The following is a 57,671-nucleotide window of genomic DNA, read 5'->3' as shown; positions in this document are numbered from 1 at the left end:
TAGTTTCTCTTATAATTTTTTAGTTTTCATTATCTTATTTTTTACGGTTCTGTTTGCCAATTTTGCGGAAGCTATAGCAGAAGCAAGAGGAAAGGCACAGGCTGATACTCTTAGAAAAACCCGTGAAGAAACACCGGCTAAGCTGGTGACAGAAAATAAACAGGGATTTCAGGTAGATACTGTGCTGAAAATGTCTGCCGAAATGAAATTAGGAGATATTTTCCTCTGTGAAGCAGGAGATCAGATCCCGATGGACGGCGAGATTATCGAAGGATTAGCCACCATTGACGAATCTGCCATTACCGGAGAGAGTGCTCCTGTTATCCGCGAAGCGGGCGGAGATAAAAGTTCTGTAACCGGAGGAACAAAAGTACTTTCAGACAGAATAAAGGTAAAGGTAACCACCAAACCCGGAGAATCTTTCCTGGATAAAATGATCGCTCTTGTAGAAGGAGCATCAAGACAGAAAACACCTAACGAAATCGCATTAACAATACTGCTGGCAGGATTTACCCTGACCTTTATCATTGTTACCCTCACTTTAAAACCTTTTGCAGATTATGCGCAGACACCGATTACGATTGCAGCATTTATTTCACTTTTCGTTTGTCTTATTCCGACAACGATCGGGGGGCTGCTTTCTGCAATCGGAATTGCAGGAATGGACAGAGCTTTAAGAGCCAATGTTATTACTAAAAGTGGAAAAGCTGTAGAAACAGCAGGAGATATTGATGTTTTACTGCTTGATAAAACAGGAACAATTACCATAGGAAACCGTAAAGCAACCCAGTTCCATCCTGCAGACGGTATCCTGCTTGACGAGTTTATTAAGGCTTCTGCCTTAAGTTCCGTAGCGGACGAAACTCCGGAAGGTAAATCAATTATTGAATTGAGCCAGCTGAAATCAGAAGACTTATTGGTTCCTAATCCCACCTATATTGATTTTACGGCTGAGACCAGAACTTCAGGGATTGATTTCGAGAATACAAGAATCCGTAAAGGGGCTTATGACACGATAAAAAAACTGACTGAAAAAGCAGGAAATGCCTTTCCGAAGGAAACTCAGGACGCAGTTACCAAAATTGCTGAAAACGGGGGAACTCCGCTTGTGGTATCAGTCAATGAAAAAGTATGGGGTGTCATTGAACTTCAGGATATTATTAAAACCGGAATTCAGGAGCGTTTTCAGAGACTGAGAAAAATGGGTGTGAAAACGGTAATGGTAACCGGGGATAATCCTTTGACTGCAAAATTTATCGCTGAAAAAGCCGGAGTAGATGATTTTATTGCTGAAGCTAAACCGGAAGATAAAATGAATTATATCAAAAAAGAACAGCAGGAAGGTAAGTTGGTGGCCATGATGGGAGACGGAACCAACGATGCACCGGCTCTGGCTCAGGCAGATGTAGGAGTTGCCATGAACAGCGGAACACAGGCAGCTAAAGAAGCCGGAAATATGGTAGATCTGGATAATGATCCTACCAAACTGATAGAGATCGTAGAAATCGGGAAACAGCTTCTGATGACCCGTGGAACTTTAACTACTTTCAGTATTGCCAATGATGTGGCCAAGTATTTTGCCATTATTCCGGCCCTGTTTATCACATTTATTCCCTCCCTTCAAAAGCTGAATATCATGAATCTTCATAGCCCTGAAACAGCCATTTTGTCTGCTGTTATCTTTAATGCCGTGATTATTCCTTTCCTGATTCCGTTAGCTTTAAAAGGAGTGGCCTATAAGCCGATAGGAGCAAGTGCATTATTGAGACGAAATCTTTTGATTTACGGGTTGGGCGGTGTTATTGTTCCGTTCATAGGAATCAAAATCATTGATCTGGTGATTAGTTTATTCTATTAAAATTTAAAAAATGAAAAATCATATTGTTTCAGCATTCAGACTGACTTTTGTAATGCTGGTTATTGTAGGGATTTATTTGATCATCGTATATGGCGGTTCAAAAGTTTTGCCTACTCAGGGAAATGCCGAGATTATTAATTATAAAGGGCAGAAATTCTATGCAAATATCGGGCAGGAATTTAAATCCAATCAGTATTTCCATGGTCGCCCTTCCTCTGTAAATTATAATGCAGCCGGAAGTGGAGGAAGTAATAAAGGACCAAGTAATAAAGAATATCTGGAAATCGTACAGAAAAGAATAGATACATTACGATTACAAAACCCGGACATGAGAAGTACTAAAGTTCCCGTAGAGCTGGTTACGGCAAGCGGAAGCGGCCTTGATCCGGATATTTCTCAGGAAGGAGCTTTATATCAGGTAAAAAGAATTGCCAGACTAAGAAATCTTTCAGAAGATCAAATCAAAAACTTAATTACTACACAGACTGAAAAACCTTTTTTAGGACTTTTCGGACCTTCAAAAGTAAATGTACTGAAGCTTAACATCGCTTTGGATCAATTAAAATAGTTCAATTCAGTACATAGCAGAATAGGTGAAATTCTGAAGATAAGATTAAACCATTAGGAAAATTGAAAAAATGAAACCGGGATAAAAAATCCACGGCTTTTAAAGTCATATCATTCTGTTTTTGTTAATGGTTTAAAATAAATCAACGGCTAGTCTGCATATCGTGTACTCAGATAATTCAAAATCAACGTGAAAAAATATCTATTTATAAGTGCTGTATTGGGAATATTTTTAGCCAGAGCACAGTCAGCAGACTCATTAAAAACAAATCATAAAGTTACCTTTTCTGCATACGCAGAGCTTTTTTATACTTATGATTTTAATGATCCTACCGATCATTTGCGACAAAATTTTTTATATTCATATAACAGGCACAATGAAGTGAATCTTAATCTGGGACTTGTAAAAGCTTTTTATCAGACAGAAAATCTTCGGGCTAATTTAGCCTTAATGGCCGGAGCATATGCACAGGATAATATGGCGGCAGAGCAGGACGGACTGAGATATGTGAATGAAGCGAATATAGGTCTCAAAATTTCTAAAAATAAAAACTTATGGATTGACGCAGGGATCATGCCTTCTCATATTGGCTGGGAAAGTGCTATAGGAAAAGATAATATGAACCTGACGAGAAGTCTGGCAGCAGAAAATTCGCCTTATTTTGAAACGGGAGCTAAGATTTCTTATACCTCGGATAACGGGAAATGGTTTTTGAGCGGTTTGATTTTAAACGGATGGCAACGTATCGCAAAACCTGAAGGAAACCAAAGTATTTCTTTCGGACATCAGGTTACCTATAAGCCAAATGATAAAATTACCCTGAACAGTAGCTCGTTTATCGGAAATGATAAAGTGAAAAAAGACAAGAGAATGCGCTACTTCCATGATTTGTACGGAAGTTTTCAGCTGACAGATCAATTCTCTGCATTATTGGGATTTGATATAGGAGCTGAACAGAAATTGAAAGGAAGTGACCAATATAATATCTGGTATAGCCCAAATCTTCAAATGAAATATCAGATAGACGGTAAATGGGCCTTAGCAGGACGTTTAGAATATTATAATGATAAAAACGGAGTCATTATCAATACGGGAACTCCAAATGGATTTCAGACTTTTGGCTATTCTCTGAATATAGATTATGCCGTTTTAAAAAATGTAGTGTTCCGCACAGAGGCCAGAGGATTTACCTCGAAAGATGCCATTTTTGTGAAGAACGGAGATTTCAGGCAGGGAAATTTCTTTTTAACGACAAGTCTGGCTGTCTGGTTTTAAATGAGAGTCCGGTGTTGGTGAGGATAGCAGCTATCCATTTATATATCAATAGAAGTGGGCTTTGGCTCACTTATGTAATTTAGATTTTTCTTGTCTCTCACAAATATTGCATCAACCCAATCAGAAGAATTGTGGTTCTACAAAAATTATAATAACTTAATACTGTAAAAACGAATCATCAAATGTCATCTGCAAAACATTTTTTAGAACTGATCCAGAAATCCCGGAAAGGAAAATTTAAAATCTATATCGGGATGAGTGCGGGTGTGGGAAAAACTTTCCGGATGCTTCAGGAAGCACATTCTCTTTTACGAAACGGAATTGATGTAAAGGTAGGTTATATTGAGACCCATGGCAGGGAAGAAACTCAGGCTCTGGCAGAAGGAATTCCTGAAATCGCAAGGAAATCAGTTTTTTATAAAGGTAAAAATCTGGAGGAAATGGATCTTCAGGCAATTATCAATGAACATCCTGAAGTGGTACTTGTGGATGAACTGGCACATACCAATGTAGAGGGGTCTAAAAATAAAAAAAGATGGCAGGATGTTCTGGAAATTCTGGATAACGGGATTAATGTAATCAGTGCCATGAATATCCAGCATATTGAAAGTCTGAACGAAGAAGTAAAAAAAATCACAGGAATTGAAGTAGCAGAAAGAGTACCGGATAAAATTCTGGCACTGGCTGATGAAGTGGTGAATATTGATTTAACAGCAGATGAATTGCTGACCCGTCTGAAGGAAGGGAAAATCTATAAAAAAGAAAAGATTCAGACTGCATTAAGTAATTTCTTTCAGAGCGGACATATTCTGCAGCTTCGTGAACTGGCATTAAAAGAAGTAGCCACCCATGTTGAAAGAAAGGTGGAAACGGAAATCAAGACCGAAAATTTTAAACCGATAAAATTTTTAGCCTGTATCAGCAGTAATGAGAAAATAGCAAAAACCATTATCAGGAAAACGGCAAGGCTGGCCAGCTATTATAATAGCCCGTGGATTGTTTTATATATTCAGAAACCATCGGAAAATCCTGAAAAAATAGCATTGGATAAGCAGCGCTATCTGATTAATAATTTTAATTTAGCACAGGAATTAGGGGCGAAAGTAGTCCGGATTAAGGACAGCAGTGTTCATAATGGAATTTTAGAATATGTGATTGCCCATAATATTACAACGGTTTGCATGGGAAAACCTCACGCAAAGTTCTGGCAGCGGTTATTCGGTTACAGCTGGATTTATTCGCTCATGAACGGATTGAACGAAAGGCAGGTAGATATTATTATATTATCTTAAAAGCAATGAAACTTAAAACAAAGCTCACCCTGGGGGTAGGACTCTTATTTTTACTGATCGTTCTTCTTTCGGTGATAGGATCTGTATATATCAATAAATTAAAATCCGATACGGAGAAAATCCTTACGGCCAATTATAACAGTCTGGAGTTTTCCAAAAATATGCTCCTTGCTCTGGATAATATTGATACAGACAGTGCTGTAGCGGTAAAAGATTTTCAGAAAAATAATAAACAGCAGGAAAAAAATCTTACTGAATTTGGAGAAAGAGAAGCTACCCAGAATCTGAATCTGCATTTCAACAGCTATCTAAAAGGTGCTACCCGTGAAAAAGAAAAACTGATCCGCGAAGATCTGGCCAAAATTATGTCTTTAAATATGAAAGGCATTGAACGGAAAAGTGATATCGCCATTATTACAGCTGAAAATGCAACTTTCTGGATCGTCAGTTTAGGAACGGTATGCTTCCTGATCGCATTTACTTTACTTTTTAATCTCCCGCAGACGATTGCCGAGCCGATCAATCAGTTAACCTTTAGCATCAGACAGATTGCGAACAAAAATTATAGCGAAAGGGTCCATTTTAAAGGAAGCGAAGAATTTAACAGCCTCGCAGAGTCCTTTAATGTGATGGCTGAAAAGCTTCAGGAGTATGAAAGCAGCAGCCTTTCCAGGCAGCTTATGGAGAAAAAAAGAATTGAAACCCTGGTGAATAATATGCATGATGCAGTTATTGGTCTGGATGAAAACCATTACATCTATATGATTAATGATGAGGCTCTGAAAATTACCAATCTTCATAAAGAAGAAATTATTGGAAAGACAGCTCATGAAGTAGCCGTAAACAATGATTTGATGCGTGAGCTGCTTAAGAATATTGACCATCCGGTGAAAGATCCCATTAAAATTGTCCGGGATAATAAAGAGAATTACTTTGAACAGGATATTATCCCGATCAATATTGCAAAAACAGGTGAAAAAGAAAAAAAATATATCGGAAAAGTTATTCTATTACGAAATATTACCCCTTTCAAGGAACTTGATTTTGCAAAGACCAATTTCATTGCTACCATTTCCCATGAATTGAAAACTCCTATCTCAGCTATAAAAATGGGAGTTCAGCTGCTGGGAAATCAAAAATTCGGGGAATTGAATGATCAGCAGAAAGAACTGCTTAAGAGTATCAATGAAGACGGGCAGCGTCTGCTGGATATTACCGGAGAACTGCTTAACCTTTCGCAGGTGGAGTCCGGAAATATCCGGTTAACTGTTGACAAATGCTCTCCAGCAGATATTGTTCAGACTGCAATGAAGAATGTTGAAAAACTGGCAGAGCAGAAGAATATTACCATTGCTGCTGAGTATCATCTGGAGGAAAATGATCTGGTAACTGCCGATTTTGATAAAACGGTCTGGGTAATGAATAATTTCCTTACGAATGCAGTGAAACATTCATTCCAGGATGAAGTAATCCGGATTTCGGTGGAAAAAAAAGACTCCTTTATCCAGTTCAGCATTACGGATACGGGAAGCGGAATTGATGAAAAATACCACCGTCAGATTTTTGACCGCTATTTTCAGGTTCCGGGAGAACACCAGAACGGGACAGGGCTTGGATTGGCTATTTCAAAGAATTTTATTGAAAAACAAAATGGCGAAATAGGAGTAAGAAGCTCCCTGAACCATGGAAGTACTTTTTATTTCAGATTGCCTGTCGCCTAAAGTTTTACTTTTCGATACAATATACTCTCTCAACCGGCGTTTGAGTGTTAAATCCATTATTATATTGGTTAATGACAGAATTATGATTCATATTCTGTTAAATAAGAAATAAAAGGTGGGTTACGTTAAGAATTATATAAATAAAATTTCTAAATTTGAATGAAATTCACATAAGACGCGTATGTCAGATTTAAAAACTGATCTTATTGGCCGAAAGCGAGATATAAAGGAACGGCTAAAAGAAAAGTAATCAACAAAAGACATATCGGCTTATATTGCCCCTTTTAATTTTTGTTAACTTAAAATTGAACAATGAAAAAAACTTTACCTTTATTAGCATCATTATTTTTTGTCTTATTAGGTATTCAGGTATCAGCTCAGACTTTCACATTAGAAAAACTGGCAGAATATAATAAAATCAGTATGCCTGAATTTAAAAATGAAATGAAGAAGATTAATTATAAATTTCATGATAAAACAGAAAGTGCTGAATTTAATCTGAATGAATATGAAAGTGCGGATTATAAATTTAAAATCGGAAAATTTGTTTATTCAAAAGATAAATCACAGGATAGAATCGAATGTGAATTTCCTGAACAGAGAGATTATCATAAATATCTTTCAGCGGTAATAGGCGCAGGCTATAAAGAAACCGGAACCGGAAAGATTATTACGAAAGAACCTTATGTAGATTATTATAAAGGAAAGCAACACATCAGATTTATTCTGCCTAAAGAGAATCAGAACGGCCCTTACAGTGTTCTGGTTTTTAAATAAACTGAGATTCACTTACGAGATAAAAAAGGCTGCGAAAATATTTTCGCAGCCTTTTTATATTGGTATAATCCTTCGTTAGTCTTTGATAAACTTCTGAACAGTTGTTTGCCCTTTAGTGAATATCTTAATGATATAGTTTCCTTTAGGCAGGCTGGAAACATTCATTGAATTTCCATGAGCTCCCATAGAAGTCAGAATTCTTCCGGACAGATCATAGATTTCAGCTTTGATCACTTCATCTTTGGACTGAACGTTCAGAACTTCTTTGACCGGATTAGGATAAACACGAACTGTACCAGTGTTGTTTTTAGTTTCTTTAGTTGCCAGATTATTTTCAGTCTGGATAGCCGTCGTATACGTATTGGTGATAATCGGATGATTATAATCAAAATAGATATTGGCCGTATTGCTGAAGCTGTCTCCCGGCGTTAATGTAGATTTTGTTTTAATTTTAAAAGAAACATATCCGTCATTATGCATATCATCAAAAGGAAGCTGGATATTTTCAAAGATAAATTCTACCGTATTAGGATTGCTTATTCTTGTTACAAAAGTATGGCTTCCTGTAAGTGGTACCAGACTGGATAAATCAAATTTCGAAGCATCAATAATATCTTTTACTACGATATTCTGGGCATTTGCCGTTCCCGTATTTTCAAATCGGATCAGATAATGTACATAATCACCTACTTTAGCCTGATTGATGGAAGGCCCTTCAAGACAGGTCTTGTCATTAGGATCAAAAGCATTGACAACAACCTGATTCAGGGTAAACAGATTATCCGCAGGTGTATCGTCCGGAGCTCCGTTGATCTGTGCTGTGTAATGAAGTATATCTCCACCGTTTAAAGGCGGTGTCTGGGTAGGTGTATTTAAAGTGAATACCGCTTTAATTTCTCTGGTTTCAAACGGAAGGAGATTGGCGAAATTCCAGGTCAGATTTCCCGTTGACTGCGAATTTGGAGTTACAGTAGCATTCAGGAAATTCATCAGGCTGTCATCAAAATCAAAAGTCAGCGTTCCGGATTGTGTAGTTGTTCCTTTATTTTTGAAAACAATTTTATACCCTGTATCAAATCCCGGTACTGCCGCTCTTACCGGTACGATCACTACTTCAAGATCAGGATGGGTACCGTTGGCCGACATACAGAAATTCTGAGTCATAGGGCTGGTCTGAAGTGGAAAATTAACCGCTATACTTGCTGGCGAAATAGTAAAATAAGCAGGATTGTCAACAACCGGAGTAATTGTGTGAGGACCGGAATTTATCGGAATAGAATAATTTCCTGAATGATCAGAAATAAGACTTCCTGAAGTTCCGATACCTGTAATGGTAAATTTCTGAAATGCTTTGTTGATATCAGTAGGATCACAGCCGTTATTGTCGACATCATATTTGGTATTCCCGTTAACATTATATACAGTACCTCCGGGAGTGAACGAACAATATGAATTCACTACCACATTGTTGTATCCGAATAAAGCATTAGCATTGAGAATCGAGTTGATTTCGCCTTCATCACAACAGATATAGCTTAAATTAGGATTGTTGTCATAGAGGCCGCCACCACCCACTAAACCATTTTTTATAAACATGGTTTGGAGGTTATTATAACTTAAACCGGGCGTTGATAAAAGAGGATTATGTGAAATATCAATAGTCGTCAGATGATTATTGCCCATTCCAAGGGTAACTAACTGTGGGGAGTGAGAAAGATCTATGCTTGTAAATTGATTGCCGGAGAGATATAAAGTACCTAAGACCGGCGACTGGCTTAAATCTATTGTGGATAAATTATTATTCATCGCTTCGATGTATTTAAGCTTTGGCGTATTCTGCAGTGAAAGTGAGGTAAGCTGGCAACCATCAGTATTCAGTGTCTGAAGTTTGGTGAGGTTATTCAGATTAAGACTGGTAAGCGGATTTTCATAAATATGCAACGTTGTAAGATTAACCAGTGAGCTCAGATCGATGGTGTTTATATGATTATTCGAACACAGAAAAGTATGTATTCCTGTACTTCCGCTGAAATTGAACGTCTGTATTTTTCCTCCCGAACTGTTGACATTGCCTAAACTAGGGAGATTCGAAATATCAAGATGAACAATATTCGCGTTTCTGACACTGATGTTATTCAGAAGATCACAATTTGAAAAATTGGCGGAAGACATTGATGTATTATTGTCAAAGGAAACCAGCCTCAGCTTAGACATCCCGCTTACATCCACGGAAGAAAGATTCGGACAGTCCGAAACCGTAAGATACTTCAGGTTGATAAAGGATTTTATTCCTTCTATGGACTGAATTGGAAATTGAATTCCGTTGGGACCGTTGGAAACATACAGAGAAATGGTAGTAATAGCTTCCGCTTCAGATACCTGGATTTCACCGTCATTGTTGGTATCAATGGAAACATATGCGCTGCCGGTACCCTGAGCGATCTGATTGGCCGGACTTGCAGAAAGAAGTTTGGCCTTGAAATAAGGATCCGGGATATTAACAATCTGTGCACCGAGAGATATTTGTGCCAGGAGCAGCACAAAAAGATAAATGTTTTTCATGGTTTAGTGATGTTTAGTTTTTTGTAAATGTATGAAAAATATTTACTGTTTTGTATTTATTTCATTAAAATATCAACATTTGTTTAATAGATGTTTTAAATTTTACTATTGTTGTTAAGGGTCTTATTTTGTTAGATTATAAAAAAGCCTTGAATTTTCAAGGCTTCAGCTCTATTGCAGATTGTATTGTTTATATGATGATTTCTGAAAAAAATGATGATTGTCAATCAGATCAGAGATAAAAAAGTAGCGGAAGTATTTTCACCGCTTTTTTATAGGAATCTTCTTCCGTTAGTTTTTGATAAACTTCTGAACGGAGGTTTGTCCTTTCGTGAATATCTTAATAATATAGCTTCCTTTAGCAAGGGTAGAAACCTGTATTGAATTTCCCTGTAATCCTGCAGAAGATACAATTCTTCCGGAAGCATCGTAGATTTCAGCTTTAATTACTTCCTCTTTAGACTGAACGAAAAGGACATCTTTTACCGGATTAGGGTAAACAAGTATTGTGTTATTATTATTTTTAGTCTCCTGGATAGCCAGATTACTTCCGGTCTGAATAGTCGTAATGTAAGTATCGGTAACAATCGGATGGTTGTAATCAAAATAAATACTGGCCGTATTGCTGAAACTGCCTCCCACTGTTAATGTAGATTTTGTTTTAATTTTAAAGGCAATATAACCGTCATTATGCATATCGTCAAAAGGCAGCTGAATATTTTCAAAGATAAATTCTACAGCATTCGGATTGGTTATTCTTGTTATAAAACTATGACTGCTGCTCAATGGAATTAAAGAAGAAAGATCAAATTTTGAAGTGTCTATGATATCTTTTACGACAATATTCTGGGCGTTGGCCGTTCCGGTATTTTCAAATCGGATCAGGTAATGTACATAATCACCCACCTGAGTTTGTGAAATAGAGGTTCCTTCTAAACATGTTTTATCATTAGGATCAAAAGAGTTGACTACTGTCTGATGTAATGCGAAGTTATTATCTGCAGGTGTTTCATCTGTGGCTCCGTTGATCTGTGCTGTGTAATGTAAAATATCACCGCTGTTTAAAGAAGGAGTTTGTGTTGGTGAGTTTAATTTTAATGTAACGGTGATTTCTCTGGTTTCGAAAGGAAGAAGACCTGTAAAATTCCAGCTCACACCTGCTGTTGACTGGGAGTTAGGAGGTAGTGTTGCATTTTGATAACTCGCCAAAGCAGTATTGAAATTGAATGTAATATTTCCTGATTGTGTATTTGTACCTTTATTTTTGTATATGATTTTGTACTGGGCATTAAAACCTGGAGCTGCTGAGGTTAAAGGAATAATAATGGCTTCCAGATCGTTGTGAATGCCATTGGGAGCCATGCAGAGATTTTGAGTATACGGGCTCATTTGCTGAGGAAAATTAAGCATAAAGCTTGCCGGTGAAATCGTAAAATACACAGGATTCTCAAGGACAGGCGTGACTAGGTATGTACCAGCCTGGACCGGAATACTGTAGTTACCGGAAGCATTGGCGATCACACTTCCGGTTATGCCCCCTCCTGTTATCGTAAATTTCTGAAATGCTTTATCAGGATCATTCGTAGTGCATCCGTTATTATCAATATCTACTTTTACATTTCCCAGAATTTTATAAAAGCTTCCTCCCGGCACAAAGGAACAATAAGAATTAATTTCAGTATTGTTATTGTAGGCGATGTTATAAACATTGAAGCTGTCTATTTCATTTTCATCACAACAAAGATGTTTCAGAGCGGTATTAGGAAATAAAAAGGTAGTGTTGGGAGTTTGCAGGACGCCATTCTTTATTGATATTCTCTGCAGGTTGGGATTGTAGTTGCATTGAAGGTATTCCAGGGTTTTATTATTGGAAAAATCAAGCTCTGTAAACAGGTTGTTTGTGCATTCCAGGGTCATTATATTGGTCAGCATGCCTGTATCCAGACCTGATAGTTTATTATTACTGCATAATAACGTTTTAATATGAGTAGAGGTTGAGAGATCAAGCTGGGTAAGCTGATTAGAGGTAAGATATAAATACCAGAGATTAGGCAGGTTATTGACGTTGATACTGGTGAGCTTATTGTTTCTGCCGTCAAAATATCCAAGATAATGCAGACTACTTAAATTGATAGAAGTAAGATTATTGTTGGAAAGATTAAACATATAGATTGAACTGGCATTGTTAAAGCTTACAGAAGAGAGTTTTGAAGACTCCAGGCTCGCCACTGAAAGAGAAGTGCAACCGTCCAATATGGCAGATTGAAATTCATTGTTCATGCAGTCCAGTGTCTGGAGACCTGTAAGATCGGTCAAATCAAGATGCACCAGTCCTGTATTCTTTATTGTCAGTTTATTAAGATGCAGAGAACCGCTCAGGCTAAGCTGTGACAGTAATGGCGTGCCGCTGATCGAAAGATCTTCCAGCAATGGCATATTACTTCCGTTGATGGTTTGAACATTAGAATATGAGATATATGCTTTTTTAAGAGCGGGAGTGCCCTGTAAGTTTATCGTTTGAAAATTGTCTCCTCCCGTGAACAGATTGGCTAGGGAATTACTGACGAGCGCTAAGGTCGTAAAATTGTTACCATAGATCTGAATGGTTGTAAGAAGAGGACAGTTGAGAAGATTGATGGCAGTCAGCTGGTTACCATCAATGTTCAGGAACTCAAGAACAGGAAAGCCTAAATTAAATGAAGTTAAATTATTTCCGGAAAGAACAAGCTCTTTCAGATTTGAAAAAGAATCAAGTCCGGAGACATTGGAAACGTCAGCATTCTCAATCCTTAATTTGTATACGGCAAGGGCTTCTGAAACCTGAATTTCATTGTCATTATTGGCATCTATTTTAATGCTGTTTCCGGCTTGGTCGACAGCAAAATAATTGGAAGTACTGGAGGAAAGAAGTTTATTTTTGAGATTGTTATCCGGAATGCTAATGATTTGCGCATGAAATACAGAAATAACAGTCAATAATAAAACTGAGTAGAATTTTTTCATGGATTAGTTTGTTTTGGTTTATTTTTTTCTTTAAAAAATGCAAAAATAAACCATTGAGGCTATTTCTCAATGGTTTATTTAATATATGTTAAAAAATATTTACTATTTCTCAATAAGATCCAGAAACTGTTGCTCATCCAGAATGATAATCGTTCCGATATCCTGCGCTTTTTTCAGCTTACTTCCTGCTTTTTCTCCTACCACAAGATAATTAAGATTTTTAGAAACCGCAGAAATGTTTTTTCCGCCATGTTTTTCCACCATTTCCTCTGCCTGTTCTCTGGTAAATAAAGACAGTTTCCCGGTAAACAGAAATGCTTTTCCCACAAGAATATCGGATAAAACTTCGCTGGTGCTTTCCCCTTTCTCAAGTTGTACCCCATAAGACTTTAAACGTTCAATCATCAGTACGTTTTCAGAATTATTGAAGAATTCAACAATGCTTACCGCAATTTTAACTCCGATATCTTCTACCTGACAAAGCTCTTCTACAGAAGCATTTTTCAATTCTTCTATAGTTGGAAAATTCTTTACCAGTTTTTTGGCAACGGTTTCTCCCACATGTTTGATCCCGATTCCGTACAATACTTTTTCAAAAGGAATCTCTTTTGATTTTTCAATTCCTGTTATAATATTCTGTGCCGATTTTTCTGCCATTCTTTCCAGCGGAAGAAGCTGTTCTTTTGTTAAAACATAAAAATCCGCAGGGTTCTCAATTAATTTTTCTCTGTAAAGCTGTTCAATGGTCTCACTTCCCAGATTTTCAATATTCAGTGCTTTTCTGGACACATAATGAATCATTCTTCCTACTACCTGAGGCGGACAGTGAAGTTCATTGGGGCAGAAATGAATCGCCTGATCTTCAATTTTTACCAGCTCCGTTCCACATTCAGGACAGTGTTTGATGTATTCTATTTCTTTGCTCTCTTCCGTTCTTTTGTCTGTATTCACACCGACAATTTTTGGAATGATTTCACCGCCTTTTTCCACATATACAAAATCATGTTCATGAAGATCCAGCTTTTTGATGATATCTTCGTTGTGAAGAGAAGCTCTTTTTACGATGGTTCCGGCCAGTAAAACAGGTTTAAGGTTCGCAACCGGCGTAATAGCTCCTGTTCTTCCCACCTGATATGAAACGCTTTGAAGTTCCGTTTCTACTTTTTCAGCCTTGAATTTATAAGCCATTGCCCAACGGGGAGATTTTGCTGTATATCCAAGTTGCCTTTGCTGTTGCAGAGAATTTACTTTTAAAACAATTCCGTCGATCTCGAAAGGCAGGTTGTGACGTTCCGTATCCCAGAAGGTAATAAATTCCTTTACTTCATCAAGGGTGGTGCATAATTGAGCCTGCTGAGACGTTTTGAATCCCCAGCTTTGGGCCTTTTGCAGCAATTCCCAATGCGTTTCAGTCGGAACATCTTCAGCAATGAACTGATACAATACAGAAGATAAACCTCGTTTTCTTACCTCAGCACTGTCCTGCATTTTCAAACTTCCGCTTGCCGTATTTCTTGGATTCATGAACGGGTCAAATCCTTCTTCCTCACGCAGTTTATTAAGTTTATCAAAATTCTTTCTTGTTAAATAAATTTCTCCGCGCATAAAGAATTGAGAAGGAAAATCACCTTTCAGAGTCAGTGGAATGTCTGAAATGGTACGGACATTCGGAGTGATTTCATCCCCCTGGAAGCCGTCTCCTCTGGTTACTGCCTGTGTCAGTTTTCCGTTTTCATAAAGAATGGAAATAGAGGCCCCGTCATATTTAAGTTCCGCTACAAATTCTACCGGATCATTGATTGTTTTGATGATTCTTTTTTCCCAGTCTTCCAGATCGTCAAAATCATAGGAATTATCCAGTGAATACATTCTGAATTTATGTTGAATGGTTGGGAAAACTTTTGTGATTCCGCCTCCTACACGTACGGTCGGAGAGTTTTCATCATAAAATTCCGGATGTTTGGCTTCCAGATCCTGAAGCTCCTGCAGGAGCATATCAAAATCAAAATCTGAAATAGTAGGAGTATCCAGAAGATAATAGTTTTCATTATGCTGATGGAGCTCTTTACGGAGCTGTTCTATCTTTTGTTGAATGGTTTCAGACATTGCAGTTCTATCTTTTAAGCAAAAATAACTAAAAGTAATGTGAAATTCGGCATGAAAATCTTAAAACACTTAGAATACGAATGGGATTTCTATAAACATTTTTCAGACTGCCTTCACGCACAAAGCCATTTTATTTAGCGGGATGTCATAAGTTTTTTAGCTAAGTTTTAATAATCTTTATGAACTTATAGACTATGCGATCAAAAAAAGATTTTGCAAACCCGTTTATTTAAAAAATAACAGAATTAAACTATGTATGAACATTAATAATTGGTAATATATCGCAACTGTATGATTTTGTGTGGGATATTTTGAGCGTTTAGAATAAATTAACATAACGTTTCAGTTTAATTAAAAAAATGTTAAAACTATCTTAAACAGGCAGCTCTTAAAGACAAAATACCTTTGCACATCTAATTTGAGGTAATGAAAAAAGTAAAGATTGTACTGGGATTATTGTTTTTAGGACTTGGAACGCTGTCGTACGCACAGACAACACAAGCTTCTATTGTAGGGAAAGTAACCGGGCCAGGAAGTACGGCTCAGGAAAAAGTGAAAGTAACGATCGTTAACGAATCTACAGGATTCAGAACGGAAACGGAAACCAATTCAAAAGGGGAGTATATCTTTAAAGAAATTCCTCTTGGCGGACCTTATACTGTTATCGTAAATGAAGATAAAAAGGAAGGGTACAACGTTAATTTTGGAGATCAGGTTACAGTAAATATGGATTTGGGAAATGAAAAGCATATTGAAGAAGTAAAAATTACCGGAAACCTTAAAAACAAAATCGGAAACCTTGGAGCAGCTACCGCCATTTCTGCAAAAAATATCGGGATCCTTCCCGTAAACGGCAGAAACTTTACCAACCTTGCGGAATTATCTCCGCTGAGCGGAAAAGGAGGGAACTTATCCGGACAACTTGGCTCTTCCACCAATTTTACTATTGATGGGATGACGGCTAAAAATCCTACTTCTGCAGGATCTACAACCAGCCGAAGCGGTGCCCCTTTTTCTATTTCCATCGAAGCAGTACGTGAATTTAAAATCACAACCAACCAATATGACGTGACACTAGGAAGAAGCGGAGGGGGTACCATCAGTGCCGTTACCAAATCGGGAACCAACAAATTCTCAGGAAGCGCATGGGAATATTTAAGAACCAACTGGCTGTCCAGCCCGTACGATATCAGAGGAAATAAGAGACAAAACGATTTCTCAACCTCTCAGTTCGGATTTTCATTGGGCGGGCCCATTATCAAAAATAAACTCCACTTCTTCGTAGCCTGGGATCATCAGCTGGACTCAAGACCGCTGATCATTGCAGATATCAGATCTCAGGATGACGAAAAGCGATTCAATACAACACCGGCAACTCTTAATAAATTTCTGGATATTGCAAGAGCTAAATACGGGGTAAGCAACAATCCGCAATTCGGAAGCTTTGACAGGGTAAGAAATTCTGATGCTGCATTCCTGCGTTTAGACTGGCAGATCAATGAAAAGCATTTATTGACTTTAAGGAATAACTTTACTTATGATTTTAACAAGAATGGGCTAGCTGATAATACCAATATTAATTTCTTTGAGTCTTACGGAAATGATAAAAACCTGGATAATAGTTTGCTACTAACCCTAAGATCCAATCTGAAGTCCAACTTAACCAATGAATTGAAAGCTCAGTATCTCTATACTTTTCAGAATAGCTACCAGAATACGGAATTAGGAAAGCCAGTTCCAAGAGCTATTGTAGAAAATATCATTTCTCCGGGAGTAGGGGCTACCAATATTCAGATCGGCGGCCATCGTTTCGGTCAGGAAAATTTCAGAAATAATGTGTTTCAGGTAGTAGATAACGTATATTACAATACCGATAAAGTAAAATATACATTCGGTGCTGATTTAATGTATACGACTTCAAAATCGATTTACGGAAGTGAGGTGAACGGAAGATTTCATTTTAGAGAAGATCCGAAAAAAAATCCAGATAATAACCTTTATAATTTCCAAAATCTCATTCCTTACAGATTTTACAGAGAAGTTCCTTTGCTGGATGATCCGTCAGTAAGATCTAATATCTGGAATATCGGTATTTACGGACAGTTCCAGACTAAAATTGGCAAAGGTCTTGATTTAATGGCAGGTCTTAGATTAGACTATGGTGGGTATCCAAAGGCGGAGTTCAATCAGAAATTATTTGATGAAATGGGAATCAGAACGGATAATAAAATCAAATCCTTCGTCATCCAGCCCAGATTTCAGTTTGACTGGAATATCAATGAGCAGAATAAAGACTTCTTAAAATTCGGAGCCGGGATATTCTCTTCGGATATCAACAATTATATGATTATCAATAATCTTGTATTTGACGGAAAACATTTGGCAACAGTTGATGTAACCGGTAATGATGTTCCATTCCCAGATTTCAAGAGCTACAGAAACGATTATAACACTGTGCCTACGCTTTCCGATAAGCAGATTCCGACGATTAACTATACGGGTAAAGATGCTAAAATCCCGATTGTTTACAAAGCAAACATTTCCTATACCCACTTCTTTAATGAAAGATTCAGGGCAGGACTGGCCGCTTATATGGCTTTGGGTAGAAACAATTACTATTACTACGACAGAAATATGAAAACCACTCCATTTTTCACTCTGGCGAATGAAGGAGACAGAGGAGTATTTGTTCCGGCATATAAAATAACAAGTGACGGTAAAGTGGATTGGAAGGATGGAAGAATCAACAATAATTTCGGAAGAGTATTGGAATTGGTAAGTGACGGTAAAGTCAACCAGTTCTCATTTGTAGCGGATACCAGCTACCGTTACTGGAAAGACGGAGAAATTACAGCCAGTTATACATGGTCTGATATTAGAGATAATACTTCATACAACGGTAACGTTGCCAATTCTGCAACATTGTCCACAATGGTTCAGAGCGATCCCAGAGATTTAAGAATGACCTATTCTGATAACCAGTTCCGCCATAAGGTAGTGATCTATGGTAATTCACCTACCATTGCCGGATTCACTTTAGGAATCAGGTATTCGGGAATCGGAGGAACCCGTTTCTCTGTAACAGCCGGAGGAAATATTAATGGAGATTTCGTAGATTCCAATGATCTGGCCTATATCTTCCCTAATAATCTTACGCGGTCGCTTTTAAATGATCCTGAAGTAGGAAAGGCGTTGAAAGATTATATCTCTGAATATAATAATAAAATTGCGGAGCGTAACGGTGGTAAGAATGGATTCTACGGAGTTTGGGACTTACGTATCGCTAAGAAAATTAAATTTGATAAAATCGGAGCATTTGAACTTTCCGTCGATATTTTCAACGTAGCCAACTTACTTAATAAAGAATGGGGAGTAAACAAATCCTACAACACAATGTCACTCTATAGAATTACCGGATTTAACCAGACTACCAAACAGTTTGAATATGATAGAAATACCAGTGGTTTAGCACCTTTAGGAGGAAACCCGTATCAGATCCAGATCGGAGCGAAGTACAGTTTCTAGGAAAATACAGAATATAGACTATAAAAGACGAGATGTAGGAAGAATTGACAAGTTTTGCGTCTTTTGTAGTTTAAAGCTTTTTAAAATAATTACCTTTATCCGAAAGTCTCAGGACTTGGTTTTTTAATTATCAATTTATATTATGAAAAATTTTATCTTAGGCTTAGCAGTTTTAAGTACAGTTTTAATGAAAGCACAAACCCAGATCATAGCACACAGAGGTTATTTCCAGGCTCAGCCGCCTACAACGGAGAATTCTCTTAAATCATTGGAAAATGCTCAAAAATTAAAGGTTTACGGATCTGAATTTGATGTGAGAATGACAAAAGACGGTGTACTGGTCATTAACCATGATGAGCACCACGGAAATATGGAGATTTCTGATGCTTCTTTCAAAGAATTAGAAGCTGTAAAATTATCGAATGGGGAAAAGTTTCCTACCTTAAAAGATTACCTGAAACAAGGGAAAAAAGATCCGTCTGTGAAACTGATTGTTGAAATTAAGCCGGATAAGACTCCTGAAACAGAGAATGTGATTACTCAGAAAACGATCAAAATGATCAAGGATATGAAACTGGAATCTCAGACTGAGTTTATTTCTTTCAGCCTGAATATTTGTAAGCAAATCAAGAAACTTGAGCCGGCATTTAAAGTTCAGTATCTGAATGGAGAGTTGTCACCTGAGCAAATCAAAAAAGAAGGCCTTGACGGTATGGATTATCATTATAGTGTTTTCCAGAAAAATCCTACATGGATTTCAGAAGCGAAGGCATTAGGTTTAATCACCAATTCCTGGACGGTAAATGATGTGGCTGTGTATGACGAATTAAAAAAGCAGGGAATTGGTTTTGTGACCACTAATATTCCTGAACAGCTGAAAAATAAATAAATATTATTTTAACTTACAATCATTAATCCGGATGATTTAAATTAAAAAATAAATATTGCAATGTGTATAGTCTGTCTCTTTTAAGAGGCAGATTTTTTTTATGCTTACAATCAAAAGAGTAGTTGTACTTTATTTCCACGATAAACAAAGAAGGATATCGTTTTTTATGGCCAGAATTGTTATTTCCTGACGTTGTTTATTCTGATCAGGCCAGATGACTTCATGGATGCAATTAACGCCCTTTTTGTATCCCGAAATTTTGAAAAACAGGCTGGCGGATTGTGTTTAAAATCAGGTTTTTATTTAAGTTGTTGTAAATAAGTGTTTTAATTGCTTGTGATTCTATTTTCTCAGGGGCGGACAATAAAGATACGCAAATAAAACAGGAGGAAAGCGTTAAAAATTCTTAATGACATAAACGGTTATGAGTCAATGTTATGCTTGTTTTCGTTAATAATAATTTAATATTTAATTAAATAAATTTTTAATAAATGTTAAAATGTTGTTAAAATCTCAATCATAATGTCGTTTTAATTTTGCGCAAACAAAAAAGGATATGCGTAAAGAGACACAAAAGCTGTTGGTTTTGTCACTGTTAGGATTGATCAGTGTGAAACTGACAGCTCAGCAGAAAGTTAAAAAAGACACTATTAAAGGACTTGATGAGGTAGTGGTCACTGCTTTGGGAATCAAAAGGCACGACAGAGCGTTGGGGTATGTAGCAGAAAAGGTAGAGGCCAAAACATTTGAAGAAACCCAGAACAACAACTGGGCCCAGTCGATGGAAGGTAAAGTGGCAGGTCTTAAGATTCAGACTGCAGGAGCCGGACCTCTGGGGACTTCCAGAATTACATTGAGAGGTGAAAAATCGATTATGATGGACCATAATTATGCCCTGATTGTAGTAGATGGAGTACCGATGGGGAATTCTACAACGGGGTCTGGTACCGCAGCCTATGGAGCCGGTTCCGGAGGTGATGTTCCTATTGATCTTGGAAACGGACTAAACAGCATCAACCCGGATGATATTGAATCTGTAACCGTATTGAAAGGGGCCTCTGCTGCTGCATTATATGGATCCCGTGCTGCTAACGGAGCATTAATGATTACTACAAAATCCGGAAAGACAAAATCCGGAAGACTGAGGGTCTCCTTTAATTCCTCTTCGAGTTTTGATACGGTATTGAAATGGCCGGACTGGCAATATGAATACGGACAGGGAACACAGGCAAAAAATGCAGCCGGTGATTTCTATTATTCTTACGGTCTTTCTGCAGATGGACCTAGTACTGGCGGAACAAGCAGTGCTTTCGGACCTAAATTTGCGGGACAATATTACTTCCAGTATGATCCCAATCTACAGGGACAAAGTAATGGAAGACAATTGTGGAGACCTTATGAAAATAACATCAAAGGTTTCTGGAGAACAGGCTCTACCTACTCAAACAGTATTTCCGTAGAAAGCTCAAACGAGAAAACCAGTTTCAGAACCTCACTTACTTACCTTAACAACGAGTGGATGATGCCTAATACAGGATTTGACAGGTTCAACTTTGCTTTATCATTTGCCCATCAGCTTACCAAAAAATTAAAAATATCAACAAAATTTGCTTATAATACTACTACCAGTGATAATCTTCCTGCGACAGGATATAATAACCAGTCGATTTCTTATTTCATGATTTTCCAAAATCCGAATGTGGACCTTGAATGGTATAAGCCAATCTGGAAACCGGGACAGGTACAGATTGATCAGATCCATCCATTCAGTTCGTATATTGATAACCCTTATCTGATCGCTTACGAAATGCTGAATGGTGTCAGAAAGAAAACCATTACAGGAAATATCACTGCAGATTATCAGTTTAACAGCAATTTCAGCTTAATGCTGAGGTCAGGAATAGAAATTCTGAATGAAAAGAGAACAACCAAAAGACCATGGAGCTCTGCCAACTACCTGAAAGGATTTTACAGAGAACAGTTTATCAAAAACCACGAATATAATAATGATCTTTTGTTCTCTTATAAAGCAGACTGGAACAAATTAAGTGTTTCCGCATCAGTAGGAGGAAGTATCCGCTATAATGAGTACCTGATGACAGATTATCAGGCCATCGGGTTAAAAACAGCAGGCGAATACAATCTTACCAATGCACTTTCCATTCCGGTTAAATATCCGATACCAAGAGATAAACATGTAGATAGTGTTTACGGATTGCTTACCCTGGGATATGATAATAAGATATTTGTGGATATTACCGGAAGAAATGACTGGAGTTCCACACTTCCAAAACAGAACAGATCATTCTTTTATCCTTCCGTAAGTACCAGTTTCATTCTCTCAGATATTTTTAATCTGAAAACTAATACTCTTAATCTATGGAAGCTAAGAGCTTCATGGGCAAAAGTAGGAATAGACAGCGATCCGTATCTTTTGGATAACTATTATACAGCAAGTAATATTACAGGGAGTGTAGTAGCACCAGGTACTTTTAACAATCCTTTCCTTAAACCTGAAAAAAATACCAATATTGAAGCCGGTATGGATTTCAGCCTTTTTAAAAACAGACTGAATCTCAACTTTACTGCTTATCAAAACGTAAGTGAAAATCAGATCATTCCTGTATCTCTGCCTTATGAGAGCGGATATTCCAAAAGAGTCATCAACGCAGGCAAAATCCGCAACAGAGGTCTGGAACTTTCAGCCGACTTCTTTGCTGTAAAAACTAAGAACTTTTCATGGAAAGTAGGAGGAAACTGGTCTACCAACGAAAATAGAGTGATAAGTTTACCTGAAGGTTTTGACGGAATTGTTTCCAATGTAGGGGATGTGGTGTTCTACAAAATGGAAGTAGGAGGCTCTCTTGGAGATATGTACGGATTCAAATTACTGAGAACACCGGACGGAAAAGTTATTTATGGAGACAACGGACTTCCTGCAAGACCGGCAGATATTGAAAAAGTAGGAAATGCATTTCCAAAATGGAGAGCTGGTCTACAGAACGATTTCAAGATTAAAAACTTTACCATAAGTTTCTCATTCGATGGTCAGTATGGCGGTATTGCTTACTCCCAGTCCCATCACAAAATGTCTGAACAGGGAAAACTGAAATCTACACTTCCCGGAAGGGATAATCCCGGAGGAATGATTGTAGGAGAAGGGGTAATTCAGAATCCTGACGGATCTTACAGCCCGAATACAAAAGGAGTAACAGCCTCATCTTACTACGGAGATTATTACAGAAGGGCCAATGTAGAAACCAATAGTTTCAGTACAGATTTTATTAAACTTAGAGATGCCAGAATTGCTTATTCTTTTCCGAAAGAGACCATAAAATCTCTGGGGCTTGATGATCTTACCATTGCAATCTTCGGAAAGAACCTTTGGATGTGGACCAAGTTTCCGATGTTCGATCCTGAAGTAGCTACTCTGGATAATGCCACCATTACTCCGGGAGTTGAAATGGGACAGCTGCCTACGGCAAGAACTGTCGGTTTTCAGTTAAATCTTAAATTCTAAAATTTTAAAAAAATGAAAAAAATAATCATAAATCTGACCCTGGCTGTTTCTGTTTTCATGCTTCAGTCCTGTGACAGAACATTCGAGGAAATCAATACAGATACCAGTAAAATTAAAGACCCTTCAGTAGGAAGTCTTCTTGCCCCGATCCAGTATGAAATGGGAAGCTACGGATATAATAGAGCCGATGATTTTACGTTCGATATCATGCAGATCGCATTAGACTTTCCGAGTGAAGGAAATACTTACAGCAGATATTATATGGACGAAAAAAGTGGCAACGGCTACTGGAATACCTCCTATAAATGGCTTAAACAGGTAAGTGATCTGAAAAAATATGCAACCAAAGAGCAGAATACCAATTATCTGGCTATCGCAATGGTTTTAAATGCATGGATTGCCTCTAACCTTACCGACGCTTTCGGAGATGTACCTTTATCTGAATCTGTAAAAATTGAAGACAATATTTTGAAACCAAAATATGATAAACAAAAGGATATTTACATCCAGCTGCTCAATGATCTGAAAACTGCCAACTCATTGTTTAATACAGCACAGGCATTATCAGAAACAGATTTGTTTTACAATGCCAATACCAACAGCCAGACAGGTATTCTGGGATGGAAAAAGTTCTGTAACTCGCTTTCATTAAGATTATTGACCCGAATTCTTAGCAGAAACGGAGAAGTGAATGTGTATGAACGAATTCAGGAAATTGTTAATAATCCTACACAATATCCTGTTTTTCAAAATAATACGGACAGTGCTGTACTGCCGCTTTCCGGAGTGTCACCGTATTTACCTCCCATTGCACGACCACAGGATTTTACCGCCTACAGGGCTGCAGGTGAGTTTTTTGTGGATGCCCTGAAAGATAATAATGACCCAAGGCTGGCTATGTTTTTTACTAAAGCTAAAGCAACCACCGGAGAAGATCTTGGATATAAAGGAGCTCCGTCCGGATATGCATTGGGAACAGCTTTCAGCTATCAGCCTTCCAATCTGAATCAGAATCTTGCAAAAGCCCCTTTAAAGATACTGATCATGACCTATTCCGAGGTTCAGTTTATCCTGGCAGAATTGGTAAACAGAGGAATTATCGCAGGAAATCAGCAGACCTATTATGAAACTGGTGTTAAATCTATTATTGAGCAGTGGGGAGCAACTGTTCCTGCAAATTATTTCAGTAATATGAAGGTCGCTTATGACGGTTCTCTGGAAAAAATTATGCTTCAGAAATATATCTCCCTGTTTTTTGTAGATCATCAGCAGTGGTATGAGTACAGACGTACAAAACTACCCGTGTTGCCTAATAACGGAGGACTTCAGAACGGAGGTAAGATGCCTGTCAGATTCATGTATCCTACCACTACAAAAGTGATGAATACGGAGAATTATAATGCAGCGGTACAATCAATGGGTGGGGATAATATCAATGTAAAAATGTGGTGGAATAAATAGAACCAAGAGCCTAGAGCCAAGAATAAAGAAGAGTAGTGATAATATCTATCAATAGGGGCGGGCTTTAGCCCGTCCAAACATAAAAGAATCTTTCCATTGGCTTTAGCCAAAACGTATTGTCAAATTAATTTTTAGAATAAAGAAAATGAATACCAGAATGAAATTTTTAATGCCTTGTATGCTGATTACTGCAATGGCATTTTCCCAAACTTCTGTTTCCGGTTATATATACGAAGACAGTAATAAAAACCAAAAAAAAGAAAGCCGTGAAAAAGGAATTGAAGGGGTAGCGGTTTCCAACGGAATTCAGGTTGTACTTACCGATAAAAACGGAAGATACAGCTTACCGGTTCAGGATGATCAGACTATTTTTGTCATTAAACCTTCAGGGTATCAGACGGCTCTCAATTCTAATAATCTTCCCCAGTTTTATTATCACCATAAAACGAAAGGCTCACCGGCTGATTTTAAATATAAAGGAGTAGCGCCTACCGGAGATCTTCCCGAAGAACTGAATTTTCCCCTGTATCGGCAGAATGAAAATAAAAATTTCGAAATTCTTGTTTTTGGCGATCCTCAGCCGTATACGGAAAAAGAACTTGACTATTTTAAAAGAGGAATTGTCAATGAAGTGAAAAACACGAAAAAAAATGCAGTATTGGGAATCAGTCTGGGAGATCTGGTAGGTGATAATTTAAGTCTTCAAAAGCCTTATGCTGATGTCATGAAAGAAGTAGGGCTGCCCTGGTATAATGTGATGGGAAATCACGATATGAACTATGATGCAAAAGAAGACCGTCTGTCTGATGAAACTTTTGAGTCTAATTTCGGGCCGGCCAATTATTCTTTTAATTACGGAAATGTTCACTTTATCATTCTGGATGATATTCTGTATCCGGATCCGAGAGACGGAAAAGGATATTGGGGCGGATTCCGTGAAGATCAGCTGCAGTTTATTGAAAATGATTTAAAACTGGTAGATAAAAACAAGCTTGTCGTGGTTTCTTTTCATATTCCATTGGAGCATAAAAATGAAGATAATTTTAGAAATGCAGATCGCCAGAAATTATTTGATTTTTTAAACCCTTTCCGGAATGTTTTACTTTTATCGGCACACACTCATATTCAACAACAGATTTTCTACGGTAAAAAAGCTGGCTGGAATGGCGTTAAGGAACTGCATGAATATAACGTGGGAACAACCTGTGGTGACTGGTATTCCGGTACGGCTGATGAAGAAGGACTGCCTACTTCTACTATGAGAGACGGAACAGCAAAAGGATATTCATTCATCAGTTTTACAGATAATCAATATAAGGTAAAATATAAAACAGCCGGAAAACCGGAAGATTATCAGATCAAATTATACGTTCCGAAGGTGATTCCTTATCCGTCAAAAACCTCAGCGAAAATAATGGCTAATTTTTTTATGGGAAGCAAAAAAGATAAAGTAGAATACAGAATAGACAATGGAGTCTGGGAAACAATGACGTATGATGAAACCATAGATCCTAATTTTGCGCTTTCAGTATTTAAATGGGACACTACAGAAAAAATATTTCCGGGAAGAAGACCTTCCAATCCTGAAATGTCAAAACATATCTGGGAAGCTGATTTTCCAAAAAAATTGACACAGGGAAAACATAAAGTTGAGGTCAGAGCTTCTGATATGTATGGAAATCAGTTCTCCGCTTCAGAAGATTTTGAAGTACAGAGCTCCATCCAGATTCCTTAATCTTTTCATTTTTTTTTACGATACTAATTTTAGATTTTTGAAACCGGTTCATCATGAGCCGGTTTTTATTTTTGCGTGTAAAAGAGAACAATACATCTTTTTATCTGTAACCACTTAGCAACATAGGATATAATGCTGTCGTTGAAAAAAACTAAGGTCTGATCTGTTTGGTTTGTGCTGCTGTAAGGTAGAATTTTAAAACCATTAAAAAACTATTAAATCCGCATTGCTGCCCTTCCATAAAAATGATGTTTCGTAACTTTGTTGTACGAAAAGTATTACTATTATGAATATAAACGGAAAAAATGCCATCATAACAGGGGGCGGAAGAGGATTAGGAAAAGCTGTGGCACTAGCTTTAGCGAATGAAGGGGTGAACGTTGCCATTACAGGAAGAAACGAAGAAAACTTAAAAAATACAGTGGATGAAATTCAGAAACTGGGCGTAAATTCTGCATATGCCGTATTTAATATTGACGACGAAGCAGCTGTAAAAGAAGGAATCAGCTCATTAGCTGAAACACTTGGCGGAGTAGATATCCTGATCAATAATGCAGGAATCGGAGATTTCGGAAGTATTGAAGAAATGTCTTCTGAGACCTGGGAACAGGTGATCAAAACCAATTTATTCGGTGTATATTATGCTGCAAAAGCAGTACACCCGTTCATGAAAGCCAAAGGAGAGGGTGATATTGTGAACGTAGCTTCCACAGCAGGTTTGAAAGGGGGACCAAATATGTCAGCTTATGCCGCTTCCAAAGCAGCAGTCGTGTCTTTATCTCAATCGATGATGGCGGAATGGAGAAAACAAAACATCCGTGTCATTACATTGACGCCAAGTACTATCGCTTCAGATATGAGTATTCAGGGAGGGCTTACAGACGGAAACCCTGATAAAGTTTTACAACCTGAAGATTTTGCAGAATGGGTGAGAGATATTCTTAAAATGAACCGAAGAGCATTGATTGCCAATGGTTCTATTTTCTCTACAAATCCATAATGGGTTTAAAATTTAAGATTCAAATTCAGAATTTAAAACCAATATACTTTGTATTTCCTGATTTTTAAATTATTGAATTCGGAATAAATAAAGGTTTACCTTATAAAAGTCGGAAGTTTTTCTTCCGGCTTTTTTATTTTAAAATCTTTTTTGTTAAATATCATAAAGCCTTTAAAAACAAGCTGAAGAATGAAATTTCTAAGGTTCACAACAGAGGGATATGAGCTATTTTCTCTAACTTTGCATTTTAAAATTTTCCCCAAATATTATTGTGAAATTAATTAACGTATACACGAGTTCTTTCAAAGGGCTCTCGCAAGAGAGTTGGATGCTGGCGTTGGTAATGCTAATCAACAGGGCGGGTTCTATGGTACTTCCTTTTTTGGGAGTTTATATGACAGACCATTTACATTTTAGCATTGAAAATTCGGGAATTGTTCTCAGCTTTTTTGGAATAGGTTCAGTGATAGGTTCATGGTTTGGCGGAATGATTACCGATAAGATCGGTGAATATAAAGTGCAGAGTTTAAGCCTGCTACTGAGTGTACCTTTGTTTTGTCTTATTCCTCTTTTTAAAACTGAAGCAGGACTGGCATGTATTATTTTACTGCAAAGTATTGTCAGTGAAACTTTCCGTCCGGCCAATTCAGTTGCAATTACAAAATATGCCAGACCGGAGAATATTACAAGGGCTTTTTCTTTAAACAGGATGGCGGTGAATTTAGGATTCTCCATCGGGCCTGCATTAGGTGGAATTCTTTCGGCAATCTCCTATGAGTTCTTATTTTTCAGTAATGCCTTAGCGGCTTTACTGGCCGGATTAATGTATATCTGGTTCTTTAGAAAACGAACAATATTGGCTAAGAAAAAAGCGAGAAACGTTAAAGAAGCTATAGCCGTTAAAAAAGAACATTCCCCTTATAAGGATCGTAAATTTTTGATGTACTGTGTATTTTGTATGTTGTTTTCAATATGCTTCTTCCAGCTTTTCAGTACATTGACGATTTTTTATAAAGACACCGCTCATCTGAGTCAACAAAATATAGGATTCATTCTGGGGTATAGCGGATTTCTGATTGTATTGCTTGAAATGGGATTTGTACAACTGGCAGAAAAGTATTTTACCTTAGGCTTTACAATGTTACTGGGTACTTTCCTTTGTGGATTTTCCTATGCCATGCTCGCTTTTGATTATAGTATGGTCGCATTGCTGATCTCAATGACTCTGCTTTGTATTGGAGAAATCTGGACATTACCCTTTATGTCAACGATTACGGCATTACGCTCAGGAGAAAACAATAAAGGAGCTTATATGGGGCTGAACGGAATGTCCTTTTCAATAGCATTTATTATCACGCCTTATATAGGAACATTAATTGCCGATCAGTTAGGATTTAATACCTTATGGATCGGAACAGGGGCATTAGCGGTAGCTATTGCAGTAGCCTTTTACTTTATTGTTCCATGGATGCTGAAAGATAAAGAAGTCAATGCAAAATAATATACAAAAAAAGTCACAGAATTTGTGACTTTTTTTGATATCATATAAAGAAAGATAACTGTTATCTCGAAAGGATATTATTCAGAATTATTTCAGCATGTATTCTTGAATTTTCAATAAACCAGAGATGGGTATCTTTACCGCCACAGACAACTCCGGCCAGATATAGATGAGGAACATTGGTTTCCATAGTTTCCATATTATAATAAGGATTGAGACAGTCCCCATTCAGTTCTATACCTGAATTTTTCAGGAATTCAAAATCAGGGAGATAACCTGTCATCGCGAGTACGAAATCATTTTCAATCTCACGGATGTCATGGTTATGATCTCTAAAAGAGACCGTTTTTTCCTTTACTTCAAGAATTTCAGCATTAAAGTGGGCTTTGATACTCCCTTCGGCAATTCTGTTCTCAATATCAGGTCTTACCCAGTATTTAACACTTTTTGAAATTTCAGAATGGCGAACAATCATTGTTACCTCTGCACCTTTTCTATAGGTTTCAAGAGCTGCGTCAACGGCAGAATTACTGGATCCTATCACCACCACTTTTTGTCTGGCATAAGGATAAGGCTCTGTATAATAATGTTTAACTTTAGGAAGATTTTCACCAGGAATATTCATCAGATTCGGAATGTCATAAAATCCTGTAGCAATGACTACGTTCCTGGCAAAATAGTTTCCTTTTGTGGTTTCAATTTCAAAAACATCATCAATTTTAAGAACCTTCAATACTTTTTCATACAGGTGAATATTCAGATCTTTTTGTCTGGCAATTCCCTGATAATATTCCAGGGCTTCCTGCCTTCCCGGTTTTGGAGCAGTGGAAATAAAAGGGATCCCGTCAATTTCAAGTTTTTCTGCGGTAGAAAAGAATCTCATATATAAAGGATAATGATATAATGAATTCACAATAGTCCCTTTTTCAATAATCAAATAGCTGAGGTTGTTTTTATCTGCTTCAATAGCACAATTTAAACCAATAGGGCCCGCTCCTATAATAAGAATATCCAATACTTCCATATAACAAAGGTACGATGTAATTTGTAAAGTATGGATATGAGAGTTAAGAACCAACAGCCAAGATGCTAGAGTACAGATATCAATACCGGAGCTCTTTATCAATAGAGACGGGCTTTAGCTCGCTTAATAAAAGCTTTACCAGAGGGGATTTTGTAATGGCATCAGTTTTGGACTTTTTTTATGAACTACAAAAATAAAAATATGAAAAAACTACTCATTTCTCTGTTCGTTCTGAGCCTTGCTGTAGCCTGTAAGAAAGAAGCCGGAAAACCGGTTCCTAATGTTATTGATTCTGTTGCTCAGGCAAAAAAAACAGATAGTATAGGAACGGTTAAGAATAAAGCGGAGCAGGAAGTTTCTCTGAAAAAAGTAAATGATGAGGTACTACAGGCGTTGAAAACTAAAAACTATAAAGCTTTTGGGGAATTCATTCATCCGGAAAAGGGAGTACGTTTTTCAATGTACGCTTTTGTGAATCCAAAAGAAGATAAACAGTTTTCCAAAACTGATTTTGAAAAATATCAGCCTACAAAAACCTTGTTTACATGGGGAGCGCATGATGGTTCAGGAGATCAGTATAAAGCGACAATTAATGATTATCTCGGTAAATGGGTCTTTTCAAAAGACTTTACAACGTCTCAGTATTCGTTAAATAAATTTTTAGGAGGGGGAAACTCTCTGAATAATCTAAAGGAAATTTATCCTAAAACAAACTTTACTGAAAACTATATCAAAGGATCCGGGAAAAATGGTGAAATGGACTGGAAAACCCTTCGTTTCGTATTTGAAGAATTTCAGGGTACCTATTATCTGGTCGCTGTCATCAATGATCAATGGACTATATAACTAAAAATAAAAAACGGAGGTCGGGAGAAAGATTTTAATTTCTTTTTTCAAACCTCCGCTTTTTTGTATTATAGAATTTCAGTTAACTTTTTTGTGAGATTTCTTCTTGAAAACTGTTCAATAGACTGGGGGTTTTGAGAAAGTTTTCCGTTTTTCCAAAGCTCGAATCTGTCTAGAATAAATTGTTTTACCATTTCATAATCCGTATAACCGAAATGTTTTCCGGCCTGAGTTTCTTCCAGAATTTTTGCTACATCGGCTTTATCCGGTCCAAATGATAAAATCTGTTTTCCGGAAGCCAGATATTCAAATATTTTTCCCGGAATGATTCCTTTTGATGAATCATTGGGGAAATTAGTGATTAACAGGATATCTGAGTTCTGCATTTCCTCAACAGCTTTGCCATGAGAAAGGTAGCCCAGATTGAGAATGTGATTTTTAAGGCTGGAATTTTCAATGAAACTCATAATTTTATCATCGATTCTTCCTGCGAATTTCAGTGTGAAATTTTTGGACAATTCAGCATTTTCGTTCACCAGTTCATCCAGTACTTTCCATAGATTTTCAGGATTTCTCAGTTGTTCCAAAACACCGATATAACTTAATGTAAACGTTTTTTTTTCGTTGCTTTCTTCAGATCGTTCACCTGAGTCACTTGCATCAAAACCATTGGTAATACAAACTGCATTAGCTCCGGCTTTCCGGAAATTTTCCGCATCGGTATAACTCGTTGCCAGTGTAATATCTGCATTTTTAAATACTGCATTTTCAAGCTGACGGTGTCTTTTATCAGAGCTCTTTGTCAATTTTAAATGCGTATAATAAGAAATTTCCGTCCACGGATCACGAAAATCAGCAACCCATTTAAGACCCGGAAGCTTTTCTTTAAGTCCTAAGCCGATCAGATGCAAAGAGTGGGGGGGGCCTGAAGTGACCACTGTGTCTATCTTATTCTCTTTTAAATATTTTTCTAAAAATGCAATGGAAGGTTTTACCCAGAAAACTCTGGCGTCAGGAATAAAAAAATTACCTCTCACCCAAATGGAAAGTTTAGATTTCCAGCTCTGGTTTTTACCTACATCAAACTGGCCCGCTTTAAATTTTTTATTGCTTTTATTAAGCTTTTCAGCCAACTGATAAGGTTCCCATATTCTGGTTCTCACGATTTCTATATCTTCAGGAATCTCTTTTATCAGGCTTTCATCCACCAACGGATAACTCGGATTTTCCGGAGTATAGATCACCGGTTTCCAGCCAAAATCAGGAAGATATTTGGCAAACTTGAGCCACCTTTGAACACCAGGACCTCCCGCAGGAGGCCAGTAATAGGTGATAATCAATATTTTTTTTTGTTCCATTACTTTAAGTAATCAACATTAATTTTTTATTTTTGAATGCTATCCTTTTTCCGAAGCAATTTCCTTTTTCTTGTTTTTATTCATCCAGAAAATTCCGAAAGCAGATAACAGAATAAATAATCCGAATGTAAGAAGTGAGATCCACTTTCCTTTTTCAATGACTTCAGGTTCAAATATCATTCTGATATGGTGGTCTCCGGCAGGGACGTGTACCGCACGAAGCAAATAATCTGCTTTAATGTAAGGAACTTCTTTTTCGTCAATTAAAACTTTCCAGCCGTGAGGATAATAAATTTCAGAAAAAACAGCCAGCTGTGGTGTTTTAGACTGAGATTTAAACTCCAGTTCGTTTGGCTGATATTTCGTCAGATTGATAAATGCTGTAGAATCTGCCTGAACAGGTTTGTTACTGAAATATTCTTTATCAGAAGAAGCGATGACAGCGGTCTTTTTATTGTTGATCACCCCAATTGCCTTAATTTCTTCATTAGGAGTATTGACAAATTTCAGGTCACTTACAAACCATGCATTTCCGTTGGCATTAGGATTGGGCATTGCCTGAGGTTTTTCAGGACCGCCTACTACCCAGTATTTCGCATTTAAAAGATTTAAAACATTAGGAACTTTCACAGAATCCATAATCTGGAAATATTCATTAATTACATCATCATATCGTCTCAGTTTTACTGCATGATACCCACCAATGGAAGATTTAAAGTAAGAAGTATTGGTTTCGCTGAATGTTCCTAAAATATTGTTGAAAATTCTGTAGTGTCCCTTATCCTTTTCAGCAATGGTTTCCAATGTTTTATTTACATTGACACTACTTAGAATGGACGATAAGCTTGGGTTTGCCTGAACTTTTTCAGCCAGTAAATCAGAACCTTCCGTCTGGAAAGGGTTTTCGGCAAAAACTTTGTCTACATAATTGTCGTCATTCAGATAACGCTTATTAACAGACCATAAATCGAATAAACTTACCACTCCGATAACAATTAAAGCGATATTCTGATTCAGTTTTTTCTTTAAGCTTAAGAATAAAACAGCTGCCGCGATGGCTACATAAATAAATGCTTTAATGGCATCTATTTTAAATAACTTGTATCTTTCATCTACAAGATAATCAAGAAGGAAAGGAGGAAAATATGTTTTTTCACCCTCTGTTGCAAATCCCAATAACGATTTTCCGAATATTAAAAGAATAAGCAATAAACCTAATGTTCCGCCACTTACGTACATTAAAATCTTCTGCTTGTATTCTTCTGTCAGTTTCTCATCTGTGAAAAACCTGTATAATCCCAAAATAGCAATAAGAGGAAATAATAGCTCTACCACCACAAGAATTGAAGACGGAGCTCTGAATTTATTATAAAAGGGAACATAATCTATAAAGAAGTCTGACAACGGCATAAAGTTACTTCCCCAAGCCAGTAAAACGGTCAGAATTGAAGCGCCCAGAATCCAGTAACGGTATTTTTTCCACGCAAAAAAGAACCCTAATACTGCAAGGAAACATACAATAGCTCCCTGATAAGCCGGTCCTGATGTTCCCGGCTGATCGCCCCAGTAGGTCATTCCGTTAAACCCTTTTGAAATTCTATCCATTTCAGCTTGTGAGCCTACATTCTCCTGAACAAGTTCCTGAACTTTATTCATCATTTCCTTAGCTTCAGGTTCCTGGCTTCCTCCTCCCATTAGCCTTGGGATAAAAAGATTTAAAGTTTCCAGTTTTCCATAGCTCCACATCAGCATACTTTCCTTATCCATTCCGGATTTTCCTGAAGTATGACTGTCGTTGGTTAAGATCTGCTTTCCACGAACCGTTTCTTTGATGTATTCAGCATTAGCCATAATTCTTTGCGAATTCATTCCCACCCCGATAAGACAAGATGCTGCAATGATTCCCGAAGAAATAAGAAAATGCTTCATCGGAGTTTTTTTCTGAATGGCCCTGATCAGCTCTGAAAGGAATAAAAATCCTAAGGCTAAAAACAGATAATAGGTCATCTGCGGGTGATTCGCTGCTACCTGTAGTCCCATGAAAAGAGTGGTGACAATGAACCCCCAGATGTATTGTTTTCTGATATATACCAGTAAAATACCGGCTAAAAGCGGAGCAAAGTATTCAATGGTATTTACTTTACCGTTGTGTCCCGCTGCAATAATAATGTAAAAATAGGTTGAAAGTCCAAAAAAAGTGGCACCCAGTAAGGCATACTTCCAGTTTCGGACAACCACCATTCCCAAAAGGAAAAAACCAGCAAAAAGCAAAAACAGATAATTAACCGGTCTTGGCATGAAATTCAGATTGCTGTCAATCTTTTTAATGATGTCACCTTTGAATTGGCTACCCATCTGGTAAGTGGGCATACCGCCAAACATGGAATCACTCCAGTAGGTTTCATTTCCGGTGTTGGCTCTGTAATCGAGCAGTTCTTTCGCTCCTCCTCTGTACTGCACAATATCATGCTGGAAAAGCTGTTTACCTGTAAATACAGGAGTAGAATATAAAAATGCTAAAACTATAAATACAACTAATGACGCTGCAATGTAGATTAAGTTTTTATTTTTAGCCATGCTGGTTATTATCTTTATTTCTTGGAATTTTTACCTTTTGTCTTTATTCTCTTTTACCTCTTCATAGTCTACGGTTTCCGCATCCCAATTGAGGTTTTGGTTATTCTTATTTGAACCGTGCAGGTCCTGCTGTTTATTATTCTCATTATTGTTATTGTTGAACCGATAACTATAAAATGTCTTGAAGAAAATTCTTTTCAGAATATTCCAGACAAAGAAAATAATAATGGCAGTGAGTACGAGCTCAAGAATGTACTTCATAATTTTAAAATTTAAAATTGAAGAGGTAAAGTCTAAAGTCTGAGTGTAAAATCTCAAACTTTAAACATGACAGTCTTCAAATACTTTTTTGAATTATTTTGCAGAAGGATTTACCATCACAGAAGATTTTGAAACACTTTTCATAGACTGAGATTGTTTTCCGTCCGAAATCGTTTCGATTTGTGTAGTCACTACATTGATATTCTGGTTAGTAATCCATCCTGAACTTTGATCAAACTTAATGGTCCCGTTCTGAACAAGCTCGCTGCTTAAACTATGCGTAAGAGGCCCCTGAGCTTTCTTTTCTGTTTTCTTAGGAATTCCTCCGGATACTGTAATTTCTGCAGCTCCGTTTCCTAAACTTTTTAGAACATAATTGGATGTTACTTTAATAGCTCCGCTTGCGTCTGCATTTTCAGAAGTTGTCCATTTTTCTCCGATTTTAACTCCTTTTTTAGGAATAATCGTTAAATTTTTATTAAACTGATCCTTCAATACTTTTTCATTGAAAGTTTCTTTAAGGCTTGATACAACACTTGCTTTTTGATTGGCATCTTTGATAAGAGTTCCTACTGCTGTGGATACCTTGGTATAAACAGCATCAAAACCTGTGATGGAAATTACATTCCCTTTGTTGTCCATTTTCATATCAAGCTTATTTCCGGTAAGAGCACGGTTGATATTCCAGATCATTTTAAGGTCATCTTCCTTAGGAATAGGTTGTTTGGTATCTACAACAATGGTTTTTCCCTGTGCAGATTGAGAACTTCTTTTAGCAACAAGATTCAGAGTAATGTCATATACATTTCCTTTGATATCGTTTACCGTGAAATTCATTTCATCCGTAGATTCGCTGGTTGCCGTAATAGATTTCCCCTGAGGATCTGTCATTGTTTTTACATCTCTCTGATACGTTGTAAGAGGGTATGTTTTTCCTTTTTCAAGCTTAAAAGTCTGGGTGACGATTCCTGCAGAGTCTCTGATAGCAGGGTTTTCTGCTACTTTTGCTACAGAATCAGCCGGAACTTCTACCGTAACTGTTTTTCCGGTTTTAGGATCTACTTTAGTTACGGTGGCTTTTTCTTTTTTACAAGATACAAGGGCTATAGATGAGATGAGAGCTATTGCTGCTATGTTTTTCATTGTCTATTTTTTTAATGTTGTGTTATCGAATAATTTATTTCAAAATCTTCTGTCTCACTGCTTCATACAAAATTGCTCCGCATGCTACGGAAACATTTAAAGACTGAGTTTTTCCTTCAATAGGCAGCTTGATTTTTTCATCCGCATGGTGTAATACTTCTTTGGAAATCCCTGTTTCTTCATTTCCCATAACAATAGCACAAGGCTCTGTGAAGTTGACATCATAAATTAGTTTCTGAGCTTTTTCACTTGCCGCATACACTGTGATTCCGCTCTGTTGAAGGAAGTCTACCGTATGTGCAAGATTATTCTCTTTACAGATCTTGATATTATAAATTCCTCCTGCAGAAGTTTTAATGGCATCAGAGTTGATAGGAGCTGCTCCTTTTTCAGGAATAATTACGGCATCCACTCCCACGCATTCTGCAGTTCTGCAGATGGCTCCAAAATTTCTTACATCAGTAAGTCTGTCCAGAATTAATAAGAATGGAGTTTTTCCTTCTTCAAATAATTGAGGAACAATGTCTTCTACTTTATGAAAAGGAACATCTGAAATAAAAGCAACCACTCCCTGATGGTTCTTTCTTGTGAAGCGGTTCAGTTTTTCAACCGGTACATAATTGGGACGTATTTTATTTTTCGCTAAAATGGCTTTCAGTTCAGCATAAATAGGACCCTGAAGTGCATTCTGCACAAAGATCTTGTCAATCGTTTTTCCCGCTTCAATTGCTTCAATCACGGGACGCAGCCCGAAAATAAAATCGTCTTTCATTGAGTTGTATAAGGTTTATATATAAGGTGTAAAGTTTGTACTTTATACCTCTTAAATCTGTTGTATTTAAATGTTTTATAAAAGAGCTGATCTTTTTACTTAATGTTTCTGTGGGCTCAATTGGTATTTCAAATTTTTCCCGGAAATAAAATTCCTGTCAGAATCCCGGTGAAACTGTAATCCGGTTTCTTTCAGACCTTTCAGCAATAGTATTCATTCCGGCTCCTGAAAACCATTAATGGCGTTACACTGTTTAAAATTATTGTTAAGATTAGTTGTTTGATAGGGTATTTCCCCCCATATCTTTACCCCCCTGAATCCTAAATATTTAATACTTTTCGCCTAAAATAGCCCTCTTCTGTGCCATCACATATCCATAGTGGAGGCTTTCATGCATATTGTTAAAAATAATAGCATCCTGAATACTCTTCAGATCCATTCCGAAACTTGTGGTATAGGGCGTGTAATCTGAAAAGAAATCACTGTCATAGTCTTTCATTAAAATCTTTGATGTTTCTGTAAGCAGGAATTCCAGATCTTCCACTTCCGACTTTTGAACATTAAGATTAGGTAACGTTCCTTTTTTGTAAGTCTCAATCCAGTATTTATCAATTCGGAAAGGATTACCACTCAGATAATAATGCAAAAGTTGTTGGGTAGCAACGGTATGTGCAATATTCCAGTATATATTATTGTTGAACCCATCAGGAATAAACAGAAGGTCCTCGTGAGAAGTATTCTGCAGAATATCTAAAAGGTTTTTTCTTACTTGTCTGTGCGCTTGAAAATGATAATTCATTTTGCGAAATTTTTAATCTCCAAAAATAGTTTAATAAACTGGAAATGACAATTTTTTGTAAGGAGGATTAAAGTTAAAGTTTTTTAATTCTTGATAAAAAGTGTTATTTATTGCCCTTAATATATAATTTTGTCCATAAAATATAAATATAAAACCCTCCTTAGAAATGTTTAAAAGGAGGGTTTTTAGTTTCAGGTCACTCATCAGGTGAGTCGTTTTTCTGTTGTTTATTTTTTGATAATCTTATGTCTGAATGTCGTTCCGTCTTTCATGCTGATGTTTAGAAAATAAACACCGGCAGTGTATCCGGAAAGATCTATTTTGTTTTCCCTGTATGTTTCTGACAGTCTTCGTCCATCCATGCTGTACAGAGTGACAGAGGCTACATCTATTTTTGATTTTATCGTTACAAAATCAGAAGTAGGATTAGGATATATATTGACATCAATTGTCTTAATATCTTTTACATCTAAAGTCGTACTGCTCTTGCTTTGCATATAAACAGACAAATAAACATCTCCTTGCTGCTGATTGAAAACAGCAGTAGGTATCGTATGCTTTAAAGTATGATTGCCGGCAGTCATGGTAGGGAGGCTAAATCCTCTGATGGGTACAGAATTTCCAGGACACCAGTTGTTCCATGAGGTCCAGTCGTCAAATGTTTTCGGGGTGGCACCATAAATTCCGTTACCCTGGGTATTGTATACTCTGTAGGGTTCACAGGAAATTCCTCCCGGAGTATAAGTGAGCATCTGTACATCATCGATATAGGTATAATTTTGCCTTCTTATATATTCTTCACCTCCGGCGTTGGCACCGTGAGGTGTTGAGATGACAAAAAAGCGTGCATCAGTAACTGCGTTTGGCAAATTAAAACTGACAATTCTTACCGTTTCACCTGTTGTATCGGTGCTGTTGTAGTTATTTAATCTGCTGTAGCTCAGAATAGGGATGAGTGTATTGGAATCACTCGGCGTTGCTCCTGCATCAGTGGAGAAAAAACTAAGGGTTCCCGTAAAAACATCAATTCTTCCTGTACATCCTGAAACCTGAGTTTGTGCTGCATAAGGTACTCCAAAAACATCCAGCTCCATGTACATATCATACAGATTACGAAGTTCCGTGTTATGAAATACGCTGTATAAATTGCTCAGATCATAAGTATACGGTACTTCAAGAGGAGAACGGTTCTTATTCATAAAAGGGGTGATGTATCTGCCTACCTCAATCCTTTTAACGTTTGTGTCGGTTAACGCATAAGTTGGCTGGTTTTTCGGAACCATTGCTAAAAAAACACTTCCTAAACGGTCATAATTGTCACAAAGGGCACCAATAGTGACTCTCATGGCGATTTTTGCTTTAAATGAATTCAGCTCAGTGTCTGTAAGTTTTCTTGCATATCTTGTATTGGCCAGCCTGATTAATCCTGAAGGAACGGGATCCGATACAGGACCTGCATATCCGTCATAATAAACAGCTTGTGAAATCAGATTCACGGCGGTTGTTTGTGACTGGAAAAGGCCTGCGCAAAATAGACTTAAAAAAAATAGCTTTTTGTACATATGATTGGTGTTTGATGCAAATATATTAAAGAAGTATTTAAAATGGTAATTTTTTTGTTGTAAAATTTGGTTTTTTATTATTAAATTAGCATCGAATCCAATCATAATTTAATTAATAATGAAGAAAAGTTTACTTCTGTTTTTATTGTTATCAGTATTGATGTTTAAATCTCAGATTAATTTAAACATAGGGAGTACAAGTGTAGGTACGGCACCGGTGAGTAGTTTTTTTTCCTACTCCTATGTTCAGCAGATTTATCCTAAACAGGAACTCAATACCAATGCGGCCGGAAATATCACCGGACTTTCATTTTATTTAAATCCTTCATCTACTATTACTGATTCTTCAGACTGGACGATTTATCTCGGACATACTGCTAAAACAGCTTTTACATCAGGTGCAGACTGGATTCCCTCTTCGCAGCTGACTCAGGTGTTTTCGGGGATTGTTACTAAAAATAACGGTAAAGTGCAGGTGATATTTACAACACCGTTTGCTTATAATAATACGGACAATTTAGTGATAGCAACGAAAGAAAATTCGCCAAGTATTGATATTAATAATTTTGATGAAGCTTTTTATGTTTATCCGCATATGCCGTATTCTACCCTTTATTATAAAGGAGATCGTGCTGTGGTAGATCCCGCTTCTCCTCCGGGAGGAATAAGAGCGGATTATAAATCTGCAATCAGTGTTTTAGGACTTACGCCGGGCGCTACTCCTGCTTGTCCTTTTGTGAATTATCCCGTAAATAATGCCCAATTGATTCCTTTGGCTCCAAATTTTAGCTGGCTTCCTGTTTCAGGAGCAGATTCTTATAAAATTTCATTGGGAACAAGCCCGGGAGGAACAGATGTGATTAATCAACAATCGGTAACGGTAACTAATTTTACGCCGTCTGTAGCTCTTAATCCCAGTACCAATTATTATCTGAAAGTGACTTCTGTTTCATCAAATGTGGCATCCTCCGGATGTGCAGATATTGTGTTTAAAACAATTCCTCCGGTACCCGTAAATGATGCCTGTTCCGGAGCATTACTGGCATCGGCTTTTCCTTATACATATACGCAGGATGATGCAGTTTCAGCTACAAATAATGGCGGCTTTATAACAGTTTGTGCTGATGCAATGAACGATGGGACCTGGTTTAAGTTTGTAGGAGACGGAGGTCAGTTTACCATTAAAATCACGATGCCTTCAGGAAGTACTTTTGATGCTCAACTGGATGTTTACAGTGGAACCTGTGCTAATCTGGTCTGTGTGGATAATGTAGATAATGCAGGGGCAGGCGGTGCTGAAACCAGTACCATTACAACAGCAGCCGGAACAGAATATTTTATCAATGTCGGGTCTTATGAAGAAACAGTAGATGTTCCGGAAGGTACATTTACGATTGCCATTACTAAACTTTAATCAATCTGTTGCCATACAATAGAAATGTTGTGATAATAATTATCGCAACATTTTTGTTTTACTTTCGATGGGAATGTTGCAAATCTGGCAGATTACAGTAGAAGTCATCCGGATTTTGTTTTATTTGTAAGAAAATCAGGAGGTATAGTACCGCAGCGCTTTTTTATACGGAATATTTAACAAACTTTAACTCAAAAATGGCATTCATTGTGTTGATTAATGCAAGTATTTATCAGAAATTTACCAACTATTTTAAATCAAGCTATGTCAGATACATATCAAGCAGAAGACATTCGTCAGTTGACGGAAAAAGTAAAAGAAAAAAACTATTTATTTTCTCTTCTGAGACAGGAAATCAACAAAGTTATTATTGGACAGGAATATATGATAGACCGTCTTTTAGTAGGGCTTTTGGGAAATGGTCACGTTCTTCTTGAAGGCGTTCCTGGTCTTGCCAAAACATTAGCCATCAAAACATTGGCAGATGCTGTTCATGGTGAATTTTCAAGGATCCAGTTTACTCCGGATCTGCTTCCTGCAGATGTGGTGGGAACAATGATTTACAATATCAAAGACAATGATTTTTCAATAAAAAAAGGTCCTGTATTCGCTAATTTCGTACTTGCGGATGAGATCAACCGTGCACCGGCAAAAGTACAGTCTGCTCTTTTAGAGGTCATGCAGGAAAAACAGGTAACTATTGGTGATGAAACCATGAAGCTTCCAAAACCGTTTCTGGTACTTGCTACCCAGAACCCGATTGACCAGGAAGGTACTTACCTTTTACCGGAAGCGCAAAGCGACCGTTTTATGCTGAAATGTACTATAGATTATCCTTCTTTTGAAGATGAAAGACAGGTAATGAGAATGGTTTCAACCTCGCATCAACCGGTTGTAAAACCCGTAATCTCTCTTCAGGATATTGTAGATGCCAAAGAACTGATCAACCAGATTTATCTGGATGAAAAAATTGAAAAATATATTCTGGATATGGTGTTTGCAACACGTTATCCGGAAAATTACGGTCTTTCTGAGCTTAAAAACTATATCAGTTTCGGAGCTTCTCCCAGAGCTTCTATTAACCTTGCTATTGCGTCAAGAGCTTATGCATTCCTGAGAGGAAGAGCTTTTGTAATTCCTGAAGATGTAAAAGCACTGGCAAAAGATGTCTTAAGACATAGGATGGGCTTAACTTTCGAAGCAGAAGCAGAAGAGATTTCAACAGAAGAAATTATCAACAGAATTTTAGCAAAAATCCAGGCACCATAATGAGCGAACTAATCATCAGAAAAGCAGTTCTGGAGGACTGCAGTTCAATGCTGGGGTTAATTAAAGAACTGGCTGAATACGAAAAAGCACTTCATGAAGTCACGGTAAGCCTTGAGGAATTTACTAAAGATGGATTTGGCGAAAATCCTGTGTGGGGAGCTTTTGTTGCTGAATTAAATGGAGTAATTGTTGGAATATCTTTGTATTATGACAGATATTCAACATGGAAAGGAAGAAGGCTCTATCTTGAGGACCTGGTTGTCACTGAAAAGCTGCGCGGAATGCAGATCGGAAAGAAATTATTTGATGCAACGCTGGAGTATGGCAAATCAAATGCCTATAATGGGATGGTTTTTCAGGTATTAAACTGGAACGAGCCGGCTATTAATTTTTATAAAAAATACAGTCCGAAGTTTGATGACGAATGGCTGAATGTATCCATTGAGTTTAGAAGCTAGTTTGAACTTTGAATCTTAAACTAAAATATGCAGATAAAAGATATTGTAAAAAAAGTAAAGCAGATTGAAATCCGTACCAGAAAAAAGACGGAGGCTGCTTTGATGGGGCAATATCACAGTGCCTTTAAAGGGCAGGGGATGACCTTCTCGGAAGTTCGCCCATACCAGTTTGGTGATGAAATCAGAAGAATCGACTGGAATAAAACAGCACGCTTCCGTGAGCCTTTTGTAAAGGTAATGGAAGAAGAAAGAGAACTGACGATGATGATTCTGGTGGATATTTCTGCTTCAATGGATTATGGGACAAAGACCCAGCTGAAAAGGGAATATGTAGCTGAAATTGCGGCCAGTTTAGGTTTCTCAGCGGCAGGGAATAATGATAAAGTAGGACTGATCCTTTTTGCTGATAAAGTATATAAGGTAATTCCTCCGCAAAAGGGAAGAAAACATATTCTTTCTATTATCAGTAATATTCTGACAGCTGATTATATTCCTGCGGAGTCTAAAATAGATAAGGCGCTGGAATATATGATGGGAATTTTTAAAAGAAAATCTCTCGTATTTCTGTTCTCGGATTTTGAGGATGGATATGATTCTAAAATACTGCGGGTGGCGTCAAAAAAACATCAGTTGCTGGGAATGCGTATCTATGATGAAAAAGACAATGAGATTCCCGATGTAGGATATGCGCTTTTATATGATGCGGAAACGGGTAAACAGATATGGGCAAATACTTCCAGTGCAAGGTGGCGCTATACCTTTGCAGAAGCCCAAAAACAGAAACTTAGAGCTTTGGAAGAAGATTTTTCCGGAAGCTCAGCTGGTTTTATGAACATCAATACAGGTTCAGACTATTCAAAATTACTGTATAATTATTTCCAGAGAAAATAATGCAGTACGAAACGTTAGAATTGTAAATGAAATAGAGGCAATGAGCCGGAATATATTATTTGAGCATTGAAAAAAATACTATTAATATTATCTTTTTTTATCTGTGTTAATGCATTTTCACAGGTATTATCTTCTAATGTTGAGAAGAAAACCATTGCATTGGGTGAAGTCAATCATTTTGTAGTAAAGATTGATAATATCCATAATGAGCAGGTGAGTTCTGCTCCTAAAAATGAACTGCTCCCTTTTCATTTTGAAGAAACCAAAGACAGTATCGGGCAGAATGCCGGTTCTTATGAAAGAAAAATAGAATTTGCAGTTTTTGAAGAAGGAAAGTTTACCATTCCGGAACTGGAATTTAAAGTAGGAAATAAAATCCTCAAAACCATACCTTATGAAATAGATGTCATTAATACCGCTCAAAAAGCTGATCAGATTAATGATATTATGAAAAATAAAGAGGTAAAACTGGATGCTAAGGATTATTGGGAACTTTATAAATTCTATATCCTGGCTGCTTTGGCTTTTATTGCTTTGATTATTGCGATTATTATGATCGTAAAATGGGGAAGAAAATCCAAAATCTCGCCCGTGATAGCGACTAACCTAACCCTAAAAGAACTGGATTCCCTTAAAAAGAAAAAGTATATTGAAGGTGGGGATTTCCGTTCGTTCTATGTGGAACTGATAGATATTTCCAGGAATTTTATTACCAGACAATATCATCTGCCTGCGGATGTACTTCTTACGGATGACCTTATTGATGTCATGAAAAAAAACAATACCATTTCCTTGGAGAATGAAAAAATAGTAGAGGATGTTTTCTTAAGGGGAGATCTTGTGAAATTTGCCAAAACCTTTCCGGATCAGGAGATTATGGAAAAAGATTTTGCCAACATCAGAGATTTTGTAAAAAGATCATCAAAAGATTTAGAATTTGAAAACTTAAGAAAGGATGCTTAATTTTGAGTTTTACAGTCCATGGTTTTTATTGCTTTTTTTATTGTTTATCCCACTTTTTATAAGAGATGCGGGAAAACATACAAAGAAAGGAGTAAAAGTTCCTACTATTAAGAATATGGACAATAGTGGCGGGATTCATGTTGTACTTTTTTTATTAAAAATATCAAAGTATGTCATTCTTTCTGCACTGATCATTGCAATGGCAAGACCAAGAACTTTTACCATTTCTCAGGATAGAGATGATACCAAGGGAGTAGATATTATGCTTTCCATAGATGTTTCTCTCAGTATGCTGGCAAAGGATCTTAATCCGGATCGTATCACAGCCCTGAAAGATATTGCCGTAAAGTTTGTTCAGAAGCGTCCCAATGATAGAATAGGAGTGGTTGCATATGCTGCAGAAGCCTTTACGAAAGTTCCTGTTACTTCAGACCATCAGGTAGTTATTGACGAAATTAAAAATCTGAATTCAGAGGGTCTTGAGCCCGGAACAGCTATCGGAGAAGGATTATCAGTGGCCGTAAATCATTTGATTAAAAGTAAAGCTAAAAGTAAAGTGGTGATCCTGATGACCGACGGGGTAAGTAATATTCAAAATGCGATTCCGCCACAGGTTGCTGCAGAGCTGGCTAAAAATAACAATATCAAGGTATATTCCATAGGGATTGGAACCAACGGCTATGCGCTGATGCCTACTTCACAGGATATTTTCGGAGATCTGGTTTTTACAGAAACGGAAGTGGCTATTGATGAGAATACTTTAAGGGAAATAGCCCAGACTACGGGAGGGAAATATTTCAGGGCTACTTCAAACAGCAGTCTTGAAGAGATATATAATGAGATCAATCAGCTGGAAAAATCCGATGTGAAGATCTCGAAACTTTATAATTATGAAGAGTACTTTAAGATATTTCTTTGGATTGCCCTTGGAATGTTGGTATTCGATGCATTGCTAAGATGGGTGTTTTATAAAATTTTAAGCTGATGAGTTGGTCTTTAGGAAATTATTGGTATTTATTTTTACTGTTGCTTCTGCCGCTGTTAGCTTCCTTCTTGATCCGTTATTTACAATGGAAAAATAAAAAGAGAAAAATTTTTGCAGACAGCCGTTTTCATGAGCATTTATTTGAAAAAAGATCAAGATTTACAAAATTTTTTCCTGCGCTTTATTTATTGGGAACATTATTTCTGATATTCTCTGTTATTGATCTTCTGAACGGTTCTGAAGAAGTACGAAGCAGTCAGAAGCTGAATAATGTTATCTTTATGCTGGATGTATCCAACTCAATGAATGCAGAAGATGTAGAGCCTAGTCGCCTTACAGAAGCTAAAAATCTGATGTTGGCAACAATGCAGAAAATGAAAAATGATAAAGTAGGAATTGTGATCTTCGCAGGACAGGCCATGTCTATCATGCCTCTGACTACGGATTATAATTCCGCTGAAACTTATATCAGTGGAATTGAAACCAATTCCATGCAGGTTCAGGGAACTGATTTTCTTAAGGGAATGCAGGCTGCTGCGGATAAATTTAAAAATGTAAGCAAAGGTTCCAGAAAAGTTATATTGCTCAGTGATGGTGAAGATAATGAGGGAAATGATAATGCGGCTATAAGACTTGCCAATAAGGAAGGAATAAGTATTACTTCGGTAGGTATCGGATCTGATGAAGGTGCACCGGTTCCTGAATATGTTTTTGGACAGCTGATGGGCTATAAAACTGATGTAAACGGAGGAACGGTTATTTCAAAAAGACAGACAGAGGCTTTAAAGAAAATGGCGGAATCCACCGGCGGAACTTATATCGACGGAAATAATATCAATGAATCCCCGGATAGAATTCTTGATGCAGTGAAAAGGAAATCTTCAGGATCAGAAACCTTAGTAAAGTCACAGAACGCGAATCATTATTATCAGTATTTTCTGGGAGTATCTATTCTGTTTTTCTTTCTCATTTTTCTTTTTAATCCTAAAAAAGATTTTAATGTGTAGACTGCAGTATTGCGGAATATTATTTTAATGAGTACTTTAACCCAATTTTAACAAATAAAACTCTGTTTATTAACATATAAAGGGATAATTTTGCAAGTGATGAATACTAAAATCATATTTTTATCGTTTATAATCGCTTTCCTGTTCTCAGGCTTTTTGTTTGGGCAGGAAAACTACAGAACTTTGGTTCATGAAGGAAATCAGAAATTTGACGGTAAAGATTATGATGGAGCTTCCTCAAAGTATATGGAAGCGGTAAAATCTAATGAAAAAGACTTTACAGCGCATTACAATTTAGGAAATGCCCTGTATAAAAACAAAAAGTATGAAGAAGCTAAAGCAGAATTTGAGAAAGCCCAGCAGCTTTCCCAAACAATCCCCGATAAAGCAGCCGCTCTTCATAATTTAGGAAATACTTATATGCAGATGAATCAGCCGGAAAAGGCGGCAGATTTTTATAAAAAAGCTCTGAAGCAAAATCCATATAGTGAGGCAACCAGAAAGAACTATGAAATTGCCAAACTAAAAGAAAAAGAACAACAACAGAAAAACCAGCAGAATAATTCAGGCAAAGGTGGTGGTAATGATCAGAACAAAGGTGACGATCAGAAAGGTGACAAAAAAGACCAGAAGCAGGATCAGGGAAGTGGCCAGCAGAATGAAGGAAAAAGCGATCAGGGGAATAACCCTCAGCAGAATCCTCAGAATGAAGGCAAAATGCCAAAGAATCTTGAAAATGCAATCTTAGATAAAATAAACGAAAAAGAAAAAGAAACCGCCAGAAGAATTTTAAATAAGAATTCTTATTCGATGCCTGAGAGCAACGAGAAAGATTGGTGATGAAGCACAAATTGATTTACATATTGCTTACTTTAGCATCCGTAATTACTTACGGACAGGTAAATCTTTCCCTGGATGCAGATAAATCGGAATATGGCGGAAAAGATATTGTTAACCTTACCATTATTTTAGAACTCAACGGCAGTGATCTTGTACAGCAAACCGGATTGCAGCTTCCGGATCTTTCAAAATTCAATATTATAGGAAGCGGATCCGTTACCAATACATTCATTGATCCTGCAACAAATACCCTGATTACTCAAAAAGTATCCCGGATTGCCCTTGAACCCAAGAAAAAAGGAAAGGTGAAAATCGGTTCGGTGCTGGTTACAGTCAATAATAAAATTTATAAAACAGAACCTTTCGAAGTCAACGTTAAGGATGTTACCGAGAAAAAATCTTTGGCAGCCAATACTTCCAATGAGGTATATCTGAATATGGAGATAGAAGACAGGGACGTTTATCAGGATCAGCCAACCATAGCTGTTCTGAAAGTTTACTCCCGTAATGTAGACAACCTCAGAAAGGTTAAAAATATTCGTCTTCCTGAACAGGATAATATCAATGTGCACCCGGTTAATTTTAATAAATCGGAAATTGATCCTTCAGGTTCAGGGAATATGGCATCACAAGTACTGGCTGTTTTTATGGTATTCCCGAATGAGGCCGGCTTTGTAGAAGTTCCGCCTGTATCGGCCTCCGTAAGTTCTTATTCCAATAAAAACAAGATTGTCTCCAATAAAGTAAAGATTACAGTAAGAAAACTACCGGATGGGGCTCCCGAATGTTTTAAAAATGCAGTCGGAAACTTTAAGGTCAATGTGTACAATACATCCAAAGAAAAACCTGAAGCGAAAAAACCAATGAATGTGGTTGTAAGGGTTTCAGGTGAAGGTAACTTACCGGATATGGAGCTTCCTAAAATAGCTGCTTCTCCGGATTATGAAGTTTTTGCCCCTAAAATTACCTCTAAAGTAGCTCCGGGATCTGCAGGGATGAAAGGAGAAATTCTTGCCAGCTACGTAATTATCCCTAAAAAAGCGGGAGTAATTTCTATTAAAACCGAACAATTTGCGTTCTTTAATCCTGAAAATAAGGAATATATAGATCTTGGGCAGAAAACACTGGCTGTAAATGCCTTCTCTCATGAACAGGTACTTGAAGCCCGTTCTACTGTAGAAAAAGTAAATGAATATACCAATAACCTTTTAGAGACGGTTAATACACCGGTTTTAAAAACAACTTCATTAAAAGTAAAAGAGAAAAATAAATTCCATTGGAATATACTTTTGACGAATATTGTTATTCTTTTAGGATTATTTATTGTATATATTTCATTTAAAACTTGGCAAAAAAAACGAGCATTAGTTAGAGAAAATGTAGCGTCAAAATCTTTGGGTTCTGTGGCTGAAACAGAAAAAGAAATCAAAGAATTGCTGAAAACAGATATTAATGATTATTTCAGTTATCTGGAAAACCTTAAAGATAACGGAGAATATGAAAAGTTCTTTGATACGATGGAAGAGCTGGATCAGGAAGTACGAGGACAGTATTTCCAGGGCTCTGTTACGGAGTTTAAGACTTTTCTTGAAAGTTACAAAGGTTCTTCAGTTGCAGAAGAATATGCAAGCCTTCAGCAGAAAATTCAGATAGAGAAATATTCTCCTGCGAAATCTCATGAAGGTCTTGAAGAACTTTTGAAAACAATTGTTAATTTATATTCACAAATTAGCAAATAGTCAGTTTATTTTCATATTTTTGCGAAATTTTTAATTACAAAGAGATGGAAATTTTTGATGGTTTTTCTTTTAAAGAGATTGTGACCAGCTTTATGGTTCTGTTTGCCGTTATTGATATTATCGGCTCTGTACCTGTTATTGTAAGCCTTCAACAGAAGTTCGGACAGATTGAAGCCGGAAAAGCTGCCATTACTGCCGGAGCAATTATGATTGTGTTTCTGTTCGTAGGAAATAAAATTCTTAAACTTATCGGAGTAGATGTAAACTCCTTTGCCATTGCCGGAGCTTTTGTGATTTTTGTCATAGCGCTGGAAATGATTTTAGGAATTGAGATCAATAAAACAACGGAAGCAAAAGCCGCATCCATCGTTCCCATCGCATTTCCGTTGGTTGCAGGTGCCGGAACATTAACTACAGCGCTATCGCTCAGAGCTGAATTTCATGATATTAATATTATTTGCGGAATTATTCTTAATACAATTTTCGTATATTTGGTGCTGAAATCAGCGAAATGGCTGGAACGAAAAATTGGGGATGCTACGCTCATGATCCTTCAGAAAGTTTTCGGTATTATCCTTTTGGCTATTTCAATTAAATTATTCACTGCAAATTTTGCTCAACTGGTGCAGAATTATATTAATTTTTAAGAGTCATGAAGAAGTTTTATAAAGTATTTTTAGTACTGTTCATCGTATTCATCGCCATTAATCTTTACGCTATTGACTGGCAACAGACAGATATCCTGGGTGATGAAGATAACCTGAAGTTCGTATTCTCAGCTGCCGCTGCTGCAATTGGTCTTATCCTTCTTTTCGTAATGGATACCTGGAGCAGAATCGGTGTAAAGAAATAAATCAGAATATTTTCAAGATAAATAAAAACCTCTTTCGTACAGAAGGAGGTTTTTTTTATGATTTTTACTGATTATAGAAATTTGAAAATAAGCAAAAGCAGTTTAAGTATTCATCAATTAATATATCTATTTATTTGTGAAAGTTAGTTCAGATTTTTACTTTGTTTTTCCCACATGGATTTATATACAGAATCTTTGTTTAGAAGTTCGTTGTGGTTGCCTTTTTCAATAATCTGCCCGGCCTTCATTACCAAAATAGTATCAGCATTTGCGATAGTACTCAATCGATGGGCAATAACAATCATAGTTTTCCCTTGATTTCTGAATTCTTGTAAAGTTTTTTGAATAATTAATTCCGATTCTGTATCCAATGAAGAAGTAGCTTCATCTAAAATTAATATTTCAGGATTCTTATACAAAGCCCTTGCAATGGCAATTCTTTGTTTCTGGCCACCGGAGAGTAATGCTCCGTTTTCTCCTAAATATGTTTGAAATCCGTTGGGAAGATTTTCTACAAAAGTAAGTATCCCAAGCTTCTTTGTAATATGTAAAATTCGCTGTACATTGGGAAAATCTTCTCCTAAAGCAATGTTTTCTATTACATTTCCTGAAAATAAATCGATCTGCTGTGGAACTACAGACACTAAATTCCTTAAAGAATAGTTGGAAATATAACTGATGTCATAATCTTCAATCATAATTTTCCCTGCTTTGAGCGGATATAAATTCTGAACCAGAGAAGCTAAAGTTGTTTTACCACTACCACTTTCTCCAACAATAGCTGTTGTTTGTCCTTTTTTTATGAGACAATTAAAGTTGGAGAAAATTTCGGTTCTGCTACCATAGCTAAAGCTTACCTCCTTGAATTGTATATCTCCAATATTATCTTTTGTAAGATCTAATTTTTCGGTATTTTCTTCCCGTTCCAGATCCATGATTTCAAAGAGACGGTCTGCAGCTATCAAAGCATTCTGAATCGTTTTATTCATTCCTATTAACTGTGATACAGGATTTGTAAAATATCCAATCAAGGCGTAAAAAGACAGTAATTCTCCGGGAGTTATTACCCGGTCAATAACATAACCTGAACCCGCCCAAAGCAATATAATAGTGAATATTCTTGATAAAAACTCGGATGAATTGCCTGAAAATAAGGTATTCATAACCGAAGTATAAATTGTTTTTAATAGTTTCGAAAAAGCATTATCTGTTTTATTATTTGCAAAAGTTTCTACTCCAAATTGTTTTATCGTTTTCACAGAAGTGATGGATTCAACCAAATGAGATTCTAACTCTGCACTTTCCTCCATTAATTGCCGTTCTGCTTTTTTGTTCAATTTATTAGTAATCCAATAGACTAAAAAATAAAAAGGAATTACTAGCGCTGTAATTAATGCCAGCTTCCAATAATAGGTAAACATTAAAGTAAACGAAAAAATAATGATAAATAAATTTACAAAAATCTGTATAGAAACATCATTGATAAATGTTCTTATTTTGACAGCATCATTCACCCTTGAAATGATTTCTCCGACTTTCATGGTGTCGAAAAAGCGCTGCGGAAGTTTTAATAAATGTTTGTAATAACCGAGAATCAGGTGTTTGTCCATCTTTTGCCCTGTCTGCAATACTAATACACTTTTTATTGTTCCAATAAAAACCTGAAAGAACAATATAACAATCATTCCAACAGAAAGTAAATTGAGCAGACGTTTATTTCCGTCTATCAAAACATAATCTGTTACTTTTTCAATATAAATAGAGGTTGACAACCCTAAAATAGTATACATTAATGCTCCTGATAAAGCTTGGATTAAGATACTTTTGTGCGGTTGAATTAAGTTCCAGAATCTTTTGTAGAGGCCTGTTTTTTCATTTCTTTGTTCAAAATACTCATTGGTTTCCAATAGGATAAGAACACCTGTCCACATTTTTGAAAAATCTTCTATTTTATGTTCCTCCAATTTCCCTCTTGCAGGATCCATCACGGTTATCTTATCTTTCGAAACTTTATAAATAACTGTATAATGATGCATTTGTTCATTAACAATAACATGGGCAATAGCTGGCAATGGAAGTTCCGGCAAGGCATCAACACCACCTTTTACCCCTTTTGCATTGAAGCCCATTTGTTCCAATCCCTGTATTAAACCTAAAATATTTGTCCCTCTTGTATCGGTATGGCAGATTTGCCTGATTTTGGCAATTGGCATTTTAAGTCCGTAATGAATCGCTACGGAAGCAAGACAAGCAGCACCACAATCTTTAATATCATGCTGTTTTATCAATATATTTTTTTTCACGTGCTTATGTTTATTTTTATTGGGCAGATGGAATCTTTGATTTCATCATTTCAATTTTGGGTTAAACCAATCATCTACACGGTCAAATAATAATTGCCATAACGTGCGGTTAATTAAATGGAAGCGTGCTGTAAAAGTCATTCCTTTATCAATTTGCCCTTTGTAGCCGTTTTTCAATTGTAAGTAGTTTTTGTTCATTTGGCAGAGAACCCTAAAGAATACCTCGCCGGTTTGTTCATTAATTTTAATATTTTGATCTATTTCAGAAACCCTGCCTTCTAATAATCCCCATTGGTTATAATTATAAGTGTCGATTTGGCATTTTACATTTTGTCCTTTGTGAATAAAACCTATATCTTTTGGTGAAACTAAACATTCTGCAACTAGGGAAACTTCCGGTGAAATCTCCCCTATGTCTTGTCCTTGCGTCAGAAAATTATTTTTCTGTACTCCGGAGAAATTAACAAGCCTTCCGGAAATGGGTGCTGTGATGATATAATTTTTTTGTTCCTGATTAATACGATGTACTTCTGAGCCTAAAGAACGGATTTGCCTTTCTACTTCTCTCTTCTGCGTTTGCCATTGAGCAATTTGCTGTTCTCTTATCCCTGCAATCTGGTTTTTAAGTCCTTGAAGGTTATAGAAAAATTTTTCATATTCTGCTTTGGGGACTACTCCCTGTTTATAAAGGGTAGCTGCCCTGTCAAAATCTTTTTGAGCTAAAGACAATTGTGTTTGTACCTGAGCAATTTTTTCCTGCATGGCAGATAATTCTCTCTGGTATTGCCCGGTTTGTAAACCTGAAATTTGGCCTTTAGTAAGCTTATTTAAATCCTGTAATTGTGCTGAATAATCTGAACTTTGGCTGTTCTGTAAATTCTTTTGAGTATTCAACTGTTCTGCTGTTACGATGAGCAATGTATCACCTTGTTTGAGTTCCTGATTATTTTTTTCCAGTTTACTATAAATAATTCTCCCTGAAACAATGGCAGAAATTTTAGTGTTCTCCTGAACAGATCGTATCATACCTCTTGATGAAGAGGAAATTGGGACTTTTATTATTGGTAATAAGGCTAAGGCAAGAATAATAAAGAATAGAATGCTTATGTAAATGGTATGTTTCATTTGTGAATTTTTTAATGTTCAAATCTTTCTATACCACGAATAAATAACCAAATAAATTATACATTGAATGAAGAAGAAACGTACCGAAAAATGACAGTATGGCATTTTTCTTTAAAGTAGTAATGTAAAAATAATGTGATGCAAGGCTACTAAAAAAAACCATTAACACATAAAAAATACTGTAATAATGTACCAATGAAAAAATCAAACTCATTAAGATGATGCAAATCCAATCTTTTTTAATTTTTATGTATGACAAAAAATTATACACAACGTATTGAAAAATTACAGTTTCTAATAATGGGCCCAACAATAATATGTAAAATGTAGGAACCTCTTCGTCTTGGTTTCCACTTGCTTTAAAGTGAAAGAAATGATCGTTAAAAAAATTAAAACTATAGCTGACCCCAATAGAGATAGCCAAGCAACACAAAAATAAAATAAAGACTCTTTTCATAAAAAAACGCACTAAACAGGAGACAAAAATTTATTTATCAGTTCTTTTTTATGAAAATCTGCCTCAGATGTAGAGGCAGATTAATTTTATTGACTTTTTCAAATTATATTACCATCTTTGGTAATATCCACCACCACCTTGAATACTGTCATTTACATCTGACATAAATGCAACAGCACGCCTTGCTCCATAAGCGACCCAATACCAAGCAGATTCACCTCCACTAATTGATAAACACTCATTTTCTGTTAAATCTATTAATTCTATATTTTTCATTTGTTTAAAATTTTTTTATTGTTCTATATAATTCAGGACTGTATTGCATGAAAGCCAACACGAGAGCAAAAATCATTATATTGATGACTATACTTGTAAAACTCATCTTGTTTTTTTTCATTTGGATTAATTAGTGTCTTGGATGTCCACTTCCTCCATCACTCCATCCTTCACGAATGTCCCCCCAGTTGCTAATAGCAGAGATACCTAATGCAACTAAAGCGGCTTGCCACCATCCTCCTTCAGTTTCTTTTAACTCTTGAGCGTCAAGCTCTACTACGTTTAATTTTTTTAAATTCATTTTGCTAAGATTTTAAATTTAATAGTATTATTTTGTCATATAATCCCTGACATGGGAATTTGCTGATCAGCATCATATTTATATTTGCACTGTACGCATACAAAAAATAAACATTTGTGTTTTGTTTGTTTAAACTTACTCAGTATCTACAAAAAAACATAAAATTTCTTACTTAATTTACCCTTAATTTCACGGTGTAGAGAATTTAAGGATTTTATTTTGTTGATTTTTAGCATTTTGTAAAATAGATTTTCAGGCTCAATACGTCTGCGAAATTTTGCTTTTTTTTGTAAATTAGTACTTGAATAAAATGACGTAAATTTTTGTTTTTCAGTTATTTATGTTTTATTTAAGTTTTTTTATTTTACTTTTTTGCTTTTGATGAATATTGAAAACATGTTAATTAATTTTAAATGAAAAAATACAAGAAAAAGAGTTGCCTGTTGCAAAGGCAATACGAAGTGGGGCTTTTTAATAATAAGTCAGTGAATTATATTCTTAAAATAAAAAATGAAAAAGTGTTGATTTCGAAACTTATTGATTATTCTATTGCAAAAGAAAACGCTACGGAGATGTTGGGCTTAATGATTTAAATAATACCTGCTGTATATTATTAGATCCACTGCAAACAAAGAAAAACTTTCTTTATCCCCTTTGGTTAGATATTTTGCTTGTCAAAAATGTTGTAGGATTAGATAATTTGAAAAAAGTCATTTATAAAGAAAAAATTATGCAAATGTATCTACCCAAAAATATTGACTATATCCATCTCTGGTTTATCGGGGTAGATGTTAATTCGCAGGGTAGTAGTATTGGTAGTGCTTTTATGAATAAAATTATTAATTATTATTCAGGAAAGAAACAAGCTATTTGTTTGGAAACATTAACCGTTATAAATCTCTCTTTTTATGAAAAATTTGGTTTTAAAATTTATCATGAAGAAGATTTTGGATTCAGATTTTATTTTTTGATACACTATTTATAAGGGATGTTTGGTACTGAAATTCATACTATTACTTTTATATGCCTATGTCTACTGATCTTAATATTAGGATTTGTATTAATAAGAGTTTCCATTAAAGAGGGCAATAAAAGTTTTGATCTTCATTTTTTGTTGTTAACATTTGCTGTCATTTTGAATAATCTAAGTTCTGGGCTTTTACCAGATAAAAGCTTTAATATTAATGTTTTATCGCAAAATGTAATAGCGTATACAGTAGGTTCTATAACCATTGGATATTATATTTATTTTTTGTCAAAATATTACAGTCTGAGTTTTAAAAACTATTTGCATTTTAATTATGTCATGATGTGTCTCTCTGTAAATTTAGTTGTCGGTTTTATTATTCCTTATGTAATTACAGGAAATCTTGAAATATCTCGTAAGCTTTTTCTCATTATTCCTGTTTGTTTTATTTTATTTCTGATCTATATCCTCTATAAGAATAAAACTGAAGATGATTTAGAATTTTATGATCAGTTTAGAAAATTTCATGCTGTTGCTGGATTATTAGGTCTTTTCAGTGTTGTATCTGTTCCGGTTACAATGTTATTATTGGGAGATAATCAATCAATAGAGCAGAGTTTATTTACTATAGGTTATTTTTTTATAGGAATAGAATATTTTTTTTATATAGGAAAAGGACGAAATTGGGAGTTTCTGTCAGATCTTACAGAAAGAGAAACTGAAATAGTAAATTTAATAATTGAGAATAAGAATATTAAATATGTTGAAATAGGGAGTAAATTAAATATTTCTGAAAAAACAGTTTCTGCACACCTTTCCAATATTTATAAAAAAGCTGATGTAAAAGGAAAAAAAGGGCTTATTGCCAAAATTGGAAATAATAAAATACGCTTAGGTAAAAAATAGGTTCTTCAATATTGCTTCCGATTTCAGCTCGGTTTCTGCCCATTCTTTTTCAGGATTGCTTTGTGCAGTAATGCCACCCCCTACAAAGGCATAAACAGAATTTTTGTAAAGTCTTGCACAACGAAGATTCACAAAGTATAAAATACAGTCTTCTGTTTCAATTTTAATGTAACCCGCATATAACTCACGAGGGAATTTTTCATACTTCTGAATATTTTCAATACAAAAATCTTTAGGAATCCCACAAACGGCAGGAGTAGGATGAAGGTCCTGAATGAGCTTATCGAGGTCTTCAGGATTGATATGGGTTTTAAAATCCGTACGGAGATGTTTGATATTCCCTGAAATATGATCGTAAGTTTCCGATTGTTGTATATCCCCGGAATAAGTTTCAAGAATATTTTGAATGTATGTGGTAACAGGTTTTTGTTCTTCAATCTCTTTTTCAGACCATTTTTCAGACACGGGAAGTGTTCCTGCAAGGGCCATGGTTTCGAATTCGTGAGTGTTTTTATTGAATTTTCCCAATACTTCTGAAAAAGCACCCATCCAGGTTTGGCTACCATCGTTAAAAAGATACCGGAAAGCATTAGGATAGGAGGTACATATATTGTTAAAACTCTCTTTCAGATCAATCTGAGAAAAGTTTTTAAACATTTTTCTTCTTGAATACACCAGCTTGGGAAGGTTATTTTTCTTAATCACTTCAATAACCTGCTGAAGCGTGTTTATATATTCATTTTTCGTTTCAGGATCAATATTATTTTCATCATTGAACAGAGGGAAAGTAGAAATATCCTTTTGAAAGTTGTTTTCGGTAGTCTTTATGATGTCACCTTCAAAACTGATCGTATGTTGTCTGTCGAATGAGTAAAAATGTACCGCGCTTGTTTTTTTATTCTGATCTGTGGAATATAATTGCTCGTCAAAAGGAAGTTTGAAATAAATCATTAGCTATGAGTAGATTTTGAAAATCACCGGCGGAAATAATACAGAGAATTCCGGGATTGATTTTCCTTTCTGCAAAGGTATTATTAGTCTTAAAAATGTCAAAATTAAAAGAAATGTTTTTTACTAAAATATTTTAAAAACATAGAATATTTTGTGTAAAATACTTCTTATTTAAGTATAAAAAAAAGCTCAAAAATTGAGCCTTATCCCTTTATTGATATCTCCTGATTTATCTCAGAATAATATTGTTGGTCATTGTAGTATGATTGATGAGTGTTCCTTTTTCGTCTCTGATTTCAATTTCGGAAACATGCATTGTTTTTCCTTTTCTTATAAATCGGGCTGTAGCCGTTACAAGACCATCTTTTTTGCTTCTCAGATGATTAGAATTAATGTTGGTTCCTACTCCATAATATTTGTTTCCGTCTATAAAAATATTAGACAGGCTAGACCCTAAGGTTTCTGCCAATACACAGCTTGCTCCGCCGTGCATAATTCCGAACGGCTGATGTGTTCTTGGGAGTACAGGCATTGTAGCAGTAAGGGTCTCGTTTTCGATATCAATATCGATAAATTTTATTTCGAGAGTTTTTGCTAAGGTTTCATTTCCCCAGTTATTCAAAAACTCCAATAGTTCTTCTTTTGTCTGATCTTTCATTTTGTATAGTAGATAAATGATGATGATTGATTAGCGGAAATAATAATTGCGGGTTGGCTTATTCTCCCGCTCCCATAATATTAGGATTCCAGTTTGCCGGAACTTTAGGTACAATATCGTTTTTGATATAATAGTCCTGGATCTCCTGCATAATGTCTGAAAAAGGAGCAGTA

47 protein-coding genes (2 of these 47 only partly in view) are annotated in these 57,671 nt (G+C 36.3%); 28 read left to right on the top strand and 19 right to left on the bottom strand.

From position 1 onward, the window contains the following. The 6 genes from kdpB to JO178_RS05725 all read left to right on the top strand — a co-directional run. On the top strand, positions 1-1,858 hold the 3' portion of the coding sequence (gene kdpB, locus JO178_RS05750; protein WP_291932973.1) for a potassium-transporting ATPase subunit KdpB. 182 nt of this gene lie to the left of the window's left edge; 1,858 of the gene's 2,040 nt are visible here — the last part of the coding sequence; its start codon lies beyond the left edge, outside the window; it ends in the stop codon at positions 1,856-1,858. A 10-nt stretch (positions 1,859-1,868) separates the two neighbouring features. Further along, positions 1,869-2,426, top strand: a complete 558-nt coding sequence (kdpC, locus tag JO178_RS05745) for a potassium-transporting ATPase subunit KdpC (RefSeq protein WP_291932972.1) — start codon at positions 1,869-1,871, stop codon at positions 2,424-2,426. Between the two features lie 189 nt (positions 2,427-2,615). Continuing rightward, positions 2,616-3,701 carry a porin gene (locus JO178_RS05740; RefSeq protein ID WP_291932971.1) on the top strand — a complete coding sequence of 362 codons (1,086 nt, stop codon included), beginning with the start codon at positions 2,616-2,618 and terminating at the stop codon, positions 3,699-3,701. A 182-nt stretch (positions 3,702-3,883) separates the two neighbouring features. After that, the gene (locus JO178_RS05735) at positions 3,884-4,993 is read left to right on the top strand and encodes a sensor protein KdpD (protein ID WP_291932969.1); all 1,110 of its coding nucleotides are present in this window, start codon (positions 3,884-3,886) and stop codon (positions 4,991-4,993) included. Between the two features lie 5 nt (positions 4,994-4,998). Beyond that, complete coding sequence (locus JO178_RS05730; protein ID WP_291932967.1) at positions 4,999-6,714, top strand: ATP-binding protein; 1,716 nt, start codon at positions 4,999-5,001, stop codon at positions 6,712-6,714. Between the two features lie 312 nt (positions 6,715-7,026). Further along, on the top strand, positions 7,027-7,491 hold the full coding sequence (locus JO178_RS05725; protein ID WP_291932966.1) for a hypothetical protein: 465 nt from the start codon (positions 7,027-7,029) through the stop codon (positions 7,489-7,491). 75 nt (positions 7,492-7,566) lie between these two features. Here JO178_RS05725 and JO178_RS05720 read toward each other — a convergent pair whose 3' ends face one another. From JO178_RS05720 to ligA, 3 genes are all read right to left on the bottom strand, one after another. Then, positions 7,567-10,053, bottom strand: coding sequence for a T9SS type A sorting domain-containing protein (locus tag JO178_RS05720; protein WP_291932964.1), 2,487 nt, complete (start codon positions 10,051-10,053; stop codon positions 7,567-7,569). Between the two features lie 291 nt (positions 10,054-10,344). Next, positions 10,345-13,056 carry a T9SS type A sorting domain-containing protein gene (locus tag JO178_RS05715; RefSeq protein WP_291932962.1) on the bottom strand — a complete coding sequence of 904 codons (2,712 nt, stop codon included), beginning with the start codon at positions 13,054-13,056 and terminating at the stop codon, positions 10,345-10,347. 102 nt (positions 13,057-13,158) lie between these two features. Further along, positions 13,159-15,162, bottom strand: a complete 2,004-nt coding sequence (gene ligA / locus JO178_RS05710; RefSeq protein ID WP_291932961.1) for an NAD-dependent DNA ligase LigA — start codon at positions 15,160-15,162, stop codon at positions 13,159-13,161. A gap of 426 nt (positions 15,163-15,588) precedes the next feature. On the opposite strand from ligA, the gene JO178_RS05705 reads away from it, so the two are divergent. The 7 genes from JO178_RS05705 to JO178_RS05675 all read left to right on the top strand — a co-directional run bounded on the left by JO178_RS05705 (position 15,589) and on the right by JO178_RS05675 (position 28,793). Further along, positions 15,589-18,687 carry a carboxypeptidase regulatory-like domain-containing protein gene (locus tag JO178_RS05705; RefSeq protein ID WP_291932959.1) on the top strand — a complete coding sequence of 1,033 codons (3,099 nt, stop codon included), beginning with the start codon at positions 15,589-15,591 and terminating at the stop codon, positions 18,685-18,687. A 142-nt stretch (positions 18,688-18,829) separates the two neighbouring features. Further along, positions 18,830-19,576, top strand: a complete 747-nt coding sequence (locus JO178_RS05700) for a glycerophosphodiester phosphodiesterase family protein (RefSeq protein WP_291932957.1) — start codon at positions 18,830-18,832, stop codon at positions 19,574-19,576. A gap of 556 nt (positions 19,577-20,132) precedes the next feature. Continuing rightward, entirely contained in the window at positions 20,133-23,096 is a 2,964-nt protein-coding gene (locus JO178_RS05695; protein ID WP_291932955.1) for a SusC/RagA family TonB-linked outer membrane protein, read from the top strand. A 12-nt stretch (positions 23,097-23,108) separates the two neighbouring features. Continuing rightward, entirely contained in the window at positions 23,109-24,557 is a 1,449-nt protein-coding gene (locus JO178_RS05690) for a SusD/RagB family nutrient-binding outer membrane lipoprotein (protein ID WP_291932953.1), read from the top strand. Positions 24,558-24,714: 157 nt separating this feature from the next. Beyond that, positions 24,715-26,292, top strand: coding sequence for a calcineurin-like phosphoesterase C-terminal domain-containing protein (locus JO178_RS05685; protein WP_291932951.1), 1,578 nt, complete (start codon positions 24,715-24,717; stop codon positions 26,290-26,292). A gap of 286 nt (positions 26,293-26,578) precedes the next feature. Continuing rightward, complete coding sequence (locus tag JO178_RS05680) at positions 26,579-27,292, top strand: 3-ketoacyl-ACP reductase (protein ID WP_291932949.1); 714 nt, start codon at positions 26,579-26,581, stop codon at positions 27,290-27,292. Between the two features lie 328 nt (positions 27,293-27,620). Further along, positions 27,621-28,793, top strand: a complete 1,173-nt coding sequence (locus JO178_RS05675) for an MFS transporter (RefSeq protein WP_291932990.1) — start codon at positions 27,621-27,623, stop codon at positions 28,791-28,793. 61 nt (positions 28,794-28,854) lie between these two features. Here the strand turns inward: JO178_RS05675 and JO178_RS05670 are convergent, their stop codons facing one another. Next, on the bottom strand, positions 28,855-29,817 hold the full coding sequence (locus tag JO178_RS05670; protein ID WP_291932948.1) for a YpdA family putative bacillithiol disulfide reductase: 963 nt from the start codon (positions 29,815-29,817) through the stop codon (positions 28,855-28,857). 201 nt (positions 29,818-30,018) lie between these two features. Here JO178_RS05670 and JO178_RS05665 point away from each other — a divergent pair, with 201 nt between their 5' ends. Beyond that, positions 30,019-30,663, top strand: a complete 645-nt coding sequence (locus JO178_RS05665) for a hypothetical protein (protein WP_291932947.1) — start codon at positions 30,019-30,021, stop codon at positions 30,661-30,663. A gap of 68 nt (positions 30,664-30,731) precedes the next feature. Here the strand turns inward: JO178_RS05665 and JO178_RS05660 are convergent, their stop codons facing one another. The 7 genes from JO178_RS05660 to JO178_RS05630 all read right to left on the bottom strand — a co-directional run bounded on the left by JO178_RS05660 (position 30,732) and on the right by JO178_RS05630 (position 39,135). Further along, the gene (locus tag JO178_RS05660; protein WP_291932946.1) at positions 30,732-32,021 is read right to left on the bottom strand and encodes a glycosyltransferase family 4 protein; all 1,290 of its coding nucleotides are present in this window, start codon (positions 32,019-32,021) and stop codon (positions 30,732-30,734) included. A gap of 39 nt (positions 32,022-32,060) precedes the next feature. After that, a complete protein-coding gene (locus JO178_RS05655; RefSeq protein ID WP_291932945.1) occupies positions 32,061-34,598 on the bottom strand; it encodes a YfhO family protein in 2,538 nt (845 codons plus the stop codon). A 30-nt stretch (positions 34,599-34,628) separates the two neighbouring features. Continuing rightward, entirely contained in the window at positions 34,629-34,859 is a 231-nt protein-coding gene (locus tag JO178_RS05650; protein ID WP_291932944.1) for a hypothetical protein, read from the bottom strand. Positions 34,860-34,952: 93 nt separating this feature from the next. Further along, positions 34,953-36,002: a DUF6263 family protein gene (locus JO178_RS05645; protein ID WP_291932943.1), complete on the bottom strand. Its 1,050-nt coding sequence runs from the start codon at positions 36,000-36,002 to the stop codon at positions 34,953-34,955. A 34-nt stretch (positions 36,003-36,036) separates the two neighbouring features. Continuing rightward, on the bottom strand, positions 36,037-36,774 hold the full coding sequence (gene rlmB, locus JO178_RS05640) for a 23S rRNA (guanosine(2251)-2'-O)-methyltransferase RlmB (protein WP_291932942.1): 738 nt from the start codon (positions 36,772-36,774) through the stop codon (positions 36,037-36,039). Between the two features lie 328 nt (positions 36,775-37,102). Further along, complete coding sequence (locus JO178_RS05635) at positions 37,103-37,573, bottom strand: DinB family protein (RefSeq protein WP_291932941.1); 471 nt, start codon at positions 37,571-37,573, stop codon at positions 37,103-37,105. A gap of 227 nt (positions 37,574-37,800) precedes the next feature. Then, positions 37,801-39,135, bottom strand: coding sequence for a peptide-N-glycosidase F-related protein (locus tag JO178_RS05630; protein ID WP_291932940.1), 1,335 nt, complete (start codon positions 39,133-39,135; stop codon positions 37,801-37,803). A 118-nt stretch (positions 39,136-39,253) separates the two neighbouring features. Here JO178_RS05630 and JO178_RS05625 point away from each other — a divergent pair, with 118 nt between their 5' ends. The 11 genes from JO178_RS05625 (at position 39,254) to JO178_RS05575 (ending at position 49,554) form a co-directional block, all read left to right on the top strand. Then, positions 39,254-40,549 carry a hypothetical protein gene (locus JO178_RS05625; protein WP_291932939.1) on the top strand — a complete coding sequence of 432 codons (1,296 nt, stop codon included), beginning with the start codon at positions 39,254-39,256 and terminating at the stop codon, positions 40,547-40,549. Between the two features lie 264 nt (positions 40,550-40,813). Further along, entirely contained in the window at positions 40,814-41,818 is a 1,005-nt protein-coding gene (locus tag JO178_RS05620; RefSeq protein WP_291932938.1) for a MoxR family ATPase, read from the top strand. Beyond that, complete coding sequence (locus JO178_RS05615; RefSeq protein ID WP_291932937.1) at positions 41,818-42,276, top strand: GNAT family N-acetyltransferase; 459 nt, start codon at positions 41,818-41,820, stop codon at positions 42,274-42,276. The genes JO178_RS05620 and JO178_RS05615 overlap by 1 nt, the downstream gene beginning before the upstream one ends. Positions 42,277-42,303: 27 nt before the next feature. Further along, positions 42,304-43,167, top strand: coding sequence for a DUF58 domain-containing protein (locus JO178_RS05610; protein WP_291932936.1), 864 nt, complete (start codon positions 42,304-42,306; stop codon positions 43,165-43,167). Between the two features lie 66 nt (positions 43,168-43,233). Further along, positions 43,234-44,130: a BatD family protein gene (locus tag JO178_RS05605; RefSeq protein ID WP_291932935.1), complete on the top strand. Its 897-nt coding sequence runs from the start codon at positions 43,234-43,236 to the stop codon at positions 44,128-44,130. Then, on the top strand, positions 44,123-45,115 hold the full coding sequence (locus tag JO178_RS05600; protein ID WP_291932934.1) for a VWA domain-containing protein: 993 nt from the start codon (positions 44,123-44,125) through the stop codon (positions 45,113-45,115). The genes JO178_RS05605 and JO178_RS05600 overlap by 8 nt, the downstream gene beginning before the upstream one ends. Next, the gene (locus JO178_RS05595; RefSeq protein WP_291932933.1) at positions 45,115-46,122 is read left to right on the top strand and encodes a VWA domain-containing protein; all 1,008 of its coding nucleotides are present in this window, start codon (positions 45,115-45,117) and stop codon (positions 46,120-46,122) included. The genes JO178_RS05600 and JO178_RS05595 overlap by 1 nt, the downstream gene beginning before the upstream one ends. A 99-nt stretch (positions 46,123-46,221) precedes the next feature. Continuing rightward, on the top strand, positions 46,222-46,962 hold the full coding sequence (locus JO178_RS05590; protein ID WP_291932932.1) for a tetratricopeptide repeat protein: 741 nt from the start codon (positions 46,222-46,224) through the stop codon (positions 46,960-46,962). Next, a complete protein-coding gene (locus JO178_RS05585) occupies positions 46,962-48,701 on the top strand; it encodes a BatD family protein (RefSeq protein WP_291932931.1) in 1,740 nt (579 codons plus the stop codon). The genes JO178_RS05590 and JO178_RS05585 overlap by 1 nt, the downstream gene beginning before the upstream one ends. Positions 48,702-48,745: 44 nt before the next feature. Beyond that, positions 48,746-49,348, top strand: a complete 603-nt coding sequence (locus JO178_RS05580; RefSeq protein WP_050020102.1) for a MarC family protein — start codon at positions 48,746-48,748, stop codon at positions 49,346-49,348. Positions 49,349-49,353: 5 nt separating this feature from the next. After that, the gene (locus JO178_RS05575; RefSeq protein ID WP_291932930.1) at positions 49,354-49,554 is read left to right on the top strand and encodes a hypothetical protein; all 201 of its coding nucleotides are present in this window, start codon (positions 49,354-49,356) and stop codon (positions 49,552-49,554) included. Positions 49,555-49,697: 143 nt separating this feature from the next. Here JO178_RS05575 and JO178_RS05570 read toward each other — a convergent pair whose 3' ends face one another. The 5 genes from JO178_RS05570 to JO178_RS05555 form a co-directional block, all read right to left on the bottom strand. Then, a complete protein-coding gene (locus JO178_RS05570) occupies positions 49,698-51,857 on the bottom strand; it encodes a peptidase domain-containing ABC transporter (RefSeq protein ID WP_291932928.1) in 2,160 nt (719 codons plus the stop codon). Between the two features lie 45 nt (positions 51,858-51,902). Beyond that, positions 51,903-52,982, bottom strand: a complete 1,080-nt coding sequence (locus tag JO178_RS05565) for an HlyD family efflux transporter periplasmic adaptor subunit (RefSeq protein WP_291932927.1) — start codon at positions 52,980-52,982, stop codon at positions 51,903-51,905. 28 nt (positions 52,983-53,010) lie between these two features. Further along, positions 53,011-53,439 (bottom strand): CPBP family glutamic-type intramembrane protease, encoded by a 429-nt coding sequence (locus JO178_RS21500; protein WP_365865948.1) that lies wholly within the window; start codon positions 53,437-53,439, stop codon positions 53,011-53,013. A gap of 108 nt (positions 53,440-53,547) precedes the next feature. Then, on the bottom strand, positions 53,548-53,715 hold the full coding sequence (locus JO178_RS05560) for a hypothetical protein (RefSeq protein ID WP_291932925.1): 168 nt from the start codon (positions 53,713-53,715) through the stop codon (positions 53,548-53,550). 130 nt (positions 53,716-53,845) lie between these two features. Further along, positions 53,846-54,016, bottom strand: a complete 171-nt coding sequence (locus JO178_RS05555) for a class IIb bacteriocin, lactobin A/cerein 7B family (RefSeq protein ID WP_291932922.1) — start codon at positions 54,014-54,016, stop codon at positions 53,846-53,848. Positions 54,017-54,429: 413 nt separating this feature from the next. On the opposite strand from JO178_RS05555, the gene JO178_RS05550 reads away from it, so the two are divergent. From JO178_RS05550 to JO178_RS05545, 3 genes are all read left to right on the top strand, one after another. Next, positions 54,430-54,609 (top strand): hypothetical protein, encoded by a 180-nt coding sequence (locus JO178_RS05550; RefSeq protein ID WP_291932920.1) that lies wholly within the window; start codon positions 54,430-54,432, stop codon positions 54,607-54,609. Positions 54,610-54,746: 137 nt separating this feature from the next. Further along, the gene (locus tag JO178_RS21495) at positions 54,747-55,001 is read left to right on the top strand and encodes a GNAT family N-acetyltransferase (protein ID WP_365865967.1); all 255 of its coding nucleotides are present in this window, start codon (positions 54,747-54,749) and stop codon (positions 54,999-55,001) included. A 3-nt stretch (positions 55,002-55,004) separates the two neighbouring features. Beyond that, entirely contained in the window at positions 55,005-55,889 is an 885-nt protein-coding gene (locus tag JO178_RS05545) for a helix-turn-helix transcriptional regulator (protein WP_291932918.1), read from the top strand. On the opposite strand, the gene JO178_RS05540 is transcribed toward JO178_RS05545, so the two are convergent. The 3 genes from JO178_RS05540 to JO178_RS05530 form a co-directional block, all read right to left on the bottom strand. After that, entirely contained in the window at positions 55,875-56,840 is a 966-nt protein-coding gene (locus tag JO178_RS05540) for a chorismate-binding protein (RefSeq protein ID WP_291932916.1), read from the bottom strand. The genes JO178_RS05545 and JO178_RS05540 overlap by 15 nt on opposite strands. Before the next feature lie 229 nt (positions 56,841-57,069). Then, the gene (locus JO178_RS05535) at positions 57,070-57,498 is read right to left on the bottom strand and encodes a hotdog fold thioesterase (protein ID WP_291932915.1); all 429 of its coding nucleotides are present in this window, start codon (positions 57,496-57,498) and stop codon (positions 57,070-57,072) included. Positions 57,499-57,556: 58 nt separating this feature from the next. Continuing rightward, positions 57,557-57,671, bottom strand: partial view of a 1-acyl-sn-glycerol-3-phosphate acyltransferase gene (locus tag JO178_RS05530; protein ID WP_291932913.1) — the 3' portion only. The gene runs 470 nt beyond the window's last position; only the last 115 of its 585 coding nucleotides appear in the window; its start codon lies beyond the right edge, outside the window; its stop codon occupies positions 57,557-57,559.

It is taken from the genome of Chryseobacterium sp., from assembly GCF_019236175.1.
Classification (GTDB): Bacteria; Bacteroidota; Bacteroidia; order Flavobacteriales; family Weeksellaceae; genus Chryseobacterium.
The sequence above is the reverse complement of the archived record's forward strand: the minus strand, read 5'-3'. Positions and strand labels throughout refer to the sequence as shown.

Excerpts from the sequence above, each read along its gene's own strand:
- kdpC (WP_291932972.1), top strand. The coding sequence starts at position 1,869 with ATGAAAAATCATATTGTTTCAGCATTCAGACTGACTTTTGTAATGCTG.
- JO178_RS05735 (WP_291932969.1), top strand. The coding sequence starts at position 3,884 with ATGTCATCTGCAAAACATTTTTTAGAACTGATCCAGAAATCCCGGAAA.
- JO178_RS05730 (WP_291932967.1), top strand. The coding sequence starts at position 4,999 with ATGAAACTTAAAACAAAGCTCACCCTGGGGGTAGGACTCTTATTTTTA.
- JO178_RS05725 (WP_291932966.1), top strand. The coding sequence starts at position 7,027 with ATGAAAAAAACTTTACCTTTATTAGCATCATTATTTTTTGTCTTATTA.
- JO178_RS05720 (WP_291932964.1), bottom strand. The coding sequence starts at position 10,053 with ATGAAAAACATTTATCTTTTTGTGCTGCTCCTGGCACAAATATCTCTC.
- JO178_RS05715 (WP_291932962.1), bottom strand. The coding sequence starts at position 13,056 with ATGAAAAAATTCTACTCAGTTTTATTATTGACTGTTATTTCTGTATTT.
- ligA (WP_291932961.1), bottom strand. The coding sequence starts at position 15,162 with ATGTCTGAAACCATTCAACAAAAGATAGAACAGCTCCGTAAAGAGCTC.
- JO178_RS05705 (WP_291932959.1), top strand. The coding sequence starts at position 15,589 with ATGAAAAAAGTAAAGATTGTACTGGGATTATTGTTTTTAGGACTTGGA.
- JO178_RS05700 (WP_291932957.1), top strand. The coding sequence starts at position 18,830 with ATGAAAAATTTTATCTTAGGCTTAGCAGTTTTAAGTACAGTTTTAATG.
- JO178_RS05695 (WP_291932955.1), top strand. The coding sequence starts at position 20,133 with ATGCGTAAAGAGACACAAAAGCTGTTGGTTTTGTCACTGTTAGGATTG.
- JO178_RS05690 (WP_291932953.1), top strand. The coding sequence starts at position 23,109 with ATGAAAAAAATAATCATAAATCTGACCCTGGCTGTTTCTGTTTTCATG.
- JO178_RS05685 (WP_291932951.1), top strand. The coding sequence starts at position 24,715 with ATGAAATTTTTAATGCCTTGTATGCTGATTACTGCAATGGCATTTTCC.
- JO178_RS05680 (WP_291932949.1), top strand. The coding sequence starts at position 26,579 with ATGAATATAAACGGAAAAAATGCCATCATAACAGGGGGCGGAAGAGGA.
- JO178_RS05675 (WP_291932990.1), top strand. The coding sequence starts at position 27,621 with ATGCTGGCGTTGGTAATGCTAATCAACAGGGCGGGTTCTATGGTACTT.
- JO178_RS05670 (WP_291932948.1), bottom strand. The coding sequence starts at position 29,817 with ATGGAAGTATTGGATATTCTTATTATAGGAGCGGGCCCTATTGGTTTA.
- JO178_RS05665 (WP_291932947.1), top strand. The coding sequence starts at position 30,019 with ATGAAAAAACTACTCATTTCTCTGTTCGTTCTGAGCCTTGCTGTAGCC.
- JO178_RS05660 (WP_291932946.1), bottom strand. The coding sequence starts at position 32,021 with ATGGAACAAAAAAAAATATTGATTATCACCTATTACTGGCCTCCTGCG.
- JO178_RS05655 (WP_291932945.1), bottom strand. The coding sequence starts at position 34,598 with ATGGCTAAAAATAAAAACTTAATCTACATTGCAGCGTCATTAGTTGTA.
- JO178_RS05650 (WP_291932944.1), bottom strand. The coding sequence starts at position 34,859 with ATGAAGTACATTCTTGAGCTCGTACTCACTGCCATTATTATTTTCTTT.
- JO178_RS05645 (WP_291932943.1), bottom strand. The coding sequence starts at position 36,002 with ATGAAAAACATAGCAGCAATAGCTCTCATCTCATCTATAGCCCTTGTA.
- rlmB (WP_291932942.1), bottom strand. The coding sequence starts at position 36,774 with ATGAAAGACGATTTTATTTTCGGGCTGCGTCCCGTGATTGAAGCAATT.
- JO178_RS05635 (WP_291932941.1), bottom strand. The coding sequence starts at position 37,573 with ATGAATTATCATTTTCAAGCGCACAGACAAGTAAGAAAAAACCTTTTA.
- JO178_RS05630 (WP_291932940.1), bottom strand. The coding sequence starts at position 39,135 with ATGTACAAAAAGCTATTTTTTTTAAGTCTATTTTGCGCAGGCCTTTTC.
- JO178_RS05625 (WP_291932939.1), top strand. The coding sequence starts at position 39,254 with ATGAAGAAAAGTTTACTTCTGTTTTTATTGTTATCAGTATTGATGTTT.
- JO178_RS05620 (WP_291932938.1), top strand. The coding sequence starts at position 40,814 with ATGTCAGATACATATCAAGCAGAAGACATTCGTCAGTTGACGGAAAAA.
- JO178_RS05615 (WP_291932937.1), top strand. The coding sequence starts at position 41,818 with ATGAGCGAACTAATCATCAGAAAAGCAGTTCTGGAGGACTGCAGTTCA.
- JO178_RS05610 (WP_291932936.1), top strand. The coding sequence starts at position 42,304 with ATGCAGATAAAAGATATTGTAAAAAAAGTAAAGCAGATTGAAATCCGT.
- JO178_RS05600 (WP_291932934.1), top strand. The coding sequence starts at position 44,123 with ATGCTTAATTTTGAGTTTTACAGTCCATGGTTTTTATTGCTTTTTTTA.
- JO178_RS05595 (WP_291932933.1), top strand. The coding sequence starts at position 45,115 with ATGAGTTGGTCTTTAGGAAATTATTGGTATTTATTTTTACTGTTGCTT.
- JO178_RS05590 (WP_291932932.1), top strand. The coding sequence starts at position 46,222 with ATGAATACTAAAATCATATTTTTATCGTTTATAATCGCTTTCCTGTTC.
- JO178_RS05585 (WP_291932931.1), top strand. The coding sequence starts at position 46,962 with ATGAAGCACAAATTGATTTACATATTGCTTACTTTAGCATCCGTAATT.
- JO178_RS05580 (WP_050020102.1), top strand. The coding sequence starts at position 48,746 with ATGGAAATTTTTGATGGTTTTTCTTTTAAAGAGATTGTGACCAGCTTT.
- JO178_RS05575 (WP_291932930.1), top strand. The coding sequence starts at position 49,354 with ATGAAGAAGTTTTATAAAGTATTTTTAGTACTGTTCATCGTATTCATC.
- JO178_RS05565 (WP_291932927.1), bottom strand. The coding sequence starts at position 52,982 with ATGAAACATACCATTTACATAAGCATTCTATTCTTTATTATTCTTGCC.
- JO178_RS21500 (WP_365865948.1), bottom strand. The coding sequence starts at position 53,439 with ATGAAAAGAGTCTTTATTTTATTTTTGTGTTGCTTGGCTATCTCTATT.
- JO178_RS05560 (WP_291932925.1), bottom strand. The coding sequence starts at position 53,715 with ATGAAAAATATAGAATTAATAGATTTAACAGAAAATGAGTGTTTATCA.
- JO178_RS05555 (WP_291932922.1), bottom strand. The coding sequence starts at position 54,016 with ATGAATTTAAAAAAATTAAACGTAGTAGAGCTTGACGCTCAAGAGTTA.
- JO178_RS05550 (WP_291932920.1), top strand. The coding sequence starts at position 54,430 with ATGAAAAAATACAAGAAAAAGAGTTGCCTGTTGCAAAGGCAATACGAA.
- JO178_RS21495 (WP_365865967.1), top strand. The coding sequence starts at position 54,747 with ATGCAAATGTATCTACCCAAAAATATTGACTATATCCATCTCTGGTTT.
- JO178_RS05545 (WP_291932918.1), top strand. The coding sequence starts at position 55,005 with ATGTTTGGTACTGAAATTCATACTATTACTTTTATATGCCTATGTCTA.
- JO178_RS05540 (WP_291932916.1), bottom strand. The coding sequence starts at position 56,840 with ATGATTTATTTCAAACTTCCTTTTGACGAGCAATTATATTCCACAGAT.
- JO178_RS05535 (WP_291932915.1), bottom strand. The coding sequence starts at position 57,498 with ATGAAAGATCAGACAAAAGAAGAACTATTGGAGTTTTTGAATAACTGG.